Annotated in this window: 45 protein-coding genes (2 of these 45 cut by a window edge); 22 read left to right on the forward strand and 23 right to left on the reverse strand. The window is 67.5% G+C overall.

What is annotated here, in order from left to right; all coding sequences use genetic code 11:
- Positions 1-433 carry the 3' portion of a methyltransferase domain-containing protein gene (locus tag RTX79_RS11520; RefSeq protein ID WP_312683835.1) on the forward strand. The gene continues 296 nt to the left of window position 1, outside the view, so the window shows 433 of its 729 coding nt (coding positions 297-729); the start codon falls outside the window, past its left edge; it ends in the stop codon at positions 431-433.
- Between the two features lie 9 nt (positions 434-442).
- Here RTX79_RS11520 and RTX79_RS11525 read toward each other — a convergent pair whose 3' ends face one another.
- On the reverse strand, positions 443-1,225 hold the full coding sequence (locus RTX79_RS11525) for a polysaccharide deacetylase family protein (RefSeq protein ID WP_312683836.1): 783 nt from the start codon (positions 1,223-1,225) through the stop codon (positions 443-445).
- Positions 1,226-1,284: 59 nt separating this feature from the next.
- Here RTX79_RS11525 and grxD point away from each other — a divergent pair, with 59 nt between their 5' ends.
- Positions 1,285-2,211 carry a Grx4 family monothiol glutaredoxin gene (gene grxD / locus RTX79_RS11530; RefSeq protein WP_042613684.1) on the forward strand — a complete coding sequence of 309 codons (927 nt, stop codon included), beginning with the start codon at positions 1,285-1,287 and terminating at the stop codon, positions 2,209-2,211.
- A gap of 71 nt (positions 2,212-2,282) precedes the next feature.
- Here grxD and RTX79_RS11535 read toward each other — a convergent pair whose 3' ends face one another.
- The 3 genes from RTX79_RS11535 to RTX79_RS11545 form a co-directional block, all read right to left on the reverse strand.
- A complete protein-coding gene (locus tag RTX79_RS11535) occupies positions 2,283-2,822 on the reverse strand; it encodes a DUF924 family protein (RefSeq protein WP_057508830.1) in 540 nt (179 codons plus the stop codon).
- Positions 2,823-2,866: 44 nt separating this feature from the next.
- A complete protein-coding gene (locus tag RTX79_RS11540; RefSeq protein WP_057508825.1) occupies positions 2,867-3,643 on the reverse strand; it encodes an AMP nucleosidase in 777 nt (258 codons plus the stop codon).
- Positions 3,644-3,771: 128 nt separating this feature from the next.
- On the reverse strand, positions 3,772-7,161 hold the full coding sequence (locus RTX79_RS11545) for an autotransporter domain-containing protein (RefSeq protein WP_312683838.1): 3,390 nt from the start codon (positions 7,159-7,161) through the stop codon (positions 3,772-3,774).
- Between the two features lie 241 nt (positions 7,162-7,402).
- Here RTX79_RS11545 and RTX79_RS11550 point away from each other — a divergent pair, with 241 nt between their 5' ends.
- From RTX79_RS11550 to RTX79_RS11575, 6 genes are all read left to right on the forward strand, one after another.
- Positions 7,403-8,806: an amidohydrolase gene (locus RTX79_RS11550; RefSeq protein WP_312683839.1), complete on the forward strand. Its 1,404-nt coding sequence runs from the start codon at positions 7,403-7,405 to the stop codon at positions 8,804-8,806.
- A gap of 14 nt (positions 8,807-8,820) precedes the next feature.
- Entirely contained in the window at positions 8,821-10,059 is a 1,239-nt protein-coding gene (locus RTX79_RS11555; protein ID WP_312683952.1) for an amidohydrolase family protein, read from the forward strand.
- A 32-nt stretch (positions 10,060-10,091) separates the two neighbouring features.
- Positions 10,092-10,721 (forward strand): 2-hydroxychromene-2-carboxylate isomerase, encoded by a 630-nt coding sequence (locus RTX79_RS11560; RefSeq protein ID WP_312683841.1) that lies wholly within the window; start codon positions 10,092-10,094, stop codon positions 10,719-10,721.
- A gap of 93 nt (positions 10,722-10,814) precedes the next feature.
- Entirely contained in the window at positions 10,815-11,756 is a 942-nt protein-coding gene (locus RTX79_RS11565; RefSeq protein ID WP_312683842.1) for a DegV family protein, read from the forward strand.
- 73 nt (positions 11,757-11,829) lie between these two features.
- Positions 11,830-12,165 carry a hypothetical protein gene (locus RTX79_RS11570; protein ID WP_057508424.1) on the forward strand — a complete coding sequence of 112 codons (336 nt, stop codon included), beginning with the start codon at positions 11,830-11,832 and terminating at the stop codon, positions 12,163-12,165.
- Positions 12,166-12,290: 125 nt separating this feature from the next.
- The gene (locus tag RTX79_RS11575) at positions 12,291-13,151 is read left to right on the forward strand and encodes a PA4780 family RIO1-like protein kinase (protein ID WP_312683843.1); all 861 of its coding nucleotides are present in this window, start codon (positions 12,291-12,293) and stop codon (positions 13,149-13,151) included.
- A gap of 54 nt (positions 13,152-13,205) precedes the next feature.
- Here the strand turns inward: RTX79_RS11575 and fghA are convergent, their stop codons facing one another.
- From fghA to RTX79_RS11600, 5 genes are all read right to left on the reverse strand, one after another.
- Positions 13,206-14,030: an S-formylglutathione hydrolase gene (gene fghA, locus RTX79_RS11580; protein WP_312683844.1), complete on the reverse strand. Its 825-nt coding sequence runs from the start codon at positions 14,028-14,030 to the stop codon at positions 13,206-13,208.
- Positions 14,031-14,044: 14 nt separating this feature from the next.
- Positions 14,045-15,154, reverse strand: coding sequence for an S-(hydroxymethyl)glutathione dehydrogenase/class III alcohol dehydrogenase (locus RTX79_RS11585; RefSeq protein ID WP_057508427.1), 1,110 nt, complete (start codon positions 15,152-15,154; stop codon positions 14,045-14,047).
- A 91-nt stretch (positions 15,155-15,245) separates the two neighbouring features.
- On the reverse strand, positions 15,246-15,521 hold the full coding sequence (locus RTX79_RS11590; RefSeq protein WP_312683845.1) for a metal/formaldehyde-sensitive transcriptional repressor: 276 nt from the start codon (positions 15,519-15,521) through the stop codon (positions 15,246-15,248).
- Between the two features lie 79 nt (positions 15,522-15,600).
- Positions 15,601-17,505 (reverse strand): pyridoxal phosphate-dependent decarboxylase family protein, encoded by a 1,905-nt coding sequence (locus tag RTX79_RS11595; protein WP_312683846.1) that lies wholly within the window; start codon positions 17,503-17,505, stop codon positions 15,601-15,603.
- Between the two features lie 379 nt (positions 17,506-17,884).
- Complete coding sequence (locus RTX79_RS11600) at positions 17,885-18,772, reverse strand: LysR family transcriptional regulator (RefSeq protein ID WP_312683847.1); 888 nt, start codon at positions 18,770-18,772, stop codon at positions 17,885-17,887.
- A gap of 104 nt (positions 18,773-18,876) precedes the next feature.
- Here RTX79_RS11600 and RTX79_RS11605 point away from each other — a divergent pair, with 104 nt between their 5' ends.
- The gene (locus RTX79_RS11605) at positions 18,877-19,929 is read left to right on the forward strand and encodes an NAD(P)-dependent alcohol dehydrogenase (protein ID WP_312683849.1); all 1,053 of its coding nucleotides are present in this window, start codon (positions 18,877-18,879) and stop codon (positions 19,927-19,929) included.
- A gap of 101 nt (positions 19,930-20,030) precedes the next feature.
- Here the strand turns inward: RTX79_RS11605 and RTX79_RS11610 are convergent, their stop codons facing one another.
- Positions 20,031-21,395: a glutamate--cysteine ligase gene (locus tag RTX79_RS11610; protein ID WP_057508431.1), complete on the reverse strand. Its 1,365-nt coding sequence runs from the start codon at positions 21,393-21,395 to the stop codon at positions 20,031-20,033.
- A 152-nt stretch (positions 21,396-21,547) separates the two neighbouring features.
- Here RTX79_RS11610 and RTX79_RS11615 point away from each other — a divergent pair, with 152 nt between their 5' ends.
- Positions 21,548-22,396, forward strand: a complete 849-nt coding sequence (locus tag RTX79_RS11615) for a helix-turn-helix transcriptional regulator (RefSeq protein WP_312683851.1) — start codon at positions 21,548-21,550, stop codon at positions 22,394-22,396.
- 294 nt (positions 22,397-22,690) lie between these two features.
- Positions 22,691-23,662: an MBL fold metallo-hydrolase gene (locus RTX79_RS11620; protein ID WP_312683852.1), complete on the forward strand. Its 972-nt coding sequence runs from the start codon at positions 22,691-22,693 to the stop codon at positions 23,660-23,662.
- A gap of 103 nt (positions 23,663-23,765) precedes the next feature.
- Here RTX79_RS11620 and yihA read toward each other — a convergent pair whose 3' ends face one another.
- On the reverse strand, positions 23,766-24,365 hold the full coding sequence (yihA, locus tag RTX79_RS11625; RefSeq protein ID WP_042614138.1) for a ribosome biogenesis GTP-binding protein YihA/YsxC: 600 nt from the start codon (positions 24,363-24,365) through the stop codon (positions 23,766-23,768).
- Positions 24,366-24,489: 124 nt separating this feature from the next.
- Here yihA and RTX79_RS11630 point away from each other — a divergent pair, with 124 nt between their 5' ends.
- The 5 genes from RTX79_RS11630 to fhuE all read left to right on the forward strand — a co-directional run bounded on the left by RTX79_RS11630 (position 24,490) and on the right by fhuE (position 30,153).
- Positions 24,490-25,287 carry a c-type cytochrome gene (locus tag RTX79_RS11630; protein ID WP_312683853.1) on the forward strand — a complete coding sequence of 266 codons (798 nt, stop codon included), beginning with the start codon at positions 24,490-24,492 and terminating at the stop codon, positions 25,285-25,287.
- A gap of 102 nt (positions 25,288-25,389) precedes the next feature.
- Positions 25,390-26,037 carry a thiol:disulfide interchange protein DsbA/DsbL gene (locus RTX79_RS11635; protein WP_312683855.1) on the forward strand — a complete coding sequence of 216 codons (648 nt, stop codon included), beginning with the start codon at positions 25,390-25,392 and terminating at the stop codon, positions 26,035-26,037.
- Positions 26,038-26,137: 100 nt separating this feature from the next.
- The gene (locus RTX79_RS11640) at positions 26,138-26,959 is read left to right on the forward strand and encodes a thiol:disulfide interchange protein DsbA/DsbL (protein WP_312683858.1); all 822 of its coding nucleotides are present in this window, start codon (positions 26,138-26,140) and stop codon (positions 26,957-26,959) included.
- A gap of 52 nt (positions 26,960-27,011) precedes the next feature.
- Positions 27,012-27,749: an endonuclease/exonuclease/phosphatase family protein gene (locus tag RTX79_RS11645; protein ID WP_211260379.1), complete on the forward strand. Its 738-nt coding sequence runs from the start codon at positions 27,012-27,014 to the stop codon at positions 27,747-27,749.
- Positions 27,750-27,993: 244 nt separating this feature from the next.
- Positions 27,994-30,153: a ferric-rhodotorulic acid/ferric-coprogen receptor FhuE gene (gene fhuE / locus RTX79_RS11650; protein WP_312683861.1), complete on the forward strand. Its 2,160-nt coding sequence runs from the start codon at positions 27,994-27,996 to the stop codon at positions 30,151-30,153.
- A gap of 138 nt (positions 30,154-30,291) precedes the next feature.
- On the opposite strand, the gene RTX79_RS11655 is transcribed toward fhuE, so the two are convergent.
- The gene (locus tag RTX79_RS11655; RefSeq protein ID WP_428695997.1) at positions 30,292-33,165 is read right to left on the reverse strand and encodes a TonB-dependent receptor; all 2,874 of its coding nucleotides are present in this window, start codon (positions 33,163-33,165) and stop codon (positions 30,292-30,294) included.
- 211 nt (positions 33,166-33,376) lie between these two features.
- Here RTX79_RS11655 and RTX79_RS11660 point away from each other — a divergent pair, with 211 nt between their 5' ends.
- Positions 33,377-35,353, forward strand: a complete 1,977-nt coding sequence (locus RTX79_RS11660; protein WP_312683864.1) for a transglycosylase SLT domain-containing protein — start codon at positions 33,377-33,379, stop codon at positions 35,351-35,353.
- Positions 35,354-35,454: 101 nt separating this feature from the next.
- Positions 35,455-36,675 (forward strand): multifunctional CCA addition/repair protein, encoded by a 1,221-nt coding sequence (locus RTX79_RS11665; protein ID WP_312683866.1) that lies wholly within the window; start codon positions 35,455-35,457, stop codon positions 36,673-36,675.
- A gap of 186 nt (positions 36,676-36,861) precedes the next feature.
- Here the strand turns inward: RTX79_RS11665 and RTX79_RS11670 are convergent, their stop codons facing one another.
- The 9 genes from RTX79_RS11670 to RTX79_RS11710 all read right to left on the reverse strand — a co-directional run bounded on the left by RTX79_RS11670 (position 36,862) and on the right by RTX79_RS11710 (position 48,643).
- On the reverse strand, positions 36,862-37,296 hold the full coding sequence (locus RTX79_RS11670; protein ID WP_042614147.1) for an SseB family protein: 435 nt from the start codon (positions 37,294-37,296) through the stop codon (positions 36,862-36,864).
- Positions 37,297-37,361: 65 nt separating this feature from the next.
- Positions 37,362-37,592 carry a hypothetical protein gene (locus tag RTX79_RS11675; RefSeq protein ID WP_312683869.1) on the reverse strand — a complete coding sequence of 77 codons (231 nt, stop codon included), beginning with the start codon at positions 37,590-37,592 and terminating at the stop codon, positions 37,362-37,364.
- Positions 37,582-38,619: a S41 family peptidase gene (locus RTX79_RS11680; protein WP_312683870.1), complete on the reverse strand. Its 1,038-nt coding sequence runs from the start codon at positions 38,617-38,619 to the stop codon at positions 37,582-37,584. Before RTX79_RS11680 ends, RTX79_RS11675 begins: the two co-directional genes overlap by 11 nt.
- Positions 38,620-38,736: 117 nt before the next feature.
- Positions 38,737-42,678, reverse strand: a complete 3,942-nt coding sequence (locus tag RTX79_RS11685) for an autotransporter outer membrane beta-barrel domain-containing protein (protein WP_312683872.1) — start codon at positions 42,676-42,678, stop codon at positions 38,737-38,739.
- Between the two features lie 316 nt (positions 42,679-42,994).
- Complete coding sequence (locus RTX79_RS11690; RefSeq protein WP_312683874.1) at positions 42,995-44,062, reverse strand: acyltransferase family protein; 1,068 nt, start codon at positions 44,060-44,062, stop codon at positions 42,995-42,997.
- Positions 44,059-45,207, reverse strand: a complete 1,149-nt coding sequence (nagA, locus tag RTX79_RS11695) for an N-acetylglucosamine-6-phosphate deacetylase (RefSeq protein WP_309683534.1) — start codon at positions 45,205-45,207, stop codon at positions 44,059-44,061. The genes RTX79_RS11690 and nagA overlap by 4 nt, the downstream gene beginning before the upstream one ends.
- Positions 45,207-46,235: an SIS domain-containing protein gene (locus RTX79_RS11700; protein WP_312683878.1), complete on the reverse strand. Its 1,029-nt coding sequence runs from the start codon at positions 46,233-46,235 to the stop codon at positions 45,207-45,209. Before RTX79_RS11700 ends, nagA begins: the two co-directional genes overlap by 1 nt.
- 8 nt (positions 46,236-46,243) lie before the next feature.
- Positions 46,244-47,311: a LacI family DNA-binding transcriptional regulator gene (locus tag RTX79_RS11705; RefSeq protein WP_042614153.1), complete on the reverse strand. Its 1,068-nt coding sequence runs from the start codon at positions 47,309-47,311 to the stop codon at positions 46,244-46,246.
- A 42-nt stretch (positions 47,312-47,353) separates the two neighbouring features.
- The gene (locus RTX79_RS11710; protein WP_312683882.1) at positions 47,354-48,643 is read right to left on the reverse strand and encodes a sugar MFS transporter; all 1,290 of its coding nucleotides are present in this window, start codon (positions 48,641-48,643) and stop codon (positions 47,354-47,356) included.
- Between the two features lie 363 nt (positions 48,644-49,006).
- On the opposite strand from RTX79_RS11710, the gene RTX79_RS11715 reads away from it, so the two are divergent.
- The 3 genes from RTX79_RS11715 to RTX79_RS11725 all read left to right on the forward strand — a co-directional run bounded on the left by RTX79_RS11715 (position 49,007) and on the right by RTX79_RS11725 (position 55,283).
- On the forward strand, positions 49,007-50,026 hold the full coding sequence (locus tag RTX79_RS11715) for a glucokinase family protein (RefSeq protein ID WP_312683884.1): 1,020 nt from the start codon (positions 49,007-49,009) through the stop codon (positions 50,024-50,026).
- Between the two features lie 166 nt (positions 50,027-50,192).
- Complete coding sequence (locus RTX79_RS11720) at positions 50,193-52,823, forward strand: TonB-dependent receptor (protein ID WP_312683885.1); 2,631 nt, start codon at positions 50,193-50,195, stop codon at positions 52,821-52,823.
- Positions 52,824-52,943: 120 nt separating this feature from the next.
- Positions 52,944-55,283: a family 20 glycosylhydrolase gene (locus RTX79_RS11725; protein ID WP_312683886.1), complete on the forward strand. Its 2,340-nt coding sequence runs from the start codon at positions 52,944-52,946 to the stop codon at positions 55,281-55,283.
- 34 nt (positions 55,284-55,317) lie between these two features.
- On the opposite strand, the gene RTX79_RS11730 is transcribed toward RTX79_RS11725, so the two are convergent.
- Both RTX79_RS11730 and RTX79_RS11735 read right to left on the reverse strand, forming a co-directional pair.
- The gene (locus tag RTX79_RS11730; RefSeq protein WP_312683887.1) at positions 55,318-55,704 is read right to left on the reverse strand and encodes a VanZ family protein; all 387 of its coding nucleotides are present in this window, start codon (positions 55,702-55,704) and stop codon (positions 55,318-55,320) included.
- Complete coding sequence (locus RTX79_RS11735) at positions 55,701-56,885, reverse strand: class I SAM-dependent methyltransferase (RefSeq protein WP_312683889.1); 1,185 nt, start codon at positions 56,883-56,885, stop codon at positions 55,701-55,703. Before RTX79_RS11735 ends, RTX79_RS11730 begins: the two co-directional genes overlap by 4 nt.
- 57 nt (positions 56,886-56,942) lie before the next feature.
- Here RTX79_RS11735 and RTX79_RS11740 point away from each other — a divergent pair, with 57 nt between their 5' ends.
- Positions 56,943-57,671 carry the 5' portion of a pteridine reductase gene (locus tag RTX79_RS11740; RefSeq protein ID WP_309683513.1) on the forward strand. Its footprint extends 9 nt past the window's final position, so the window shows 729 of its 738 coding nt (coding positions 1-729); its start codon is at positions 56,943-56,945; its stop codon lies off the right edge, out of view.

Genomic DNA, 57,671 nt, shown 5'->3' on the forward strand with positions numbered 1-57,671 from the left:
CGATCGCGGTGCACGTGCGGTCCGCCGCGCCGCCCTTCCCGCACTGGACCTGCGCCAACTGGACATCCAGCAGCCGCTGCCACGCCACAGCGGCCATGTGGCGGTGCTGGACGTGCTGCACTACCTGGACGCACACGCCCAGGCCAGCCTGCTGCAGGCGGCGGCCGAGCGCGTGGCACCTGGCGCGACGCTGGTACTGCGGAGCCCGCTGGATACCGGCGATGGCCGCGACCGCACCACGCGCCTGGCGGATCGGCTCGGCTGGCTGTCCGGCTGGATGCGTACCCGCCCGCGCCACTACCCCCGCGCCGACACGCTGCAGCAGGTACTGGGCGCGGCCGGGCTGGTCGCCGAAGCGCCCCGCCCGCTGCACGGTCGCACCCCGTTCAACAGCTGGCTGCTGGTCGCCCATCGACCGGTGGCGCCGGGCTGATCCGACCCCTCAACGTTGCGGCGGCAGCCGTGCCTGCAGGCCGCGTTGGTCCAGGGCCTGCAGCACGCCTTCGATGATCTGCAGGTTGTGGCCGTGCCCGCTGCCCTCATGCAGCAGCACGATCGCCCCGGGCTGCAGGTCGGGCAGCAACCGCGCCAGCACCTCGGCCGGCGTGCAGTCCACCCCGTCGAAACCGCGTGCGCTCCAGCCCACCCGGGTCAGGCCCAGGTGCCGCACCACCGGGCCGACGAAGGGGTTGGTCATGCCCACCACCGAGCGGTACCAGCGCGGGGGCCTCCCGGTGATCGCCTGCAGGGCCTGCTGGCAGTGACCGATCTCGCGCGCCATGGCGGCCGGCCCCAACCGCCAGAACCGGGCCTGCGGGTGGCTGTGGCTGTGATTGCCCACGTCATGCCCGCGGCCGATCACCTCGCGCACCAGGTCCGGATGGGCCAGTGCGCGTTCGCCCACCAGGAAGAAGGTCGCCCTGGCCTGGTAGCGGTCCAGCAGGTCCAGCACCGCGCGCGTGTCGGGCCCGGGCCCGTCGTCGATGGTCAGCCAGACCGCATCGCCGGCATCGGCCAAGCGGCGGATGACGGGGGTGTAGAAGCGGCTGTTGGGCAGGAACACCGGCACCAGGAACAGCGCGTGGCTGGCCAGCAGCAGGGCCAGGCCCCAGCCCCACCCGGCCAGCAGGCCCACCGCCAGCGCCAGCAGCTGGGACAGCGCGAAACCCAGCAGCGCGCGCCAGGGCCAGCGCGGGGGGCAATGCAGCGTTTCTACCGTGGTCATGCCCCATGATGCCACGAGGGGTAGAATCAGCGGTTCGATATCACCGGATTTCCACCGCCATGTCCCTCGATCCCGCCCTGCGTTCGCGCATCGAAACCCTCCTCGCCAACGACCGCGTCGTGCTGTTCATGAAGGGCCAGCCGTCCATGCCGCAGTGCGGCTTCTCGGCCAAGGCCGTCGGCGCACTGCAGGACCTCGGCGTGGAGTTCGGCCATGTCAACGTGCTGGCCGACCAGGAGATCCGCGAAGGCATCAAGCAGTACGGCGATTGGCCGACCATCCCGCAGCTGTACATCGACGGCGAGCTGGTCGGTGGCAGCGACATCATCCTGCAGATGGCCTCCAGCGGCGAGCTGAGCAGCGTGCTCGGCCTGGCCGCCCCGGACCGCACGCCGCCGTCCATCACCGTGACGCCGGCCGCGGTGGAGATGCTGAAGGGTGCGCTGGCCGATTCGCCGGGCGCGGCCCTGCAGCTGGGCATCGATGCGCGCTTCCAGCCGAACTTCCAGCTGGCCCCGTTCGACGAGGGCGCGATCGCGGCCGAATCCAACGGCCTGCGCGTGCAGTTCGACCTGGCCAGCGCGCGTCGCGCCGACGGCATCACCATCGACTGGGTGGACGACATCCGCGGCAAGGGCCTTGCCATCGACAACCCGAACGCCCCCAAGGCCATCACCGAACTGTCGGTGCGCGATGCCGATGACCTGGTGCGTGCCGGCACGGTGCTGCTGGTGGACGTGCGTCCGTCCGAAGAGCGTTCGATCGCTGCGGTCGGCGTGCCGTTCAAGGTCTTCGATGGCAACGGTCGTGCCGAGCTGGAGGCGCTGCCGAAGGACACCGCGCTGGCCTTCCTGTGCCACCACGGCGGCCGCAGCGCGCAGGCCGCCGAGCAGTTCCGTGCGCTGGGCTTCACCAAGGTGCACAACGTGACCGGCGGCATCGATGCGTGGTCCGACGAGGTCGACAACGGCGTGCCGAAGTACTGATTCCGGACCTCCAGCACCCTTGTTGATGAACGGAAACGCCGGCAGCCGCCGGCGTTTTCCGTTCCAGCGCCTCAGCCCGCGAATCCGCCCTCGGCCAGGAAGTCCATTTCTTCCATCGTGGTCATCCGCCCCAGCACCGCGTTGCGGTGCGGGAAGCGCCCGAAGCGCCGGATGATGTCCCGGTGCAGCTCGGCGAACTGCAGGTATTGTTTGTCGCCCAGCACGTCGAACATCGCCACCGACCGGTCCTGGTCCTGCAACTCTTCGGAATGTTCGAAGGGCAGGTAGATGAACGCACGCAGCTTGGGCAGCAGCTCCAGGTCCAGGCCTTCTTCCACCGCGCGCATCGCGTAATGCCGGGCAAGCCCGTCGGTGGCATACGAATGGGCGGTGCCGCGGAAGCAGTTGCGCGGGAACTGGTCCAGCAGCAGCATCAGTGCCAGCGCCCCTTCGGCGGTGGAAAGCCAGTGTTCGCGGGCACGCGAGGCCGCCGCATGGTGCTCTTCCAGGAACAGCGCACGGAACCGCGCATCGAACGCGTCATCGCGCGCGAACCATTTCGCCGGTCCTGCCTCGTTCCAGAACGCCACTACCTGCGCTGCGGTCTGCATATCCTGCTCCACGGGCTGCATCGGGGCGCCCTGCCCATTGCCGGTCATTCGTCGAACCGCAGGTGGCGGACCGATTTGCCGTTGCGTCGGATCAACCGCAGGGCCTCGATGCCGATCTGGATATGGTTGTCCACGAACTGCGAACTCACCTTGGCATCGGAGGCTTCGGTCTTCACCCCATCCGGGATCATCGGCTGGTCGGAGACCAGCAGCAAGGCCCCTGTCGGGATGTGGTTGGCAAAACCCGCCGCGAACACCGTGGCGGTCTCCATGTCGATGGCCATGCAGCGCATGCGGCGCAAACGCTCCTTGAAGGCTTCGTCGTGCTCCCATACGCGCCGGTTGGTGGTGAACACGGTGCCGGTCCAGTAGTCATGGCCGAGGTCGCGGATCATCGTGCTGACCGCCCGCTGCAGCGCGAACGCCGGCAGTGCCGGCACTTCCGGCGGCAGGTAGTCACTGGAGGTGCCTTCGCCACGGATCGCCGCGATGGGCAGGACCAGGTCACCCAGCTGGTTCTTGCGCTTGAGCCCGCCGCACTTGCCCAGGAACAGCACCGCCTTGGGCATCACCGCCGACAACAGGTCCATGATGATTGCCGCGTTGGGACTGCCCATGCCGAAGTTGATCATGCTGATGCCATCGGCGGTGACGCTGGCCATCGGCCGGTCCAGGCCCACTACCGGTGCACCGCTGAGCTGGGCGAAGGCATGCAGGTAGCCGCTGAAGTTGGTCAGCAGGATGTGTTGCCCGAACTGGTCCAGCGGCACGCCGGTGTAGCGCGGCAGCCAGTTGTCGACGATGTCCTGTTTGGTTTTCATGCGGCGGTCTTGGCGAGCTTCGAGACACGATTCTGCGAGAGCGGCGGCGCGTAGTCGAGCTTCGGCGCTGCCGCAATAAAAAGGGCGGCCCGAAGGCCGCCCCTGGTCACGCCTCGGTCACCCGGCCATCAGAACCGGACCGACCACCGTGCATTCACGCCATGGTCGCGGCTTTCATCGCCGAACTGGCCGTTGTAGCCCAGTTCCAGCTGCTGGCGCGGGCTCAGCCAGGCCGACAGGCCCAGTTCGGCCACCACCGCGCTGTCGGCGATCGGCGCGCCGCTGACGGCGAAGCTGCTGCCGCCATCGAAGGCCAGCTGCGCCAGTCCATCACGGTCACCGGAAGCGCGGCGATAGCCCACCCCGCCCACCACGTGCAGCCACGCATCCTGCTGGAACGCCGCCTTCAGGCCCTTGTCGAAACGCACGCCGACGGTGGCCACGGTGGTCGCGGTGTCGGCCACCCTGCCGGTCAGCGCGGCGGCACCGCCCTGCTCGCGCACATCGTCCACGTCCACTTCGACACGGGCGAGCTGCAGGTACGGCTCCAGTCCCCCCTGCGTACCGCCGAAGCGGTAGCCGGCTTCGATGAAGGCCTGCTTTGTCTTGGCGTCGTAGCTGGCATTCAGCCCGTCGCTGTAGCCGGCGAAGGCCACCTGGCGGCTGCTGTCGATGTCATGACGGCTGTAACCGAGACCACCGCGCAGGCCGAAGGCGCCCCAGCTGTGGCCGGCGTACAGGCCCACGTGGGTGTTGTCGATGCGCGCCTTCGCCGACCTTCCCTGCGCCTGCTTCGTGTCGGTGCGGCCATTGCCCAGCAGCAGGCCGAGCTGCCAGCTACCGATGTCACGATCGATGCCGACCAGCAACCCGCTGGTGTTGGACTGGGTACGTGCCGTGTTGGCATCGCCATCCAGCTTGCCGCTGCCGCCGATGGCCTGCACCCACGCCCCGGTGGCCTGGCTGGCATCGTCCTGTGGCGAACGCGTGCCGACCGCACGGCTCAGTGCCGCGTCGCGCACGTAGCGGCTGCTTTCCACCAGCGCCAGCGGCGTGGCGGCATGCAGTTCACCACTCAGGCCGTCCAGTGCTGCACCGACCTGCTGCGGGAACAGCAGGGTCAGCGGCTGCGGCAGGCCCTGGTCCACGCCGAGCGCATCGGCCGAGCCGGCCACAGCGCGCTGGTTGGCGGTGGTCGCTGCGGTAGCCAGCAACTGGCCACGGGTGACCTCGATGTTGATGCCGTTGCTGGCGTAGTCCACGCCGAACTGCAGGAACGGCGAGAACGCGCTGAAGTCGGTGCTGGCGAAGCGACCCTGCACCCCGCCGTCGGCCTGGATGACGTTGAACTGCTCGCCCAGGTAGTAGATGCCCGCTTCCGGCAGTGCCTTCAGCGTGCCATCCAGCGTGGCGGTGCCACTGACGCGCAGCAGGTCGCTGCTGCCACCCGGCGACAGTTCGGCCAGGTAGACGCCGCTGGCGGTCTGCACGTAGTCGCCATCGATGGTCAGCGTGCCGATCGAGTTGCCCGGCGCGATGATGCCGGCCACGCGCGTATCGCCCAGCGTACCGGTGCCCTGCAGCAGGCCATTGGCCCCCACCACGGTGGACCCGCCGGTCTGCGTGCCGTTGAACGACAGCATGCCGCCGCTGATCGACAGCGACGAGCCCTCCAGCAGCGCACCCGCAGCGACCAGCCCGCTGCCACCGCGCACGTCCAGGTCGGTGCCGACCAGGCTGCCGTTCAAGCGCAGCTGGCCACCCTGCACCACCACCGCATCGGTCAGCGTGTTGACGCCGTCCAGCTCCAGGATGCCTTCGCGCAGCACGGCACCGTTGAAGCTGTTGTCGCCGCTCAGGCGCAGCCAGCCGATGCCGGACTTGGTCAGCGCACCAGGGCCGCCGATGTCGTTGGTCCAGTCATCCCATGCATCGCCTTCCCATACCTTCAGGCCGCCGGCTGCGGTGTTCATCACCACGTTCGTGTCCACCCGCAGCTGGCCATAGCCTTCGATGGCCTTTTCCAGGTTCACCAGGCCCCAGCCGTAGACATCGTCCACGCCTTCGGCGCCGAGGTCGGTGGCGGTGGTCAGCAGCACGTCGCGCACCTGCGCGTTGTCCAGATACGGGAAACGTTCGAACAGCAGGCCCAGCGCGCCGGTGACATGCGGGGCCGCCATCGAGGTGCCGCTCATCTGTTCGTAGGTGTAGCTGGGCACGCGTTCCAGCACGTCCAGCAGAACGTTCTGGTTGTCATCGGTGGCCAGCTGGCCTTCCAGTCCTTCCGAACCGTACGAGGTGGAGATGATGTCGCTGCCCGGCGCGGCCAGGCACCAGTTCGCGGCCAGCCCGCAGCGGTGCGACAGGTCGCTCAGCTGCAGGTCCTGGTCGAGGTTCACCACGGCAAGCCAGTACGGCTCGATATCGGCGAAGGCGCGCGGCAGCGTGGCATAGACGCCGGCCAGCGGCGCCTGTTCCGGGCTGGGGTTGTAGTCGGCGGAGTTGCCGGCCGCCCACACCTGGATCATCCCGGCCTGGCGCGAGCCTTCGGCGAAGATATCCAGATAGGCGCGGTCGCCTTCGTGGTTGTAGATCTCGTCGAACTCCTCGACGGTCTCCGGTTCGCTGCCCAGGCCCCAGCTGTGGTTGATCGCGCGCACGCCTTGGGCGTTCATCTGCGAATACATGCTGGCGAAAGCGTCTTCGCTCGGCCCGACCTGCGGGAACACCGAGCCCTGACGGTAGTAATTATCCGGTGCCAGGTACCACTCGACGTAGCTGTCGAAGAACAGCTTGGCGGCGGCCAGGTCCGCACCGAAAGCAACACCGTGCATGCCGCTGCCATCGCGGTTGGCGGCGATGGTGCCCGACACATGCGTGCCGTGGGTATTGAAGGTCAGCCCGTAGGGCGCACCGGCACCGATCAGGAAGGCGATGTCTTCCTCGGTGAGGCCGTAATCGAAACCGATGGCCTCCAGCGCCACCACGTCACCATCGCTGGCGAAGCAGGCATCCGGCCCCCACAGCGCGTTGACGTTGGTGCAGGAGGTGCCATCGGGCAGCAGGTCGGCGATGCGGATGCTGCTGTGGTTCTTGCCGGCGAACTCGTCGTGCGCCAGGCCGGTGCCACTGTCGAACACGCCCAGGCGGATCCCCTGGCCGGTCAGCCCACGCGCATAGGCAGCATCGGCGTTCATCGCAGCCAGGCCCCAGTCCACCTGGAACTCTTCGGTCTGCCAGCTTTCGCGATTGCCGGCCGCGCCCATCACCGGGCCGGTTTCAGCAGCCGATGCCAGCGCGGTTGCAGGCGGACGCGCGACGGCGCCCTGCGCCACCGATGCGGCCGCTGCCTGCACGCTGCGCAGCTGCTGGTAGCGTTCCAGCTGCGCATCCTGCGACTGCGCGAGGGCCGGCATCGCGGCGGCCACCAGCAACGAACCGGCGATGGCCGAAGCAAGCAGCGAAGGAAGGGGACGGCGCGAAGAGGAAGAAGTACGGAACAACGTGGTACGGGTCATGGTTGGATCTATTCCTTGATTACGTGGTTCATCCTGGGTGCGCGCGGCCATTGCAGCTCGCGGCGACCCACACGGCGGACAGCGCGTGGCGCCATCGCTTCCCGAGATTACCGCAAATACGCCAGCGCGCTTTCACCGTGCCGCCGCGTACGGTCGCGATGCCAGGCCGAAGGTCACTTGGCAAGCAGGCCGTTACTCCGCTAGCGTCAGCAGCCTGCACCACCATGCTCACGGGGACTCCATGTACAACCTGCTGCGCGCCGGCATCGGCCTGGCGCTGCTGTCGCTGGCCGCTGCGCCGGCCACCGGCGCTTCGCGCTTCATCCAGGATCCGTATCCCAGCACCTACCAGCCGCGCAGCAGCGAGGCCGTGCTGATCCACAACGCCACCGTGCTCACCGGCACCGGGCAGCGCCTGGACGATGCGGACGTACTGCTGCGTGATGGAAAAGTAGTAGAGGTCGGCCGTGCCCTGCAGGCTGGCAGCGACGTGCGCCGCATCGATGCGCACGGGCGCTGGGTGACCCCCGGCCTGATCGACGTGCACTCGCACCTGGGCGTGTATCCCAGCCCCGGCGTCAGCGCGCACAGCGATGGCAACGAGATGACCGCGCCGGTGACCGCCAACGTCTGGGCCGAGCATTCGGTGTGGCCGCAGGATCCCGGTTTCGCCGAGGCGCTGGCCGGCGGGGTGACCAGCATGCAGGTGCTGCCCGGTTCGGCCAACCTGGTCGGCGGCCGCGGCGTGGTCCTCAAGAACGTGCCCACCACCACCTACCAGGCGATGAAATTCCCCGGCGCGCCGTGGGGACTGAAGATGGCCTGCGGCGAGAATCCCAAGCGCGTGTACGGCGGCAAGGGCACCGCACCGGGCACCCGGATGGGCAACGTGGCCGGCTACCGCGCCGCGTTCATCGATGCCAGCGAGTACATCGCCAAGAACACCGCCAAGCCGGCCAAGCGCAAGCGCTGGTTCGGCGGCGACAAGGAAGACAGCAGCGGCGACAACGGCGGCAAGCGCGACCTGAAACTGGACACGCTGGCCGGCGCGATCCAGGGCGACATCCGCGTGCACATCCACTGCTACCGTGCCGACGAAATGGCCACCATGCTCGACCTGGCCGATGAGTTCGGCTTCAAGATCGCCGCTTTCCACCACGGGGTGGAAGCCTACAAGCTGGCCGACCGACTGGCCCAGGAAGGGGTCTGCGGCGCTCTGTGGGCCGACTGGTGGGGCTTCAAGATGGAAGCGTTCGACGGCATCCAGGAGAACATCGCACTGGTCGACCGTCCTGCCAACAGCTGCGCCATCGTGCATTCGGATTCACCCGAAGGCATCCAGCGCCTGAACCAGGAAGCGGCCAAGGTGATCGCCGCCGCGCGCCGCGCCGACATGCCGGCGATCGCACCGGAACGCGCCATCACCTGGATGACCGCCAATGCCGCCAAGGCACTGGGCATCGAAGGCAAGACCGGCACGCTGGAGGCGGGCAAGAACGCCGATGTGGTGGTGTGGAACGGCAATCCCTTCAGTTCCTACGCGCTGGCCGACCAGGTGTTCATCGACGGTCATCAGTACTTCGACCGGGCCGATCCGCGCAGCAAGCCGGTGTCTGATTTCCGTCTCGGCCAGGAGGTGCGCTGATGATCCGTGCACGCATGAAGACCGCGCACGCCCTCGCCCTGCTGCTGGGCCTGGCCGCCCTGCCCGCCACCGCGCAGGACCTGCTGATCCGCAACGCGACGGTGCACACCGCCAGCGCGCGCGGCAGCCTGTCCAACGCCGATGTACTGGTGCGCGGCGGGGTCATCCAGTCGGTCGGCAGCGGCCTTTCCGCACCGGCCGGCGTGGCGGTGGTGGAGGCCGATGGCCGTCCGCTGACGCCCGCGCTGTTCGGTGGCATCACCGAAATCGGCATCGAGGAAGTGTCCGGCGAAGAGAGCACGGTGGACAGCACGCTGACCCTCGGTGAGCAGCCGTTGCGGCCGGAGTTCGACGTCACCCTGGCCTACAACCCGGCCTCGATCCTGGTGCCGGTCGCTCGCGTGGAAGGCATCGGCTTCACCGCGCTGGGCGCGCACACCGGCGGCGGCTTCATCGCCGGGCAGGGCGGCGTGGTGCGGCTGGATGGCAGTGCCGATCCGATCGGGCCGCGCACCCTGTACCTGCGCCTGGGATCGGCGGCAGCGGAGCTGACCGGCAAGTCACGCGCGGCGCAGTGGATGCTGCTGCAGCAGGTCATCGACGAGGCCCGTGGCCGCGTCGGCAGTGATTCACCGCATGCCCTGCTCACCCCCGCCGGCCGGCGCACGCTGGCCGACTACCTGGCCGGCAAGGGCCGCATCATCATCGAAGTGGACCGTGCCTCGGACATCCGCCAGCTGTTGCGCTGGTCGGCACGCGAGAAGGTGAAGATCGCCATCGCCGGCGGCGCCGAGGCCTGGCAGCTGGCACCCGAACTGGCCCAGGCCCGCGTTCCGGTCTTCGTCGATGCGCTGGGCAATCTGCCGACCACCTTCGACCAGATCGGCGCGACCCTGGAAAATGCCGCCCGGCTGCGCAGGGCCGGGGTGGAGGTAAGCTTTACCCAGGCCGGCGATGCCTCGCACAACGCGCGCAAGGTCCGCCAGCTGGCCGGCAATGCCGTAGCGCATGGGCTGCCGTGGGCCGATGGGCTGGCCGGCCTGACCCGGGTCCCCGCCCAGGCGCTGGGCGTGGGCGACCGCATCGGCAGCATCGAACCGGGCAAGCTGGCCGACCTGGTGCTGTGGGAAGGCGATCCGCTGGACGTAGCGCACTATGCCGAGCAGGTGTGGCTGGGCGGGCGCGCGATGCCGATGCGTTCGCGCCAGACCGAACTGCGCGACCGTTACCTGCCGCGCACCGCGCAGCCCTGACTGACCTGCCCCTGCCCCAAGGAGACGACGCGATGGCGCTGCGCTGGTATTTCGATTTCGTCTCCCCTTACGCCTATCTGCACTGGCAGAAGCTGAAGGCCCTGCCGCAGTTCGCGCGCATCCAGCCGGTCCCGATCGCGCTCGGGGCCGTGCTGCACCATCTTGGCAACCTGGGCCCTGCGGAGATCCCGGCCAAGCGGCGTTTCATCTACCGCCAGCTGGCCTGGACCGCTGCGCAGGAGGGCGTCGGCCTGCGCTTCCCCCCGGCGCATCCGTTCAATCCGCTGCCCGCCCTGCGGCTGTGCATCGCTGCCGGGTCCGGTGCGGTGGCGGTGGATGCCATCTTCGACTGGATCTGGCTGCAGGGCCGCGCCGCCGATGACGTGGGCACGCTGGGGGCGCTGGCCGCCCAGCTCGGCGTGGACGATCCGGCCACTGCGGTCAGCGCGCTCGACGTCAAGGAAACCCTGCGCCGCAATACCGAGGCGGCCATCGCGGCGGGTGTCTTCGGGGTACCGACCCTGTCCATCGACGGGGAGTTGTTCTGGGGCAATGATGCGCATCCGTTGATGGCCGCCGTGCTCGACGATCCGCTGCTGCTGGAGCAGCCGGCGTGGCAAGCGCTGCTGGCCCTGCCGGTCGCGGTGCACCGCAGCCGCTGAGCAGCGGGACGCCGATGGCACGCGCGAAATTCCCGAAAGTGCGATACGTTTCACGCTTATGAAGCGGAACACGCGCCTGGAGGGGGCCTGCGAATGCGCATCGGAATCGTCGTTGACTCGGCCTGCGACCTGCCGCAGGACTTCATCACCCGGCACAACATCGTCCTGTTGCCGATCACGGTGCGGATCGGCGAAGCCATCCTCGCCGACCATCGCGACGAGCAGGCCACGCTGAGCTTCCTGCATGCCCACGTGGCCGAGAACGGCGCCGAGGCGGAGACCATCCCCTTCAGCGTCCAGCAGATCCGCGACCTGTTCCTGCAGCGCCTGGTGATCGACTATGACCACGTGTTCTGCATGACCATCACCAAGACCCGCAGCCCGATCCACGACAACGCGCTGCAGGCCAGCTTCGCCATCCTCAACGACTACAAACCGGTGCGCCAGGCGGCCGGCTTCAACTCGCCGTTCGCGCTGCGGGTGATCGACACCCAGAACCTGTTCGCCGCCCAGGCCGTGACCGCCGTGGAAGCGGTGCGGCTGCGCGACAGCGGCGCCAGCGTGCAGCAGATCCGCGAGCGGCTGGAAGAACTGGCCGGCAACGTGCACGGCTACATGATCACCCGCGACCTGTACTACATGCGCGCCCGCGCCCGCCACAAAGGGGATCGCAGCGTCGGCCTGATCAGCGCTGCGCTGGGCAGTGCACTGGACATCAAGCCGGTGCTGCACGGCTACCGGGGTGAAACCGGCCCGGTGGCCAAGATCAAGGGCTTCGACAATGCCGTGGCCAAGCTGTTCGAGGTGGTCGGCCAGCGCGTACGTGCAGGGCTGATGACCCCGGCGGTCTGCCTGAGCTATGGCGGCGAACTGGACGAACTGCGCGCCCTGCCCGGCTATGATTCGCTGCGCCAGGTCTGCAGCGACCACGGCGTGGTGGTGCTGGAAACGGTGATGAGCCTGACCGGCATGGTCAACGTGGGCAAAGGGGCACTGACGGTCGGTTTCGCCGATGGACCGCACCGGTTCGAATGAGTAGCCTGCGGCGGCCCTGCACGCACCGTGCACCGGCCGCCTGCAACGCTTGCAGCATTGAACGGAGATCCCGATGACCACGTACTACATCAGCCTGCCGGACCCCGCCAAGGCGCGCGGCAGCGACCCCGAACTCGCCTTCACCGCCCACGGCGCCGATGGCTTCGCCGCGCAGCTGCAGGACGCGCTGTCCAGCACCACCCTGTTCGACAAGTGGAAGGCCAAGCAGTCCGATCCGGACGCGGTGCCCGAACAGTGGGGCGTCACCGACCCCGCCGCCAGCGTGACCGGCACCCAGGACGACCTGCAGATCAAGCTTGAAGCCCGCACCACCATCAAGGGCGAGATCCTGAAGGAACGCCTGCGCCTGCTCGCCGGCCCCCACTGGACCCTGCACGACGTCCGCTGAGTCCTAGCGCCGCGCCATGCCCGGCGGCGTCTGCATACGGGGCAGGTGGCCGCCGGGTCAGGAAGGTGCGAAAATCACCCTCCTTTCAGGCCCGCCTCTGGCGCTGGCCGTCCCACCGAGGTTATGTGAAGACCCCCCAAGGCCTGCAGGCGCTGATCGACGACGGCGTGATCGATGAAGTGCTGCGCCCACTCAAGAGTGGCAAGGAAGCCGCTGTGTACGTGGTGCGCAGCGGCGACGATGTACGTTGCGCGAAGGTTTACAAGGACATGGCACAGCGCAGCTTCCAGCAGCGCGTGCAGTACCAGGAAGGCCGCAAGGTCCGTGGCAGCCGCGAAGCCCGCGCCGTGGGCAAGGCCAGCAAGTACGGCCGCAAGCAGCAGGAAACCGCCTGGAAGAATACCGAAGTCGACGCGCTCTACCAGCTGCGCGACGCCGGGGTCCGTGTGCCGGAGCCGCATGGCTACTACCACGGCGTGCTGGTGATGGAACTGGTCACCGATGCGGAAGGGTTCTCCGCCGCGCGGTTGGGCGAAGTGGAGCTGGAGCCGTACCAGGCGCGTGAGTTCCACCAGATCCTGGTCCGCCAGGTCGTGCGCATGCTGTGCTGCGGGCTGATCCACGGCGATCTGTCGCCGTACAACGTGCTGGTCGGGCCCGATGGCCCGGTGGTCATCGATTTCCCGCAGGTGGTCAGCGCCGGTGGCAACAATGCCGCGCGCACGATGCTGCTGCGCGACGTCAACAACCTCACCGCCTACCTGGGCCGCTTCGCCCCGGAGCTGCTGGACAGCTGGTACGGCGAAGAGATGTGGGCCCTGTTCGAGGCCGGCGACCTGCTGCCGGATTCGCCGCTGACCGGCACCTTCGTCCACGATGAAACCACCATCGACCTGGACAGCGTCCGCCACGCCATCAACGATGCGCGCGAAGAAGCGCTGATCCGCCAGCAGGGTCGCGAAGCCGCCGAACAGGACGACGACTGATCAGCGAGGTCGCGCTGTCCGATGGCGCCGGGCGCGATGCCCGGCGCTACCCGATCACACCGCCTTGGCGTGGTGGGCGATGTGATCGCCGATGAAACTGGCGATGAAGTAGTAGCTGTGGTCATGCCCGGGTTGCAGGCGCAACTGCAGCGGGTGGCCGACGGCTTCGCAGGCGGCCTGCAGGCGCTGCGGCTGCAGTTGTCCGCCGAGGAACTCATCGGCGTCGCCCTGGTCGACCAGCAGCGGCAGGCGCTCGGTTGCCGTGGCCACCAGCTCGGTGGCATCCCACTGCGACCAAGCACTGCGATCGGTGCCCAGGTAGGCACTGAACGCCTTCTCGCCCCACGGCACCTGGCTGGGCGCCACGATCGGTGAGAACGCCGATACGCTGCGATAGCGGCCGGGGTTGCGCAGCGCCAGCACCAACGCGCCGTGACCGCCCATCGAATGACCGCTGATGGCGCGCGCATCGGTGGCCGGGAAATGCGCTTCGATCAACGCCGGCAGCTCGTCGACGATGTAATCGTGCATGCGGTAATGACGCGCCCACGGTTCCTGGGTGGCGTTGAGGTAGAACCCCGCGCCCTTGCCCAGGTCGTAGCCTTCCGCATCGGCCACGTCATCGCCGCGCGGACTGGTGTCCGGCGCGACCAGGATGACCCCGTGCTCGGCAGCGTAGCGCTGCGCACCGGCCTTGGTGATGAAGTTCTGTTCGTTGCAGGTCAGTCCGCTCAGCCAGTACAGCACCGGCAGCTTCTGCGTGGCGGCCTGCGGTGGCAGGTAGACCGCGAATTTCATCTCGCAGTCCAGCACCTCCGAACGGTGCTGGTAGACGTCCTGCCAGCCGCCGAAACAGGCGCGGTGTTCAATGCGTTCCATGGCGTGTCCCATGATCAGAAATGCACGACCGAACGGATCGACTTGCCTTCATGCATCAGGTCGAAGGCTTCGTTGATCTTGTCCAGTTCCATGGTGTGGGTGACGAACGGCGCCAGTTCGATATCGCCCTTCATCGCATCTTCGACCATGCCCGGCAGCTGGCTGCGTCCCTTTACCCCGCCGAAAGCGCTGCCCTTCCAGGTACGGCCGGTGACCAGCTGGAACGGACGGGTGGAGATCTCCTTGCCGGCGCCGGCCACGCCGATCACCACCGACTGGCCCCAGCCGCGGTGCGCACATTCCAGTGCGGCGCGCATCACGTTGACGTTGCCGATGCACTCGAAGCTGTGGTCCACGCCCCAGCCGGTCATGTCCACGACCACCTGCTGGATCGGCGCTTCATGCTCGCTCGGGTTGACGCAGTCCGTGGCACCGAACTCACGCGCCAGCTCGAACTTGGACGGGTTGGTGTCGATGGCGATGATGCGCCCGGCCTTTGCCTGGCGCGCGCCCTGGATCACCGCCAGGCCGATGCCGCCCAACCCGAACACCGCCACGCTGTCGCCTTCCTGCACCTTGGCGGTGTTGTGCACCGCACCGATACCGGTGGTGACGCCGCAGCCGAGCAGGCAGACGTGCTCCGGATTGGCTTCAGGGTTGATCCTGGCCAGCGAGACTTCGGCCACCACGGTGTATTCGCTGAAGGTGGAGCAGCCCATGTAGTGGTAGATCGGCTCGCCGTTGTAGCTGAAGCGGGTGGTGCCATCGGGCATCACGCCCTTGCCCTGGGTGGCGCGCACGGCCACGCACAGGTTGGTTTTGCCACTCTTGCAGAACAGGCATTCACCGCATTCGGCGGTGTACAGCGGGATCACATGGTCGCCCGGCTGCACGCTGGTCACGCCCTCGCCCACTTCCACCACGATCCCGGCACCTTCGTGGCCCAGTACGGCCGGGAACAGGCCTTCCGGGTCATCGCCGGACAGGGTGAACGCATCGGTGTGGCAGACACCGGTGTGGGTGATCCTGACCAGCACCTCGCCCTTCTTCGGCGGGGCGACGTCGATCTCGACGATCTTCAGCGGCTGGCCAGGACCAAAGGCTACGGCGGCGCGGGACTTCATGATGGGATTCTCCAGGGGACGGGCAAGGACAAGGGTAGGCAGGCGCGTGTTGCGCGCGTGTTGACGAGCGCCCGCACGCGGCGGGCACGGTTCATTTCAGGTAGGAGCGGATCAGCGCGCCCATGTCGCGCACGCGCTCGGCACGCTGCTCGTCGGAGGTTGCGGGCTGGCCGAATTCCTCGCGCAGGTGCGCTTCCATGACTTCGGACATCAGTCCGTTCACCGCACCGCGGATGGCCGCGATCTGCTGCAGCACCGGACCGCAGTCGGCACCGGATTCCAACGCGCGGTCCAGCGCATCGCACTGGCCACGGATGCGCCGCACGCGGGCCAGGACCTTCTTCTTTTCTTCAGCGGAGTGCGGCATCGGGCAGCGGCCATGGAACTATACTGGGGGACAGTATATTGATGACTGTCGCGGCGGTCCATCCCTTGTCCAGGCAGGGTCAGCCCTGGCCCGCCGCCAGCTCCCGCACCAGCGCTTCCAGGTGCACGAAGTACTGCGTGATGGGGTTTCCCGGCTCCCCTGCAGCCTCGGCATGCAGCAGGAAGGGATTCATCAGCGAGTGGCGCAGGATGGACAGGCTGGCCACGCTGCCGGGCTCGCCGCCGTCGAGCCCGAGCTGGCGCAGGATGCGCTGCATGTCCCGCCTGCCTACTGCCTGCTCCCGCAGGGAGGTACTGGAGGCGATGAAGGCCGGGCACCGCCCATTGCCCGCCGGATCCGGCCTGAGCCGGTCGTGGAGCCGCTGCACGAACCGGCTGGCGGTTTCGATGCCGTCGTTGCCCTGCGGATTCAAGGCAAGGCACACCAGGTTGCTGTCCGGCTCGCAGGGCACCAGCACGTTGACCACGTCGCGGACGCGTTCGGCGAAGTCCGTCGCCTGGCGTGTGAAAAACTCGGCGGCCAGGAGGGTGCGACGCACCAGCACGCCGAAATGGGCATGGTCCAGCGGCAGCACGCGCTGGCTGACATAGGCCGCCGCAGCCATCGCGCCCGGTCGCGAGCCCTCCGGGGTGAACTGGCCCACGCGCGCGTACTGACCGATGTAGCCGGCCGCGGGATCACCGGCGAACACGTAGTCGGCCTGTTCGGCCAGCAGGGGCATGGCGCGGTTGTCACGGCACACGAAGGCACCTGCACCGCAGGCCAGGTACCCCAGTTTGTGCGGATCCACGGTGGCCGAATCTGCCCGGGCCAGGCCCTCGAACGCACGGTAGACGTAGGGCTGCGGGAAGTCGCGATACTCTGCGCGCAGGTCCTGCAACGAGCGCAGCGCCCCGCTTTCATGGCGGAACACGCTGGCCAGATAACCGCCCCACGCCGCATCGACGTGCACGCCGAAGCCCAGCCCTGCGCGGGTCGAGCGATCACGCGCATCGCAAATCGCCTCCACCGGATCGATGCTGCCGTACTCGGTGCTGCCCAGCACTGCCACGACCATCAGCACCGGTTGCCGCCTCCGCGCGCAGTCGCGCAGCGCTTCGTCCAAGGCCTCGATATCCAGGCGCATGCCCTGGGTGCGCAGCAGCCGCAGTTGCGCCTTCCCCAGGCCGACCAGCTTCATGCCCTTGTTCCAGGAATAGTGAACGGTCGACGAGGCCAGCACCTGCGGAACGCGGAGCGTGGGATGGCGAGCGAAGAACTCGTTCAGGCCCAGCGTTTCGACCTGCTGCTGACTGACCCGGGCCCGCCACCGCTGGCGATCAGCGGGTGCAAGCGCGGCGGTCCACGCCTGCCATTGCTGGAACAGCGCGATGCCGGCTGCGGGATCGCCGTTGAACGCCGCATCGTCGTCCACCGGCAAGGGGATGTCCGGCACCTTGGCAGCGCGCAGCGCCACCGGCCAGGCCTTCAGTGACATGGCCAGGCGCAGCGCCTGGTAGTTGGCGGTGGTGCCACCGGAGGTCAGATGGCCGAAGGCACAGTCCGGCTGCCTGACGTCGTGGGGCCAGCCGAGCATGCGGGCCAATTGCAGGCCGACCTCCATTTCCATGCGCATGGTGACCGCGCCGGAGTCGGTGTTGATGTTGTTGGGGTCGTAAGGCAGCGTCAGCATCTGCGCCAACAGGCCAGGCAACAGCAGGTCCGATGACATGTGGCCGATGTAACGCGGGCTGTGGAAAGGCACTGAATCCTTCAGCGCACTGGACAGTGCACTGAGTTCTTCGACCATGCGCTTCTGCAGCTGACGGTATTTTGGCGACGCAGCAGGCATGTCTCGCACGGGGGTGTCGCCCTGCGGGTGCAGGCTTCGACGCCACTGGACATGTTCGCGGAAGAAGTCGTAGAGCAGCTCCTGGATGACCCCATCGTTGTCCGCGAAGGGACCGAGAAAGCAGGCAGCCATGGGATCCTGCATCGACCGCAGCGCGGGCCTGGCGGGGAGCTCGGCGGCGGCAGCGGGCCACGCCCGGGTAAGTGCGGCGGGATTGAAAGCGTGTGATTGCATGCGGGTGGACACCTTTGCCGTGGCAGAAGAGTGCTGCCGCGGCAACGCAGGCAGTCGGCGCCTGCTTTCCAGCGGGAGCGCGTGCAGCAGCGTGATCCTGCGTTGCGCGGCCGATGGCGATTGCAGGAAATCTGCCCAGCCAGGCATCCGGATTTCCGGCGACGGCCCGCTTGCGGTTGGTACCCGTCATCGGTGTGCGGCAGTGCCCCGCGCGCGCCCGTCATCCCGATGGCCGGCGCGGGGTCGGACCCGGATGCAGGCGGCGTCTTGGCGCCATTCACGTCCCGCGCAGCAGATCCACGAAGGCCCTCAGCGCCGATGTCATCTGCCGCTGTCGCGGGTAATACAGCACGAACCCCGGGAACGGCGGACTCCAGTCCTCCAGCATGCTGACCAGCTGCCCGGAATCCAGCCACGGGCGCGCGGCATCTTCCAACACGTAGGCAATGCCGAGCCCGTCGAGCACGGCGCGCAGGATGGTGGTCTGCTCGCTCAAGGTGATCCTGCCCTGCACGTCGATCTCCAACGTTTCTTCGCCCCGCTCGAATTGCCACTTGTACAGATGGCCACTGGCGAAGCGGAAGCGCACGCACTGGTGCCGCAGCAGGTCGCGCGGGTGTTGCGGGGTCTCATGTTGGGCCAGGTAGGCGGGCGAGGCCACGATCATGCCGCGCAGCGGTGGGCCCAGCGGCACCGCCACCATGTCTTCAGGCACGAACTCGTGCAGGCGCACCCCGGCATCGAATCCTTCGGCGACGATATCCACCAGACCGTCGTTTTCGGTCACCTCGATGCGCACGTCCGGATGCGCGCGCAGGAAATCGGCCAGCCGCGGGCTGAGCTGGGTCGGCACGGCGGCACGGGCCGCGTTGATGCGCAACAACCCCGCCGGCGTGGCGCGGAACTGGTTCATTTCCTCCAGCGCGTCACTCACCTGTCCCAGTGCCGGCTGCAACCGCTCCATCAGCCGCTGGCCGGCCTCGGTCAGCGATACGCTGCGCGTGGTGCGGTGGAACAGGCCGACGCCCAGCCGCTCTTCCAGCGCGCGGATGGCATAGCTCACCGCGGACGTGGACAAGGCCAGTTCGGCACCGGCGCGGCGGAAGCTGCGATGGCGTGCCACGGCGGCAAACGCCGCGAGATGGGTGAGGTTATCCGTCGCCATTGTCCAGTCCGCCTTGATGAATCATCCCGATCAACGGCCTACAAGGCACGCCGCCGTGGGCGTATTGTAAAGCGCCTTTCCATAAACCCTGCCAAGGATCCCCCATGTCCCTCGCCAAAGCCTATGCCGCGCACTCCACTACCGCGCCGCTGGTTCCGTTCACCTTCGAGCGCCGCGCCGTCGCCGCCGGCGACGTCCGCATCGAGATCCTGTACAGCGGCATCTGCCACTCCGACCTGCACCAGGCCCGCGATGACTGGGGCGGCGCCAAGTACCCGATGGTTCCCGGTCACGAGATCATCGGCAAGGTGGTCGAAGTCGGCGCCGAGGTCACCAAGCTGAAGGTCGGCGACTTCGCCGGCGTCGGCTGCATGGTCGATTCCTGCCGCCACTGCGAAGCCTGCAACGCCGATCTGGAACAGTACTGCGCCGAAGGCTCGACCTTCACCTACAACGGCACCGACCGCCATACCGGGGAGCCCACCCAGGGCGGCTATTCCGACCACATCGTGGTCGAGCAGCGCTTCGTGGTGAAGGTGTCCGAGACGCTGGACCTGAAGGCCGCCGCTCCGCTGCTGTGCGCCGGCATCACCACCTATTCGCCGCTGAAGCATTTCAAGGTCGGACCCGGCCAGAAGGTCGGCGTGATCGGTCTGGGCGGCCTGGGCCACATGGGCGTGAAGTTCGCCAAGGCACTGGGCGCGCACGTGGTGATGATCACCACCACCCCGGAAAAGGGCGCCGATGCCACGCGCCTGGGCGCCGATGAGGTGCTGGTCTCGCGTGATCCGGAGCAGATGAAGGCCCACGCGGGCAGCTTCGACTTCCTGCTCAACACCATCCCGGTCGGGCATGACACCAACCCGTACATGGGCCTGCTCAAGCGCGATGCCACGATGTGCCTGGTGGGCGTGCTGACCGAACTCGACCCGCCGCTGACCGGCGTGAGCGTGATCTTCGGCCGCAAGCACCTGACCGGTTCGGCGATCGGCGGCATGGCGGAAACCCAGGAGATGATGGATTTCTGCGCCGAGCACGGCATCGTCAGCGACGTGGAACTGATCAACATCCAGGACGTCAACGAAGCCTGGGAGCGCATGGCGAAGAACGATGTCCGCTACCGCTTCGTGATCGACATGGCCTCGATCAAGGGCTGATCAGTAAACGGGGTCAGGGTCCTTTCGCATAGCGAAAGGACCCTGACCCCTGCCTTTATCTCTTTTCAACGTGGCCGGACGCCCGCCCGGCCGGTAAATGATCAGTACGCGAATTCGCGGAACACGTGGTCCACGTCGCCATTCCAGCGCCCATGGAACAGCGCAAGCTTGCGCTCGGCCGGGGTCAGGCCGGACTCGACGATTTCCTGCAGCACGTCCAGGTAATGGCTTTCGTCCATGCCGTCGCTGTTCAACGCAGCGCGGCGCTTCAGGCCGCCCACGGCGATCCTGACCGCCTCGCGCGAAAGATCCCGCACCGTGCCATTACGGAACGGCAGGTTCATCGCATGCTTCGGCACGCCATCGCGCAGTGCGTGGCGCTCGACCAAGGTGAAATCACGCACCAGGTCCCAGGCCGCATCCAGGGCTTCATCGTCATACAGCAGGCCCACCCAGAACGCCGGCAGCGCGCACAGGCGGCTCCAGGGGCCACCGTCGGCACCGCGCATCTCCAGGTACTTCTTCAACCGCACTTCCGGGAAGGCGGTGGTCATGTGGTCGGCCCAGTCGGTCAGGGTCGGCAACTGGCCCGGCAGCACCGGAAGCCTGCCCGCCATGAAATCGCGGAAGCTCTGGCCGCTGGCATCGTGGTACACGCCGTCGCGGTAAGAGAAGTACATCGGCACATCGAGCAGGTAATCCACGTAGCGCTCGTAACCGAAGCCGTCCTCGAACACGAAATCGAGCATGCCGGTGCGGTCGGCATCGGTGTCGGTCCAGATGTGCGAACGGTAGCTGAGGTAGCCGTTCGGCTTGCCTTCGGTGAACGGCGAATCGGCGAACAGCGCGGTGGCGATCGGTTGCAGCGCCAGCGACACGCGGAACTTCTTCACCATGTCTGCTTCCGACGCGTAATCCAGGTTGACCTGCACCGTGCAGGTGCGGGTCATCATGTCCAGGCCGAGCGACCCGACCTTGGGCATGTAGTTCTTCATGATCTGGTAGCGGCCCTTCGGCATCCACGGCATCTCATCGCGCTTCCACTTCGGCTGGAAACCCATGCCGAGGAAGCCCAGCTGCAACTCACCAGCGACCTGCGCCACTTCATTGAGATGGGTGCCGGTTTCCACGCAGGTGTGGTGGATGGTCTCCACTGCCGCGCCGGACAACTCCAGCTGGCCGGCCGGCTCGAGGGTCACCGAAGCGCCATCGCGCAGCAGGGCGATGGTCCGGCCCTTTTCCTGCACCGCTTCCCAGCCAAACCGCTGCAGGCCCTGCAGCAGCGCTTCGATACCGCGCTCGCCGTCGAAGGTGGGGGCACGCAGGTCGTCCAGCCGGAAGCCGAATTTTTCATGCTCGGTACCGATGCGCCAGGCGGCGCGCGGCTTTTCTCCCGAGGCGATCACCTCCACCAGCTGCGAACGGTCAGTGATGGGCGTCTGCGCGACGTGGCTGGGGCTCGACAAGGGACAGGCTCGCTGAAGGGGTGGCGGATGGAATGGGGTTGTGGCCCCGTCATCACAAGGGCGCACTATAGCGTGAGGCCTGCCCGCGTCACGCCTCCGTGACGGACTTCAGCATCCCACCTGCGGGGGCTTGACCCTCGTACACTGGAGGGATGACGTCCGTCCCGCCCGCCATGGCCGAATCCGACACCGCCAGCGTACTGGCCGACATGGCCAGCCTCGCCCACTGTGCGCGTGCCGAAGGTTATGCCTGCGTCACCGCCCTGCGCGAACACGGCGCACGCTCGGTGGAAATTCCCCAGCCGCAGTTCGCGATCCTGCTGGAAGGCGAAAAGCGTGTACGCACGGCGACCCAGTCGCTGCATTTCGCGCCCGGCGACATCTTCCTGATCAGCCGTCGCTGCCGCATCGATGTGGTCAACCTGCCCGACGCACGTTGCGGACGCTATACCAGCGCCGTGGTGCCGTTCTGCAGCGAGGCGCTGGCCGCCGCTCGCACGTTGTGGAACGAGCCCTTGCCCGCTGCGGGCGAGGCGCTGGCACGCCTGCCGTTGGACGCGCACGGTGCGCTGCTGCGGCGCTGGCGGCAGGCGCTGCAGGATGGCCATTACAGCGAGGCGCGGCTGGCCCTGGCCAGCTTCGCCATCACCCTGGCCCGGCAGGGTCATGGCAGCCTGCTGCTGGCGCCGCAACCGACGCTGTCCGAACAGGTGCGCGACCGCCTGGCCGCAGAGCCGGCGCGCGACTGGCAATCCCACGATGTGGAAGCCGCACTTGCCATCAGCGGGGCCACCCTGCGACGGCGGCTGTCAAGCGAAGGCACCAGCCTGCGCCAGCTGCTGACCGAAGCGCGGCTGGCCCACGCGATGGGCCTGTTGTACACCACCGCGCTGCCGCTGAAAGCGGTCGCCGCGCGGGCGGGCTACCGCTCGCTGCCGAGCTTCAGCAAGCGCTTCGTCGAGCGTTACGGCCTGCACCCGTCGGATATCGGACGGGCCTGAGGTAGCGCCGAAGGCGGCGGCAGGAGCCGCCGCCAACGTCGCTTGCGACGGCCCGCAGGGTGCCGGTCAGGACGACCGGCATAGCGAAGCTTGGCGAGCGCAGCGGCGGGCAGCAGCGTGACGACCTGCGGTTGTCATCCACCGACAGCAGAAGCAGACGGCCAGCGGCCGTCACTACCGGAGATGGATCGGGCGTCATCGAGCGCCATGCGCACCAGTTTGAGCACATCGCACCGCCGCGCCACGCGACGATTGCGTCCAGCGGAATGTCCCGCGCAACCAGGCCGAACCGCCATGTCCCTGCAACGCTCCGCGCTGGCCAGCGCCCTGCTGCTTACCCTGTGGGCCTCGCCTACGGCCGCCCTGGCCGGCACCCTTGCGCCGCCCCGCGCCGAACAGGTCCCCGGCGTCTACGACCAGCGCATCGGCGCCCTCCAGGTCACCGCGCTGTTCGATGGCGTCGTGGCACTGGCCCGCAGGGAGCTGGTCGGGGTCGACCCGGCCATCGTCACCCGCGCCCTGCAGGACCGCTACGTGCCCGAAAGTGCGAAGGGCCTGCAGACGGCAGTGAACGCCTTCCTGATCCGCGAAGGTGACCACCTGACCCTGGTCGACGCGGGCACCGCACAGTGCTTCGGCCCCGGGTTGGGACAGGTGCTGGCCAACCTGCGCGCGGCCGGCGTGGACCCGGCCGACGTCGATGACGTGTTGCTGACCCACGCCCACCCCGACCATCTGTGCGGCATCGTCGATGCGCACGGTGCGATCGCCTATCCCAACGCCACCGTCTGGTTGTCCAGGGCCGACGCGGACTACTGGCTGGATCCTGCCAGCGAAAACACCGCGCCGCAGGGCGTGCGCTTCGCCTTCGCGCTGGCGCGCAGCGCTGCCGCGCCCTACCAGGCCGGCAACCGGCTGCGCACCTTCGCCCCGGGCGACGCACTGCCAGGCCATGCGGTCGCACTGGATACCCACGGCCACACCCCCGGGCACGTCTCGTTCCGTTTCGACAGCCAAGGCCAGTCACTGCTGGTGTGGGGCGACGTGCTGCATTACCACGCGGTGCAGTTCGCCCACCCCGATGCCTCGTTCGAAGCCGACAGCGACCGGCGCGCAGCGATCCACAGCCGCACGGCGATGCTGGCGCAGGCCACGCAGGGAAGATGGTGGGTTGCAGGCGCGCACCTGCCGTTCCCGGGGCTGGGCCACGTGCGCAGCGAAGGTGAGGCGTATGCGTGGGTGCCGGCGGAGTATTCGCCGCTTTGACCGGGTTGGATCGGGAGGGACGGCCGCTGGCCGTCCTTGCTTCAACCTGGATGACGGCCAGCGGCCGTCACTACCCGCACCCGGATCTTTTTCCCTGCGGGGTTCAGAGCCCCAGCCAGCCGCCGATGATGCCGCGTGCTTCGTCCACGCCCAGCCGGCTTTCGCCGGAGAACACCTGCACGCCGACGGTATCGCCGAAAGCTTCGTGCAGCTCTTTCTTGACCTTGTTCAACGAGATCATCTGCTGGCTGCGGCTGAGCTTGTCGGCCTTGGTCAACAGCGCATGCGCCGGCAGGCCGCGCTGCACTGCATAGGACAGCATCTGCCGGTCGTATTCCTTCAGCGGATGACGGATGTCCATCACCACCACCAGGCCGCGCAGGGCCTGCCGGGTGCGGAAGTACTGGTCGATGAAGGCCTGCCAGTGCGCCTGCAGGTCCAGCGGCACTTTGGCGTAGCCGTAGCCGGGCAGATCCACCAGATGGGCTTCCGGGGTGACCCGGAAGAACACCAGCTGCTGGGTCCGACCAGGGGTCTTGGACACACGGGCCAGCGCGTTCTGGCGGGTAAGGGCGTTCAGGGCACTGGACTTGCCGGCGTTGGAGCGGCCGGCAAACGCCACCTCGGCGCCTTCATCAGGCGGCAGCTGCCGCATGTTGTGGGCCGAAACGAAGTAGTGCGCGCGTTCGATGAGAAGAGACATGACGCATAGGATCGCATGTTGCGCCGCCGCGCGCCCGACCATTGTTTGACCGTGCCATGAACCGGCGTTGATAATCCGGCGTATCCGGGCGGAGGGCCTGGCCGGACCAGAACGGAGCTCCAGCATGCGCCACGCTCGCGTTATTGCCGTTTCCGCTGTCGCCATATCCATCCTGGGTGCTGCCGCCTGGGCGCAGACCAGCATCACCCCGCTGCCGGACAACGGCCCGATCCAGACCGCATCGCTGGAAATCGACTTCAGCAAGACCGAATGGGGCGACGCCAAGGCCGGCCAGACCAAGGCTGCGGCGTGCGCCGCCTGCCATGGCGCCGACGGCAACGCGAGCATCGAGATGTACCCGAGCATCGCCGGCCAGAGCGAACGCTATTCCGCCCAGCAGATGGCACTGATCGCCACCGGGCAGCGCACCTCGGGCGCGGCGGTCGCCATGGTGCCTTTCGTCAAGGACCTCACCGCGCAGGACATGCGCGACATCGGCGCCTTCTTCGCCACCCAGAAAGCCGCTGCCGGCATCGCCGATGACACCGTCGTCGCCGATGGCCCCTACAAGGGGCTGAAGTTCTATGAGATCGGCCAGCAGCTGTACCGTGGCGGCGACGTGGCGCGCGGCCTGCCGGCCTGCATGGCCTGCCATGGCCCGACCGGCGCCGGCAATCCCGGCCCGGCCTACCCGCACATCGGCGGCCAGCACGCCAGCTATGTGTCCCGCCGCCTGCAGGAGTACCAGGCCGGGCGCAGCGGAGAGACCGACAAGGCGCACTTCGAGATCATGGCCAGCGTGGCGGCCAAGCTCACCGAACAGGAAATCCAGGCGCTGGGCAGCTACCTGCAGGGCCTGCACGACCGCGCCGACGATGTCGCCGCACAGGCCACCGCGGCGGCACCGACGGCCGCCCCCTGACGACCGCCCATCGCCTGCGGTATCCCCCGCGGGCGCTGGCTGAGGTATGTTCATCTCCGCGCCGGCACCCGCCGGCACCTGTTTTCATGGAGATGCGTGTCGATGAGGTTGATTCCCCGTCTGTTGCTGTCCCTGCTGGCGCTGCTGCCGCTGGCCCTGTCCGCTGCGCCGGCCGCGACCGACCTGCAGGAAGGTCGCGATTACGAGCGCATCGCCCAGCCCGGCCCGTTCCAGCCGCTGGCCGGCAAGATCGAAGTCGTCGAAGTGTTCGGTTACACGTGCTCGCACTGCGCGCACTTCGAACCGCAGCTGGTCGCCTGGGTCGCCAAGCTGCCCAAGGACGTGCGCTTCACGCCGGTACCGGCGGCGTTTGGCGGGCCGTGGGATGCCTGGGCCACGGCGTATTACGCCGCTGACCAGCTGGGCGTCGCCAAGCGCAGCCACGGCGCGGTGTTCAAGGCGCTGCACGAAGACCGCAGCCTGCCGATGCAGAACGTGTCGGCCGACGAGCTGGCGACCTTCTACAAGCAATACGGCGTGAGCGAGGCGGCCTACGTGGCCGCGCTGAAGAGCGAGGCGGTACAGGCCAAGGTCAGCGCAGCGCGCGACTTCGCCCGCCGCACCCGGATCCCGGGCACGCCCAGCCTGGTCATCAATGGCCAGTTCCTGGTCAAGGGCAACAGTGCCGAAGAGCAGCTGCGCATCGCCTCGGCGCTGATCGCGCAGGCCCGCTCCGGCAAGGCCCGCTGAACCACACGCCATCCACACGCGGCGCCCATGCGCCTGCGTGTCATCATTCGTTCCTGGCCGGCGCCCGACGCCGGCCTCAACCATTGCTGGAGAAGCTTTGATGAAGACCCGTTTCGCCCTCACCCTGCTGGCCCTGCTGCCGATTCTCGCCGCCTGCAAGGCCGACGACGGCACCGCCAACGTCGCCGCCCCGACCGAAGCGGCCCCGGCCGCCGAAACTGCCCCGGCAACGGATGCCGCCGCACCGGCCACCAGTGAACAGGCAGCTGGCACCGAGCAGGCGGCGGGCAGCGAAGCCGCGCCGGCGGCCGCCAACGATGCGCCGATGCGCCTGACCGGTCCAGAGCCGGTCGCCGGCACGGACTACGTGGTGATCGAAAACGGCCAGCCGTTCCAGCCGGTGGCGGGCAAGGTCGAAGTGGTGGAGATCTTCGGCTATGTCTGCCCGGCCTGTGCCGCGTTCCAGCCGCTGGTGGGCCCGTGGAAGGCCGGATTGCCGGGTGATGTGAACTTCATCTACGTGCCGGCCATGTTCGGCGGTACCTGGGATGACTACGCCCGTGCGTTCTACGCCGCGCAGACCCTGGGCGTGCAGGAAAAGACCCATGAAGCCGTCTACGCCGCCATCCACGCCGAGCAGACCCTGAAGGGCGAGCGCGGCCGTGATTCGGTCGATGACATCGCCGCCTTCTACGCCAAGCACGGCGTGGACGCCAAGCAGTTCAGCGCTGCCATGAGCAGCTTCGCGGTCAATGCCAAGACCAACGCCGCCAAGCAGTTCGCCCAGCGCAGCAAGATCTCCGGCACCCCGTCGCTGATCATCAACGGCAAGTACCTGGTGAAGGGCAAGTCGTTCCCGGACTACCTGCGCATCGCCGACCACCTGATCGCGCGTGAGCGTGCGGCCAAGGCCGGCAACTGATCCCGGACAAGCGCATCCCGTCGTGAATTCCCCCACATCACGCACCCTGCGCCTGCTGACGGCCAACATCCAGGCCGGCTCGAGCACCCGCCGTTACAGCGACTACGTGACCCGCAGCTGGTCACATGCGCTGCCGGCGGGTCGCAAGCGCAGCAGTCTGGATGCGATCGCCACGCTTGCCCGCGGGCACGACATCGTCGGCCTGCAGGAAGCCGATCCCGGCAGCCTGCGCTCGGGTTTCACCAACCAGACCCACTACCTGGCCGAACGCGCCGGCTTCAATTACTGGAGCCACCAGCCGAACCGGCGCATGGGCGGGGTGGCCTCATCGGCCAACGGCCTGCTGAGCCGGCTGGAGCCGGTGGAGGTCCAGGACCATGCCTTGCCCGGCCGGATCGGCGGACGCGGCGTGCTGCTGGCCAAATTCGGCGACGGCGCCGACGGGCTGGCGGTGGCCGTGGCGCATCTGTCACTGGGTGCCGGTTCCCGGCTGTCGCAGCTTTCCTTCATCGCCGAGATGCTGTCCGACCACCCCAATGCGGTGCTGATGGGCGATTTCAACTGCCTGGCCGAGCGCCCGGAAATGCAGGTGCTGTACCAGAAGACCACCCTGCAGCCCCCGGGCTGCGTGGTGCCCACCTTCCCCAGCTGGCGCCCGGACCGGGCCATCGACCACATCCTGGTCAGCAGCAGCCTGCAGCAGCGCAGCATCGAAGCCGTTCCCGCGGCCTTCTCCGATCACCTGGCCCTGGCCATGTCGATCGACGTCCCGGCCAGCGCACTGCGCTGAGTCGGTACAGCCGACTGCGGGTCGGCCTCTTCAGTTCACCTGTTCAGGCATGGACGGCCAGCGGCCGTCCCCAAGACATGTCAGCGATGCCATTGATGATGCGAATCAGTCCCATTATCATAGTGTGATCGTGATCGCACAGGATGGTGCGGGCGCGTCTTAGCTCTCCCCCCTTTTTCCCGCTCCGTCTGGCCACCAGGGATCCCCGGCCAGGCGCCTGTAGCGACCTGCCTGGTTGATGCCGATGACCCGTCCCGCCCCCCTCGCCCTGCGCCGCCTGCCGCAGGCCCTGATGGTTGCCCTGTGCAGCCTGGCTGCCGCGCCCGCCTTCGCGCAGAGCACCGACACGCCCGATGGCAGCTCCGCCACCACGCTGGATGGCATCGTGGTCAAGGGTGAGCGCGCCGAAGGCTATTCGGTCCGTCGCACCTCGGCCGGCACGCGCTTCGACCTGGCCCCGCGCGAGATCCCGCAGTCGATCAGCATCATCAGCCACCAGCGCATCGAGGACCAGAACCTCGACGACATCATCGACGTGCTGGCCAACACCACCGGCATCAGCAGCACCCAGTCCGATACCGAGCGCACCGAGTTCTACGCGCGCGGTTTCTACATCGACAGTTACCAGTTCGACGGGCTGCCCACCCAGATGGTGCAGAACTGGAGCTACGGCGATTCCGGCCTGGACCTGGCCCTGTACGACCGCGTTGAAGTGGTGCGCGGCGCGACCGGCCTGCTGACCGGCGCCGGCAATCCGTCGGCTTCGGTGAACCTGATCCGCAAGCATGCCGACAGCGCCGAACTGACCGGCAACGTGTCGGTCAACGTGGGCAGCTGGGGCCGCACCCGCAGCACCGTGGACGTGACCACGCCGCTGAATGCCAGTGGCTCGGTGCGCGCCCGCGTGATCGGCAGCTACCTGGACACCGAATCGCAGATGGATCGCTACAACCAGCACAAGACGCTGGGCTATGCGGTCATCGATGCCGACCTGACCCCGGACACCCAGCTCAGCGTGGGCTACGACTACCAGCAGAAGCGTGCCAACGGCGCTACCTGGGGCGGCTTCCCGATGCTGTTCTCCGACGGCAGCCCGACCCCGTTCGACGAATCGTTCAGCGCCAACCCGGGCTGGACCTACTGGGATACCACCAGCAAGCGTCTGTTCGCCACGCTGGAACATGCTTTCGCCAATGACTGGAAGGTCAAGCTCGGCGCGACGCATGACACCACCAAGGCCGACGACAAGCTGTTCTACCCCGCCTACAACGACTGGACCACCGGCGCCTCGCTGCTGGACAAGAACACCGGCGCCGGCGTTTCGCCCTCCGCTGGTTTCTACAACACCGAGCGCAAGGTCAATGCGGTGGACGGCTTCGCGGAAGGTCCGTTCCAGCTGTTCGGCCGTGAGCACCAGTTCATGGCAGGTGCGAGCTACAACAAGCGCGAGTTCGCCAACTACGGCGATTACCAGGTCGGCTGGGCGCCGCTGGACAACTACCTGGCCGGCGTGGGCGACTTCCCGGAGCCGAACTGGGTCGGTACCCTGCCGCTGCAGAGCGAAGGCACCATCACCCAGAAGGCCGGCTATGCCGCCACCCGTCTGTCACTGGCCGACCCGCTCAAGCTGATCATCGGCGCGCGTTACACCGACTGGAAGAGCGAAGGCGAAGGCAACGACCGCGCGCACAAGGTCACCACCCCGTATGCGGGCCTGGTATTCGACATCAACGATACCTACTCCACCTACGCCAGCTACACCGAGATCTTCCAGCCGCAGACCGCGCGCGATCGCAACGGCAGCTACCTGGATCCGGTAGACGGCAAGAACTACGAAATCGGCGTCAAGGGCGCCTGGTTCGACAACCGCCTGAATGCCTCCGTCGCCGCGTTCCGCATCGAGCAGGACAACGTGGCGCAGGTCACCAGCGAGCCGATCCCGAGCCGTCCGGGCGAGTTCGCCTACGTCGCCGCACGCGGCACGGTGAGCCGCGGTTTCGAATTCGAGGTGAACGGTGAACTGGCTACGGGCTGGAACGCCACCTTCGGTGCATCGCGTTACGTGGCCAAGGACATCAACGGCGCCAACATCAACACCAACCTGCCGCAGACCACGATCAAGCTGTTCACCAGCTACACCCCGCAGTCGCTGACCGCACTGACCGTCGGCGGTGGTGCCAACTGGCAGAACGGCATCTACTACCCGGTGCCGGCTTACGGCCGTATCGAGCAGGACGGCTACGCGCTGGTCAGCGCCTTCGTGCGATACCGCATCTCGCCGGAGTTCAGCGTGCAGGCCAACCTCAACAACCTGCTGGACAAGCAGTACTTCTCGCAGATCAACGGCTATGGCGCGTATGGCGACGGGCGTAATGGCTCGCTGACGTTCACCTACAACTTCTGATCACGGCTGGCTGAAACAGGGGTCGGAGTCCTTCCGGATGGCGGAAGGACTCCGACCCTTTTTGCATCCGGAGGTCCGGGGTCAGAGTCCTTTCGCACAGCGAAAGGACTCTGACCCCTCCTGCAGCCTCTTTCTACATCAGAAACGCAGGTCCGCGCGGGCGTACCAGAAGCGTCCACGCGGGATGTCGTACGTGGAGGCGTCGTAGCCGTTCAACGAGCACGACAGGCAGATCGGCGGATCCTTGTCGAACACGTTGTTCAAACCCAGGCTCAGCTGCAGGCCCTTCATCCAGTCGACCTTGTAGCCCACCTGCATGTCATGGAAGGTGGTGGCAGCCAGCTTGTTGGTGCCGGCTACCTGGTCGCTGCAGATCGGGAACGCGGACGCATCGCCGCACTGCTCTGTCAGCTCGGAGATGTGCCGCACCGTCCACGAAGCGTTCCAGTTGTCCAGCGCCCACGACACGCTGGCATTGCTGGTCCATTCGGGAATGGAGCTGTCGGCCACTTCCACGCCCGGTTCCTGCGGCTGCCGCTGGCCGGCCGCGCCGAGGGCCTCGTAACGTCCGACGAAGGTGTTCTGCCAGCCCAGCTTGAACTGGCCGATGTCGGTCTGCGGCAGGGTGTAGAACAGGTCCACGTCCCAGCCATCGGTCTTGATTGAACCCAGGTTGGTCAGCCGGTTGTTGAAGCTGCTGATCGCACCGGTGTTGGCGCGGGTGATGCCGTTGCAGTACAGCGGGTCCAGCGAATCCACGCACAGGTCCAGCTGGGTCTGTGCGTTGATCGCCTGGATGGCGCCCTCGATGGTGTGGCGGTAGAACGTCACCTCCACGTCGAAGCGCTCGGACCACTCGGTGTTGTTGGCGAACCACGGGCTCCACACGAAGCCGGCGCTGAAGCTGCGCGAGTGCTCCGGATCCAGCTCGATGTTGCCGCCGGTGGTGACCGAAATCTGCGAGTTGGCCGACTGGAATCCGCCAGGAACGCCCAGCGCCGCGCAGTTGGCGGCATTGCCCCGCGGCGCGTCGCCGCCGAGGCCGATCGAGCACGGGTCGAAGATCTGCAGGTCGGCGCGAGCCGCCGAACCGTAGAGTTCGCCGATGGACGGCGCGCGGAAACCTTCGGCGTAGCTGGTGCGCAGCACGAAGTCATCGGTCACCTGCCAGCGCAGGCCGTATTTCGGCGTGAACTCACCACCGAAGGTGGAGTAATCCGAGTAGCGTCCGGCCAGGCTCAGGTCCAGCTTCTCGCCCAGCGCGCTCTTGGCGAAGATCGGGATGCTCAGCTCCAGGTAGGCTTCATTGACGTCGTAGGAACCCGACGTCGGCAGCGACGGGACGCCGTTGTAATGGCCGATCACGGTCAGCGGATCGGGCTGGTAGGAGCCCTCGTACTTGCGGTACTCGTAACCCGTGGCAAAGGCCACCGGTCCGGCCGGCAGAGTGAACAGCTCACTGGACAGATTGGCGGTGAACAGGCTCAGTTCGTTCTGGCTGCGGTCACGCACCACCGGCTGGATCCACTGCAGCATCTCCGGGGTGATGCTGCCGACACCGCCGAAGATGTTCAGTGGCACGCAGCCCGGTGTTGATGCACATACCGCCGGATCGCCCAGCGCGGTGGCGATGTTGAAGATGTTGTAGCTGCCGTAGTTGGTCTGCTCGGCTTTGTTCTTGCTGTACATGCCGTTGACGTCCCAGAACCAGCTACGATCCGCCGCTTCGAAATCACCCACCAGACCCGTTGCGAAATAGCTGGTATTGACCTCCTGTTCGAACACGCGCGCGCCACCTTCGACCGGGCGACGCCCGATGAATTGCATGTTGTCGGAGGAAACGAGATCGAAGCCGAACGGGTTGAACGGGTTCAATGCCGAGATGGTGATGTTGTCCGCCAGCGGGTTGCCGGTGGCGCCATCGGGTCCGAAGAACAGCGGCTCGGGGCCCGCCTGATTGGTCGATTCGCGGCGGTTGCCCAGCGCCTTGACGTACCACTGCAAGTTGTCGGTAATGTCGAAGCGGAACTGACCGAACACGCCCTTGCGCTCGGACGGCGTCAACAGCAGATTGTACTCGGCGAAGTTGAAACGGTCCGCAGTCGTGAAGCAGTGATAATCATCAGTGCGGCTGCAACCCGCGCTGCCATCGTAGTTCGGCGTGCTTGCGCCATTGTTCGGTACAAGGTCCTGCACGGCGCCGGTGTTCGGATCGATGAAGCGGAAGCGGCCCTGGGGAATACCGCCGCTACCGAAGGTCAAGCCAGTGCCGGGAACTGGAAAGCGCGACTGCTCACGGGTCCGTGCATACACCGGATCCTGCTTCGTATAACTCGCCCCCAGGAACAGGCTGTAACGGTCGCCCTGCGTGCCCCAGGCAAGGTCGATGCCCTTCTGCGTGCCATCGCCCTTGCTGTACTCGCCGTAGTTCATCGTCACCTGTGCGCCATCGAAATTGCGGCGGGTGATGATGTTGACCACGCCGGCGATGGCATCGGAGCCATACAGCGACGAGGCGCCGTCTTCCAGCACTTCGATGCGTTCCACGATGGCCAGCGGAATGGTGTTGAGATCGGTCGCCGAGCCGACGCCGGATGCGGACGATTCATTGACCCAGCGGATGCCATCGACCAGCACCAGCACGCGCTTGGCCCCCAGGTGACGCAGATCGACCTGCGCCGAGCCGGCACCGACGCCGCTGCCATCCGGCGGGAAGCCGAAGTTGCCCGACGAGTTGAACTTGGCATTCAGCGCCGAGCCGGAACCGGTGAGCTGCTGCAGCACCTCGCCGATGGAGGTCAGGCCGGTGCGTTCGATCTCGGTGCGGGTGAGGGTCTGGATCGGCAGGTGGCCCTCGACTTCGGCGCGTTTGATGCGCGACCCGGTGACCTCGACACGATCCAGCTCGGTGGCGACACGGGGGGTCTCCTGGGCCATGGCGCCGACAGACGACATCAGGCCGACGCACAGGGATACAGCGACCGCCAAGGGGCGGTAATGCAGGTTGTTCATTCGCTTCTCTCTCTCCAGATGGGCGTACCAATCAACTGCGGAACTCACACAACGTCCTAGTTGTAAACAACTTGTAAAAGACGCGACGTGACCGGTGCCTCGCTTTCACTTCGGCTGCACAAAGCCGAATTGGAATAAGCGATCGCGGGTACGGCCCAACAGACACCGGCGTGAACAGCAGAATTCAGGCGCCAGCGGCTATGCTGCCCGCATGACTCGACACTCTCGCCCTGCCCTGTCCCTGCTTGCCGCCGCGGCGTTGTCCTGCGCCGCGCCCAGCGTCTTCGCCCAGTCTTCCGATGCCCAGCGCGCGCAGCTGAAGACGGCCATCGCCGATGCCGAACGCGGCCAGTTCAATGCGGCCCAGGCCGGCACGCTGAGCCGCAACCCGGCCTACGGTTGGCTGGAATACGCGAACCTGCGACGCAACATCGAAACGGTCAGCAATGACCAGGCGCAGGCCTTCCTCAAGCGCTACGACGGCCAGGCCGTGGCCACCACGTTCCGCAGCGTGTGGCTGCCGGCAGTCGCCCGCCGCCAGGACTGGTCGACCCTGTTGGCCAACTGGGCGCCCACCGAAAACGTCGGCCTGCGCTGTGCGCAGCTGACCGCGCAACAGGCCACCGGCAAGGCCGATGCGCAGTGGACCAGCGCGGCGCAGGACCTGTGGCGCAAAGCCGGCAAATCGCTGCCCGATGGCTGCGATGCGGTGTTCGCCGTGCTGCAGGCGCAGGGCGGCATGACCGACGCATTGCGCTGGGAGCGCGTGGACGCCGCCGCCGATGCCGGGCAGCCGGCGGTGATGCGCAGTGCCGCACGCGGCCTGCCCGCGGCCGACCTCGCCCTGGCCACCGATTACGCCGCCTTTGTGGATGCCCCCAGCGCAAAGGCCCTTAACTGGCCACGCAACGAACGCAGCCGGCGCATTGCCACCGATGGGCTGCAGAAGCTGGCCAAGGCCAATCCAGACGCCACCGAACAGCAGCTGCCGCAGTACGCGCAGGCCCTCGGCCTGAGTGCGGACCAGCAGGCCCAGGTGCGGTACCAGATTGCCCTCTGGACGGTGGCTTCCTACCTGCCCGATTCGGCGCGCCGGCTCAACGCCGTGCCGGATTCGGCGTATGACGAGCGCCTGCACGAATGGCGTGTTCGCGAAGCGATGTCACGCGGTGACTGGCCGGCCACGCTGGTCGCCATCCGCAAGATGGGCCCGGCCCAGCGTGCAGATTCGCGCTGGACCTATTTCGAAGCCCGCATGCTGGAAAAGACCGGCCAGGCGGCGCAGGCCAAGCCGGTGTTCGCGCGCGCCGCCAGCTCTCCGACCTTCCATGGATTCCTGGCCGCCGACAAGCTGGAACAGCCCTACATGCTGTGCCCGTGGAAGCCCAATGACAGCGCATCGGCGCGTGCCGCCGTAGCGCGTGATCCGACCATCGTGCGCGCCATGGAGCTGTACCGCATCGACCGCGCCAGCTGGGCGACGGCCGAATGGAACAGCGCCCTGGCGAAGTTCGACGACACCCAGCGCCGCCTGGCGGTGGAAGTGGCGCAGGAAAATGGTTGGTTTGATCGCGCGGTGTTCTCGCTCGGCAAGCAGCCGGACGAACAGCGGCTGTACCACCTGCGCTTCCCGCTGCACCACGACGGCAGCATCCGCCGCGAGGCCGCGCGCAACGCGATCGATCCGGCCTGGGTGGCCGCGGAAATCCGTGCCGAGAGCATCTTCAGCCCCAATGCGCGCTCGCCCGCCAACGCGATGGGCCTGATGCAGGTGCTGCCCACCACCGGCGCCGCGGTGGCAAAGAACATCGGGCTGACCAGCTACGGTGGCGCAGCCAGCCTGTACGACCCGGACACCAACATCGCCATCGGCACCGCCTACCTGCGCCAGCTGATGAACAAGTACGACGGCCTGCCCTACGTCACCATCGCCGCCTACAACGCCGGCCCCACGCCGACCGCGCGCTGGCAGACCCAGCGGCCGGGCTTTGATCCGGACCTGTGGATCGAGACCATCAGCTACAAGGAAACCCGCGAGTACGTGGCCCGCGTGCTGGCCTTCAGCGTGATCTACGACTGGCGCCTCAACGGCGATGCCCTGCCGCTGAGCGACCGGCTGATGGGCAAGCTGGTGGACACCCGCAAGAAGTTCACCTGTACCTCCGCGGCGGGCGCCAAGGCGGATTGAGGCGCGGGCGTGACGACCAACGGTCGTCACCCACCAACGGCACAACCGTGACGGCCAGCGGCCGTCACTACCTGCGGCGAAGCCGCCGTATCATGGGCGGCATGAAGATCTATCTCGTCGGCGGCGCGGTACGCGACCGCCTGTTGCAGCGCCCCGCCGGTGACCGCGACTGGATGGTGGTCGGCGCCACGCCCGCGCGGATGGAGGCCCAGGGCTTCCGTGCGGTCGGGCGCGACTTCCCCGTGTTCCTGCATCCGGACACCAGCGAGGAATACGCCCTGGCCCGCACCGAGCGCAAATCCGGCCGCGGCTACCGCGGTTTCGTAGTCGATGCCGATCCGTCGGTCACGCTGGAAGAGGACCTGCAGCGCCGCGACTTCACCATCAACGCCATTGCCTGCGATGAGGACAGCGGCCAACTCGTCGATCCGTATGGCGGCATCGGCGATATCGAAAACCGCGTGCTGCGCCATGTCGGCCCGGCCTTTGTCGAAGACCCGCTACGGGTCCTGCGTGCAGCCCGTTTCATGGCCCGCTTCGCGCCGCTGGGCTTCACCATCGCCGATGAAACCCTGGCATTGATGCGCGAAGTCGCCGCCAGTGGCGAGCTCGACGCGCTGGTGCCCGAACGCGTGTGGCAGGAACTGCGCCGCGCCTTGGCGTCGGAGCGCCCGTCGGCGTTCCTGCGCACGCTGCATGATGCGCATGCGCTGGCGCCGATCCTGCCCGAGCTGGACGCGCTGTACGGCGTGCCGCAGCGCGCGGAGTACCACCCGGAAGTGGATACCGGCGTGCACCAGGAAATGGTCAGCGACATGGCCGCGTGCCTGGCGCCGGGCGATGATCTGGTCGGCTTCGCCGCGCTCACCCATGACCTGGGCAAGGCGCTCACCCCACAGCACGAATGGCCGCGCCACATCATGCACGAGCAACGCGGACTGGAGCCGTTGAAGGCGCTGTGCGCGCGCCTGAAGGTCCCGGCCGAGCACCAGCAGCTGGCCGAAGCCGTATGCCGCGAGCACCTCAACGTGCACCGCATCGACGAGCTGCGCGATGCCACCGTGCTGGAGCTGCTGGGCCGCTGCGATGCCCTGCGTCGGCCGGAACGCGTGGCCCGCATCGCGCTGTGCTGCGAGGCCGACAAGCGCGGACGGCTCGGTTTCGAGGACGGCGACTACCCCCAGGGTGAGACCCTCAAACGCCTGCACCGGGCCGCGTTGTCCGTGCAGGCGCGTGACCTGGACACCACCCACCTCAAGGGGCCGGCGATCGGCCAGGCGCTGGCCAGGGCGCGCATCGCAGCGATTGCGGCAGCACGCTGAGCCGCCCAGCGTCTTACAGGTGAAGATTGCCGTAGATGATTCAGGCTTCAGGCGGGAGAGCATGTCGGCCATCGCCCACCGCATGGCCGGCACGCGATGCAGTGCATTCTCTGCCGGCCACGACCGTGTATCGGTCATCCGGCAACCGCTGGCCGACGCCTCCACGGCATCGGCCAGCAGCGCTCCTCAGCGGGCTTCGCCGCGGGTGAACGCGTCGGCGCGCTGCTTCAGCTGCACCACCGCATCGGGGATCATCTCCATGCCCAGGTCGAAACCGGGGTTGAGCACGATGCCGACGCCGTCGGAAATCGCGCTCAGCAGCCAGCGCACTTCCACCTGCAGGGCGTTCTCGAACTGCGGCAACTGCTCGCTCCACGCGCTGGCACGTTCCACCGCGGAGAAGATCGCGAACATCGGCTCATCGGCTTCGCTGGTCAGCACCAGCGGATTGATCGATTCATCCCAGTCCGCGTCCGGGCCGACCGGCTTGTCCAGCAACACGAACACCTGGTCGCCCAGCAGGCTGTCCAGGAACGCGGGCGCCTGCAGGGTGCCGTCCTGCGCCTGCACCAGGCGCACTTCCAGATCGTTCAGTGGTTCAAAGGGGGCTTCGGCTTCCACGGTTACTCCTGCTTGCGTGCTCACACGCGTGATCGATAGCGCGACTTTAGCAGGCCGTGGCGTTGTCATCCTGTGGACCGGCGCAGCCACCACCCCACGCTGAAGCCCGTGGCCACCCAGAACACCAGCCCGGCCAGCACACAGGCGTGGCCGTCCTCGGCGCGGCGCGAACGCAGCAGCCGCAGGATCAGGTAGCCGGTCCCACCCAGCACGATCTCCCCGACGAACCAGGCCAGCTGCTGCAGCAACCAGCGCAGCAGGGCCGCCAGTCCCTCGCCGATGATCTCACCCGGCACGCGGGGCGGCCTTGGCCTGGGCGACGCAGCCCGGCTGCGAGAGCAGCCAACGGTGGGCCGCGGCCAGGGTCGCCGCTTCGCCTTCGGTGACCTGGTCCGGCACGATCGGTCCGCCGTCGCCCACGCCGTTGCGGTCGGCCATCAGCGTGTCGGTCAGCAGGAAAAGCGTGCCATCGGGCAGGCGGATGGAGGAATTGGAGGTAGCAAAGCCGGCCGTCGGCGCGCCGAAGCTGCGCGTATCCGGGCGTCCACGGAAGGCAAGTGCGGTGGCTTCGCCGGAACTGGCGGTGCGTTCGCCCAACAGCACCGCCACCGGCCCGCCGGGCTCGCGCAGGCGGTATCCGGGTTGGCCAAATCCCAGCATCGGCCGGCCTTTCGCCATCAGCGTGCCGTCGTGCGATTCCCACGGCACGTTCGGTCCCGCGCCACGCAGCATGCCCAGCACCTGGATGCCATCGCCGGGGATCCGCAACAGCGGCTCCACGCCCAGCAGCATCGGCCACATGTTGCCGCCGCTGTTGTTGCGCAGGTCGACGATCCAGCCGCAACGCGGGCTGGAATCGGCATCGCGCAGGCGTTGCTGCAGCGCCACTGCCCGCTGCACCGACTGCCGCGCCTGCTCTGCCGGGGTGCTGGCCAGGGTCGATGAAAAGCGATCGACCGCCACCCAGCCAAGCCGGCGATCCAGCGTGGCAGGCAGGCCGCCGCGCCCCGCTGTGGCGCCCGCGCCAGGCACTGCGTTGAGCTGCGCGGGCAGCTGCACGCTGCCGGCGGCTACCCAACGTCCATGGCCCTTGGAACTGCGCTGGATGGCAGCATCCAGCACTGCGCGGACCCGTGCGGGGTCGCCGTGCGCGCCGGCGATATCAGCGCGTACCAGCGTCCAGTCCACCGACTCGCGGTACAGCGCCCGCTGTTCCATCAGGTCGAGCATTTTCGCCAGCGATTCCGCTGAAGGAACGTCCACCGCCTGCGCCACGGCAGGCACCAGCATCATCGCAACCACCCACGCACAGCGACCGGCCATCGCGCTACATCCATGTAGAGGAAGCCGGATGATACGTGAACGCTGGGCGCGAACGCGATGTTCCGCACAGCCCGCCGGGCATGGCCCGGCGCTGCCGCCAGGCCCCGGCGGAAAGTCTTACCAATCGAAGCGCAGGCCGATGTTGCCCTCTACGCTCCTGCGTTCGCGGTTGCGGTCCTCCAGGTCGCGCGTGTAATCAGCCACCGCGTACGCGCTCACGTTGCGGTTGAACCGCCCCACCACGCCCACGCCGACTTCCCAGGCGCTGGTCTCCTGCCCGGCGACGATGCGGTTGCTGCCGAAGTCCACGCGGTTGTCGCCATCCAGCGTCTTCCAGTAATTGAGCTTGAAATACGGCTGCCAGCCGTTGTCGGCCAGTCCGTAATCGCCGGCCAGGCGCAGGCCGATACGGCCGGTCCAGGCGTTGTCGGCGTCGAAGCGGATCGCCGCCACCGCATCGTCCGCATCATCCAGCGACTGCCGCTGCCAGATGACCTGCAGCTGCGGTTCCAGCCACCACGACGATTGGCCCAGCCGCAGCAGCGGCTTGCCCGCTTCCAGCGAGGCACTGGTGCCATCGCCGCGCACGTCGATGCCCAGCCCACGGGTGGACCACGCCTGCCCGCGGTAACGGCTCTGCATCACCACCGCATCCAGGTAGCCGCCGGCCGTGCCGACACCGGTCCAGCTCAGGCCCACGTGCTTGTCATCCAGCCGGGTCTGGCCCACGTGCACGTTCTCCCAGCCGAGCGCCAGGCCGGTGATGCGTCCGGTGGCGCGGGTGCGGCCGACGAACACGCCCCACTGGCTGCGGAGGGTGCCGTCGTCACTGGCATGCAGGTCCAGGCCGGCCTGCAGTCCCTGCAGGTCGCCGTCGAAGCCGGTCAGCGCATCACCCTTCCAGTGCTGCTCCTCGCTGCTGCCGATCAAGCGGCCCCAGGCGGCGCGCGCGGCGCCCTCGCCCGCCAGCAGGCGCTGTTCGCCCTGGCGTTCGTGGAAGGTGCCCAGCGAGGCCTGCGATACCGTGCGCAGCAGTGACGGAACCACCGTATAGGCCGGTGTTTCCAGCCGGTAGATCGGGGTCACCGCGGCCTGCGACGGGCGCGCGCCGGGCGTGGGCGGGGTGGCCAGCGGGCCCGGCACCACGGCGACCTCATCGGGCACCGGCGGCGGCGGGGTGATCACCGGCGGCGCAACCGGCGCGGGCTCCGGCGGCGGCGGCGGCGGGGCCGGTTCGGGCGCGACCGGGTCGGGGTCCGGCACACCCGGATCAACCGGCACATCCGGCGGCGGCGGCGGGGCCGGCGGCAACACCGGGGGCGGCGTGCCAAGGTCTTCTGGCGGGGCGGGCTCGGGCAACGGTGGGGTGGTCGGCGGCGGTGCCGGCGCGGGGTCCACGCTGGCCACGATGGTCGAACGCAGGTACCAGTTTTCGGCGGTGCCGCCGCTGACTCCACCCTTGAACAGGAAGTACTCGTACGCACCGGCAGCCACCGGCGAGAACAGCGCGAACGCATCCGCGCTGGTGGTGGCGCCGTTGCCCGCCTGCACCAGCAGGATGCCATCGGCGATCGTCGCGCCACCGCCGCCGCCGGCGTTGATCACCCCGATGCCGGTGGTGCCGGTGCCGGCGCCACCGGAGATCACCAGGCGGTCACTGGCCGAACTGTCGTCACCCAGCACGGTGTTGAGGTAAAGGCCACCGCCGTTGCCGGTGTAGTTGCCGTTGATGGTGAACACATCACCGGCCGCATCGTTGCTGCTCATGTCGATGCGCCCGGCATTGAGCACGCTTGCCAACGAGCCGGCAGTGAAGGCGGACACCCCGGTGGCCCCACTGGCAAACAAGGCACTGGTGGCATCGATATCCAGCGTCCCGGTGGCGGTGCCCGCATCACCCAGCACCAGCGTGCCATCGAAGGTCATCTGGCTGTCGTTGGCCAGCGCGATGCGTTCCCAGCCGGTGTAGCGCGCTACCGCGGTGGTCTTGACGTTGTCCATCGCCAGCGCATCGGTGCCGCTTCCTCCATCCAGCCGCGGCACCGCACCCAGGTGCGATTCATTGAGGTCGGACAGCCGCGCGATGTCGTCGCCCTCGCCCATGTCGATGAGGTCGTGCACCACCCCGCCGCCGCTCCAGTCCAGCGTGTCGTTGCCCACGCTCATGCGGATTTCGCCGCGCACCGTGCCGCCGGTGAGGGTCACGCTGTCATCGCCGCCACTGACACTGATGTTGCCGCCGATGTAGCCATCGGACAGGATGATCGTGTCGCGGCCGAAGCCGGTGACCAGGTTGCCATCGATGGTGCCGCCGGACATGTCGAACACGTTGTTGTCCAGCTTCATGTTGACCCGGCCGATGCGGCCGCCGGTCATCTCCGCGTAGTCGCCATCTTCGAACGCACCGACGATGCGGCCGCCGGTCATGCGGAAGGAATCGTAGTTGTCACCCTGCAGCAGCGCCCCGATGCTGCCGTCGGTCATCAGGAAGCTGTCGATGCCGTTGCCCTGCTGTACGGTGCCGGTGATGCTGCCACCGCTGACCTGCAGGCTGTCGGCACCGTCGCCCTGGTCCAGCGAGGCCAGGCTGCCTGCACTGAGCACCGCCACATCGTCACCGCTGCCCTGCGTGGCCGCGCCCGCCACGCTGCCGCCCTGCACCTCCAGCCGGTCGTTGCCCGCGCCCTGCGCCAGCGCCCCGCCGATGCGGCCGCCGCTGCGCAGGATGGCGGTGTCATTGCCGCCGCCCTGGTCGACAGCGCCGGCGATGCTGCCGGACAGATCAAGCAGATCGTCACCGTCGCCCAGCGCCATGGCGCCGCTCAGCGTGCCGCCTGCGTCGATGAAGACCTGCTGCGCGCCCGCATCACCGCTGACGTTGGCGGCGCCGCCGGCCTGGGTCTGCAGCACGTTCTGCAGCCGCAGCGTGGTGCCGCCGGCCATCGACACGCCTGCGGTCTGCAGTGCGCTGGCCGCGACCAGCGTGCCGCCCAGCAGCGATGTCGCCCCGCCTGCGTTCGTGGTGCCGGCCAGGGTCAGCACGCCCGCGCCGGCTTTTTCCAGCGCGCCGGTTCCGTTGATGGCGCCCACGTAGGTGCCGTCGTCGGCCTGTGCGAAGCGCACCAGCCCGTTGTTGGTGACCGTCGGTGGCAGGCTCTGCGCGCGTGCTTCCAGCGTACCCGCCGGCTCGACCACCACCTGCCCGGTGTACTGCGCGTTGTTGCCGGTCAAGGCCAGCGTGCCCGCCTGCACGGTTGCCAGGGTGACCCCGGTGATGGTGCCGGACAGCGTCCAGCGGCCGCTGTCATTCTTGGTCAGCGCTTCGAAGCCGACGAAGTTGCCGGGCAGCGTGGAATCGCCGGTGCCGCTGAGGAAGATCACATCGGTACCGGCGCCGCCGCTGAAGTTGCCGGTGATCACCGAGCCGGTGAACAGGCGCAGGATGTCATCGCCGCCGGCCAGCGACACATTGCCGATCACCTGCCCGCGATTGGTGAAATCCAGCGCGCCGTTGCCGGACCCGCCGATCACCGTGCCGGGGGCCTGGATGATGCCGGTCTCGGTATTGATGACGGTGTTGAGGCCACTGGTGTTCTGCGACCAGATGGCGACCGAGTTGCTCGCGCGGATCGTGCCACTGTTGGTGACCACGTTGCCCGCGCCCTGGAAGTTGATCGCCTCGGCGCTGCCCTGTGTGCCCTGCGCGAGGATCTGCCCGCCAGCTGCCACGTTGATGATGCCGTTGCTGCGCACCTCCACGGTGTTGCCACCAGTGTTGAACAACCCCGCGACGCTGGTTGCGGTGGCGCTGACGGTGCTGCCGGCGCCGATCGAAACGGTCGCGTTGTCGCGCAGCGAGATCGCGTTGGCGTTACCCACGGCAACCGTGGCACCGGGCTGCAGTTGCACCGAGCGGTTGTCTTCGGCCGCGTTGTTGCCGGTGCCCAGCGTGCTGGTCCATGGCGTGGGCGGGTTGGCGTCGCAGACCGTGCTGGTGCCGGTGGTGATGCAGTCGGCACTGACGTTCAGGGTAGCCAGCAGCAGCGCGGTGCCTGCCATGGCCCGCGAGTGGAGAAGCGTTGAGATGCTGAATGCAAGCCGGGAAGGAACGGGACGGTGCATGGGACGTTCTCCAACATGATGATCGGAAGAAACGAAATGCGACTGAACGTGCCGGCATCGACGCCCACCCCGTGCCCCGCCCGCCTGCTGCGGTTGTCCCCGGACTGTCCCCTGCGTCAGTAACCGTAAGGGTCCTGCGGCCGCAGTCTGACACTGCCGCCTAGTTATTTTCCACATCTTAAATGTGATGAAGTTCAGGCATTAAGCGTGAATACGCGCGCCTCTCACCGCTCTGCAACATCACTGAACGGGTTCAGATCTTCAGGTAGATACGGCGGGTGTCCAGCCACCAGGCCACCGCCCACCACGCAGCGACGAAGGCCACGGCGATCAGCAGCGAGGCCGTTGCCAGCTGCGTCGGCAGTGCGCCGGCGGCAATGTTCCAGGCTGCCTGCCAGAGGCCGCTGGCGCCGAGCAGCACCGACATCACCGACGCGCCGAGGTACACGGTGATGGCATTGACGCCGAAGCGGCGCCCCAGCGCTGGCCAGCCGTGCTGGTCGACCAGCCAGTGCGCGGCGAGCAGGGCGATGATCGCCAGCCCCCCCGTCCAGAGCACGTACGGGGGCGTCCACAGATGCTTGTTGAGTGGCAGCCAGGCCGCTGCCGCCAGGCCGATCGCCAGCAACAGCGCGCCGCCGAAGGCCAGCCGCAGCGTCTGCCCGGCGCGCAGCATCTGCCCCGCCAGCAGCCCAAGCAGCGTGCTGGCCAGCGCACCCAGCGTACTGGCCAGCCCTTCCGGATCATGGCCCAGCCCGGTCGCCGCGTCGTACTGGTAGATCCACGGGGCGAACAGCGCCGTGTCCAGCCGACTGACCGGATTGTGCAGCGGCGCCAGCGTATCGGCGGCCAGCAGCAGGCCCGCATAGCCGGCCAGCAGCACCACCAGCGCCGTCCATTGCAGCCGCGCACGCGCATGCACCGCCAGCAGGCCGACCAGCGCCGAACACACCGCGATGCGTTGCAGTACGCCCCACAAACGGTAGTGCGGCAGCTCCAGCAGCCACCACGCCAGCGCGTGCAGCAGCAGGCCGGCAACCAGTATCCGCAGCGCGCGGGTCAGTACGCCGCGCGCCAACGCAGGCCGCGCCACCGCGTCGGCGGCGCGTGGCACCACGCTGAACGCCATCGACACGCCGACCAGGAACAGGAAGAACGGAAACACAAGGTCGGTGGGCGTGCAGCCGTGCCACGCCGCATGCAGCAGTGGCGCATGCACGTGGCCCCAGTCACCCGGGTTGTTGACCAGCAACATCGCCGCCACGGTGATCCCGCGCAGTGCATCGATCGATGCCAGGCGCGCGCCGGCGGCCGTGCTCATGCTGCTTCGTACTGCCCGGCGATCCAGGTACCGCGCACCTGCAGGGCATCGTCCAGCAGCACCAGGTCGGCCTGGAAGCCCTCGGCGATATGGCCCAGGCGATCATCGACGTTGAGGAAGCGCGCGGGATAGGTCGAGGCCATGCGTGCTGCTTCGGCAAGCGGCTGGCCGAGCAGCTGCACGGTGTTGCGCACTGCCGTGGCCATGTCCAGCGCCGAACCGGCCAGCGAACCGGCCGCGTTGCGCACCACGCCGTCCACGGCGGTGATGATCTCACCGTACAGTTCGTAGCTGGGGTCATCCGCACCGACCGGCGGCATCGCATCGGTCACCAGCAGCAGGCGGCCGCGCGGCTTGGCGGCAAGCGCCACGCGCAGGCTGCCCGGATGCACGTGCACGCCATCGACGATGATGCCGACCCAGCTGTCGCGGTCTTCCAGCGCGGCCCCCACCGCACCCGGCTCGCGGCCCTGCAGCGGTGACATCGCGTTGTACAGGTGGGTGAAGCCACGGATACCGGCATCCAGCCCGGCACGCACTTCTTCATAGCTGGCTGCGGTATGCCCGGCCGCCACGATCACCCCACGCTCCACCAGCGCGCGGATGGTCTCCAGCGGCACCCGCTCCGGCGCCAGCGTCAGCAGGGTCACGCCATTGTCCAGCGAGGCCGCCAACGCGATTTCATCGGCGTCCGGCACGCGGAACTTGCTGACATCGTGCGTGCCTTTGCGCGCCGGCGCGATATAAGGACCTTCCAGGTGGATGCCGATCACCCCGGGCACCTCCTGCGCGATGGCATCGTGGGTAGCGGCGATCGCCGCGCGCATCACCTGCAGGTCATCGCTGATCAGCGTCGGCAGCAGCGCGGTGGTGCCGAAGCGGCGATGCGCCGCGGCGATCGTGCGCAGGGTCGCCACGTCCGGGGTGTTGTTGAACAGCGCACCGCCGCCCCCATTGACCTGCACGTCGATGAAGCCAGGCAGCAGCCACCCACCGCCCAGGTCCACCTGCTCGTCGGCCTGCCCCAGCTGCGGCGCCGCGTCGGGCAGCACCGCAAGGATGCGACCGTCTTCGATCACCAGCGCGAGGTCATCGCGGAATTCGTCGCCCACCAGCATGCGGGCATTGCGCAGCACCTGCTTCATCAGACGGTCTCCGTGACCTTGTTCAGATGCGGCGGCAGGTCGGGGTTGTGCCCGCGACGCAGCGCCAGCGCGTTGATCGCGCGGTAGAAGCTCTGCACCGTCAGCAACGGCGCGCAAAGCGGATGCGGCGCCGCTGCCACCGGCAGGCCACCGCCAGCGCCTGCCAACCACACCTGCGCACCGCGGGCGGCGAACTCGTCGGCCACCGCGCGCGTACCGGCACCGGTTTCGTCGGGCTGGGCGAAGGCCAGCACCGGGAAGCCCGGCCCGACCAGCGCCATCGGCCCGTGCTTGACCTCCGCCGAGCTGTACGCTTCGGCATGCAGGCCACAGGTTTCCTTGAACTTCAGCGCCGCTTCCTGCGCCGCGCCCAGGCCGAGGCCACGCCCCAGCACGAACAGATTGGACGCCTCGACCAGGCCCTCGGTGACCGTGCTCCAGTCCGCCTGCCAGGCCTGGCGCAATGCCGCCGGCAGCGCCTCCAGTGCCGCACGCAGCGCGCTGTCCTGCTTCCAGTACGCGGCCAGCTGCAGCACAGCGGCCAGCGAGGCGAGATAACTCTTGGTCGCCGCTACGCTGCGCTCGGCACCGGCGTGCAGCGGAATCACCGTATCGGCCAGCTGCGCCAACGGCGAATCCTCCACGTTGACCAGCGCCACCACGCGCGCGCCGGCGGCCTTGGCCGCTTCGGCATTGCGCAGCAGGTCCGGGCTCTTGCCGGACTGGGAGATCACGATGAACAACGCACCGCGCAGCTGCAACGGCGCGGCATACACAGATCCCACCGAGGGCGAAGCGGACGCCACCACCAGCCCGAGCTGGGTTTCCAGCAGGTACTTGGCATAGGTGGCGGCATGGTCGGAGCTGCCGCGCGCGCAGGTCACCACGAACGGCGGCGGCGCAGCGCGCAGGCTGGCAGCCAGCGTCTCCATCACGCCATGGTTGCGCGCGAACTGGGCTGCGATGACATCGGCCGCCTCGGCGGCTTCGCGGAACATCAACGTGTCGGCAGGGGCTGGCAGGGTCATGGCGGTACTCAAGGGGGATCGGAAGGAAGGGCGCGCGCGGCGGCCGGACGCATCGGCGCGGTCGAACCACGCACCACCAGCTGCGGCACGAAGCCCTGGTTGTGCAGCGGCGACGGCGCATCGTCATACGCATCGCTGCGCAGCTGTGCGATCAGCAGGCGCGCGGCATGCCGGGCGATGTCTTCGGTGGCCTGCTTGGCGGTGGTCAGCGGTGGCCAGGACTGGCGCGAGAACGGACTGTCCTCGAAGCCGGCGATGGACAGGTCATAGGGCACGTTCATGCCGGCCGACTTCGCTGCCGCCAGCACGCCGGCGGCGATTTCGTCGTTGGACCCGAAAATGGCGGTCGGCGGTTCGCGCAGCGCCAGCAGGCGCCGTGCACCGCGGAAGCCGTCGTCGAAGGTGTAGTCGCCCTGCACCACCAGGTGCTTGTCCACGGTCATGCCGTAGTCCTTCAACGCGGCTTCGTAACCGGCGTGGCGCTCCACCGAAGATCGGTGCGAACTGCCGCCCCACAGGAAGCCGATGCGCTGGTGACCGAGCTGGATCAGGTGCTCGGTGACCTCGTAGGCGGCCTCGCGGTCGTCCACGAACACGCACGCACCATCGGCCGGGTCTTCGGTGGCCGCGATGATGCGCACCAGCTTGATGCCGCGCGCGGTCAGTGCCTGCACCAGGTCACGGCGCTCGGACATCGGTGCGGTCAGCACCAGCCCGGCCAGCCGCGAGCGCTGCACCCAGTCGGCCAGCTCTTCGGCCAGCAGCGGCGAACTGGAATCACACGGGTGGATCTGCAGCCCGAAGCCGGTTTCGCGGCAGGCCGCCAGCACGCCGTTCTGCACGCCGATGATGTGGTACGGGTTGGGGTTGTCATACACCAGACCCACCACGAAGGTGGTGCCGCTGCGCAGGTTGCGCGCCGAAGGATCCGGCTCGTAATCCAGTTCGGCCACCGCGCGCAGCACCCGCGCGCGGGTGGCCTGCATCACCGACGGCTCGTTGTTGATGACGCGCGACACGGTCTTCAGCGAGACCTTGGCCTTTTCGGCGACATCCTTGATTGTGGCTCTGCGCATTGCCGTTCCCTGCGATTGATCCGTGGCGCCCATGATCGCCGATCAGGCAGCGTCGCGTGGCAGGCCCGCGCGGTGCCCGATGGTCGAATAGAACAGGATGTACAGGTAGCAAGGGACCATCAGCAGCAGGAACACCAACTGGAAGTTGACATGCTGCTTGAGCACGGCAAAGGCCTGCGGAATGATCGCACCGCCCGCGATGCCCATCACCAACAGGGCCGAACCGGTCTCGGTGAAGCGGCCCAGGCCGCGGATCGCCAGCGGGAAGATCGCCGGCCACATCATCGCGTTGGCGAATCCAAGCAGTGCCACGAAGGCGACCGATACATACCCATGGGTGAAGTAGGCGCCCACGCAGAACAGTACGCCGAGCGAGGCGGAAATGCTCAGGTAGCGCGACTGGGAAACAAAACGGGGGATCAGCAGCAGGCCCACCACGTAGCCCACCAGCATCGCCCCCAAGGTAAGCGAGGTGAACATCTTGGTCTGGTCCAGCGGCAGGTCGAATCCGTGGCCGTAGGTGCCGATGGCATCACCGGCCATCACTTCCACGCCCACATAGACGAACAGGCAAAGCACGCCCAGCCACAGGTGCGGGAACTGGAAGATGCTGCTGCGCTCGATCCCGCCCTTGCCCGCCGGTGCGGCGTTGGCCTCGGAGGATTTCAGTTCGGGCAGCGGCGAGAACAGGACCGCCACCGACAGCACCACCAGCAGCGCCGCCATGCCCAGGTAAGGCGCATGGATCTTGGCGGCGAAGTCGTTGAGCAGTGCCGCGCGCGTTGCAACGTCCGCCTGCTCCACCGCGGTGGAAAGGTCGCCCACGCCATGCAGCACAAGGGTGCCGATCAGCACCGGCGCGAGCATGCCGGCGACCTTGTTGCAGATACCCATCAGCGCGATGCGCCGTGCCGCGGTTTCAATCGGCCCGAGGATGCTGATGTACGGATTGATCGCGGTCTGCAGCAGCGCAAGACCGCTGCCGATGATGAAAAGACCGCCCAGCGCGCCCGGGTACCAACGTTGGGTGGCGAACTCCCCGAAAGTCGCTGCACCGGCGGCCATCACCAGCAGGCTCAGGCTCAGCCCTTTCTTCATGCCGGTACGGCGCAGTATCCATGAGGACGGCAGCGCCAGGAAGAAGTAGGACAGGTAGAACACCATCAGCACCAGGAACGCGCCGACTTCGTCGAGCTCGAAAGCCAGCTTGACGAAGGTGATCAGCGGTCCGTTGAGCCAGGTGAAGAAACCGATCAGGAAGAACAGCACGCCGACGATGGCGATGGACGTGGTGACGCTGGTACGCGCACCTGCAGCGTGGACGGCGGACATCGGCAAGGCTCCTGCTGCGACTCCGCACGGGGCGTCGTCGACGAGTGGCTGGGAACAACGTTGTCACATTCTTTCGACGGCCGTGGGGACTTTGTCAACTCACAAAATCCGCGGCGCCCTGTTTGCTGCATTGCCGCATGTCTTCAGATGCAGGACCCGATGAATGCGCTCGATCGCTGGAGCGCCGGTGCGGCGGGACTTTGCCCGGCCGATGGAAGGTCGACGTGTAATCGTTTTCGGTCGAAACCATCCCTTGCAATGCAGCAACGAAAAATTCACGAAGCCGTTGACATCGTTGTCAACAGAGCTTCATATTCCGCTCAACGGCGGGTCAATCATGGCCCGCACTCCGCAGGAGCCCGCGTGACCGCTGCCAGCCATCCCGCACCCACCCCCGCCCTCTCCACTGCAGCGCCGGGCTTCCTGGCCGCAGACGTGGGTGGAACCCATGTCCGGGTGGCCCGCGTCGAGGCCAGCGGCGATGCAGCGCATCCGGTGCGCGTGCTGGACTACCGCAAGTACCGCAATGCGGACCACCCTGGCCTGGGCGCGATTCTTTCCGACTTCCTCGGCGACGGCATGCGGCCAGCGCATTGCGTGGTGGCCACCGCCGGCTACGCCCGTGAAGACGGCACGGTGATCACCGCGAACGTTCCATGGCCGCTGTCCGCTCGTCAGCTGGAAACCGAGGTCGGCGTGCAGCACGTGCACATCGTCAATGATTTCGAAGCCGTGGCCCACGCGGCGGCCCAGGTCGATGCAAGCGGCGTGCTGCAGTTGTGCGGGCCGGACAGCGCGCCCATCGGCCCCACCCTGGTGGTAGGCCCTGGCACCGGCCTGGGAGCGGCACTGTGGATTCCGACCGCGCACGGTCCGGTGGTGCTGGCGACCGAAGCCGGCCAGGCCAGTCTCGCCGCCAGCGACGAGCTGGAAATGGCGATCCTGCGCCACATGTTGCGCGGCCGTTCCCATGTGTCGGTAGAGCATGCGCTGTCGGGTCCCGGCCTGATCAACCTGTACACCGCGCTGTGCGCACTGGAAGACCAGCCCGCGCTGCTGGGCAGCCCCGATGCGGTGACCGCTGCGGCCATCGCGGGCACCGATGCGCTGGCACGCAGGGCGCTGGACGTGTTCTGCGGCCTGCTTGGCAGCACCGTTGGTGACATGGCCCTGCTGTACGGCGCCCATGGCGGGGTCTACCTGGCCGGCGGCATCCTGCCGAAGATCCGCGACTACCTGCGCGACAGCACCTTCGTCGCGCGCTATCTCAACAAGGGACCGATGAGCGAAGCGCTGCAGCGGATCCCGGTGAAGGTGGTCGAGCACGGCCAGCTGGGCGTCATCGGCGCCGCCAGCTGGTACCTCGGCCAGCAGCCCCGCTGAGGATGCAGCGCGCTGGAGCGCGCGGCGGCCTGGACGAACGACGCGGTACCCGGAACACGCAGCACGCTGTACCCGGAACACCCGACCCGCCGGCCGCGGCGAGGTCGTACGACAGCAACAACCACGCGCCGACGCGGCGAAACTTCGTGTGATGAGGAGAGACATCATGAACACCCGCAAGTCCGTACTTTCGGCCGCCATCGTCGGCTGCCTGGCCTTCAGTGCCCACGCCCAGCAGACCCAGACCCCGCAGGACCTGGACACGATCACCGTGGTCGGCATCCGCGCCAGCCTGGAAAAATCCCTGGACACCAAGCGCAACAACGTCGGTGTGTCCGAAGCGATCACCGCCGAGGACATCGGCAAGTTCCCCAGCACCAATGTGGCTGAAGCGCTGTCGCAGATTCCCGGCGTCACCCTGGACCGTCGCTTCGGCCAGGGCGAGCGGGTCAGCATCGACGGCACCGACCCCAGCCTCAACCTGTCCTTCCTGGATGGCCACCCGGTCGCCCAGGCGATCTGGTTGTATGGCGAACAGCCCAACCGCGGCTTCGACTACACCCTGCTGTCGCCGCAGATCCTCGGGCGTGCGGAGATCATCAAGTCCTCCGAAGCACGCCTGACCGAAGGCAGCCTCGGCGGCACCGTGCTGATGCACACCCGCCAGCCGCTGGACCTGAAGAAGAACGAAGTGGCTGCCTCGGTGGGTTACAGCTACAGCCAGCAGGCCAGCGAAGGCAAGCCGAACGCATCGGCGCTGTACAGCTGGAAGAACGACGATGAGACGTTCGGCATCGCGGTGTCCGCGCAGCATTACGAAGAAGCGATCGACCGCCAGGGCATCGAGGTCTTCGGCTACGCCAAGGCCAGCAGCTTCACCAACGCACCGGGCGTGGCGGGTGATGTCGACGTGCCGAACTCGATCAACGCCGCCTGGTTCCAGCAGGAGCGCAAGCGCGACAGCGCCGTGGTCAACCTGCAGTTCAAGCCGACCGAGGAACTGGAGTTCAACCTGAGCGGGCTGTACATCAAGGAAAACTTCGACAACTACAACCAGTCGATGTATTCCTTCCTGACCTGGAACGACGGCACGCGCAACGCCATCGACCAGCTCGGCGACGTGCGCAACGGCGTGGCCACCAGCGGCCATTCCAATGCCAACGCAGATGCCACCAGCGGCACGGTCATCTATGACAACAACGTGCGCGAATCCGAAGTCACCACCAAGGGCCTGGACCTGCGTGGCGCCTGGAAGGGCGAAGGCTGGGGCGTCAACGGCCAGGTCGGCCAGAGCAAGTCGGAAAACAAGAACCTGGCACAGTACTTCATCGAGCCGGTGTACAACGGGGGCTACAGCTGGAGTGTCGATGATGGCCTGACCTTCGATGATCCGGCAGGCGCGCGTGACCCGGCCAACTGGGGCGCTCCCGGCGGCTGGCTCGGCAACAACGGCATCTTCGCCACCGACAGCAAGGACACCTACGCGCAGCTGGACTTCAACGTGCAGTTCGACAGCGTGTTCAACCAGCTGCAGCTCGGCGTGCGCCACGGCAAGCACGAAGAAAACTTCGAGCTCAACGTGTACAGCGGCGTGCGCACCGGCACCTTGGCCGACGTCGGCACCATCGGCCTGACCGACGGCATCCAGGGCTTCGGTGACGACCAGTCGCGCCACATCCAGGTCGGCCGTGACAACGTGCTGGCCTGGGTCAAGGGCAGCCCGTTGGACTTCGCCAATCCGGATCCGTCCAGCTACCTCAACAACAGCTGGGCGCTGGAGCAGACCAACAACGCGGCCTATGCGCAGTTGAACTTCTCCAACGGCCCGCTGCGCGGCAACGTGGGCGTGCGCTACGTCGATTCCAAGACCGACGGCAGCGGCTTCGTCTACGGCGGCACGCCGACCCTGACCGACCTGGACAGCAAGTGGCAGACCCAGTCCAAGAAGGAAGACTTCGTGCTGCCGTCGGTGAGCCTGGCCTGGGATACCGACAGCGACTGGGTGTTCCGTTTCTCCGGTGCGAAGGTGATCGCCTGGGCACCGTACAACCAGATGGTCAACAACACCTTCCTCAACGATACCCAGCTGACCGGTTCGGGCGGCAACGCCAACCTGTCGCCGTATGAGTCGTGGAACTTCAACGCTTCGGCCGAGTACTACTTCGCGCCGCAGGCCGTCGTGGCGTGGTCGATCTTCTACAAGAAGATCGAGAACTACATCGACACCTCGGCCACCATCGAGCGCCAGTACAACTCGATCCGCGATACCTCGCCGCTGACCTGGGACAGCATCGTCGGCACCAACGGCTGCACCGCCGATGGTTACTGCGACTACAGCATCCAGCGTCCGCGCAACGCCGGCAGCGGCCACGTCAAGGGCTTCAACCTGAGCTTCCAGCAGCCCTTCGGCGAAAGCGGCTTCGGCCTGACCGGCAACTACACCTACGCCAACGGCGAGAACAACACCGGTGATCCGCTGCCCTACCAGTCGCGCAACGCCGTGGCCTTCAGCCCCTACTACGAGAAGGGCCCGCTGAATGCCCGCCTGACCTACAACTGGCGTGACAGCTACCTGGCCGGCGGCTACGTGGCCGGCGCCGCACCGGCCAGCGTGGACGACTACGCCGAACTGGGTGCGAGCATCGGCTACACCTTCAACGAGAACTGGTCGCTCAACATCGACGCTCAGAACCTGCTGGACGAGACCTACTTCCAGTACCTGGGCGACAAGGAGCACCTGGCCGGCAAGTACAAGAGTGGCCGCCGCTACATGGCCACGGTGCACTTCAAGTTCTAAGCTGCAGCTGGCAATGTCCCATCGCAACGGGCCCGGTCATCCGGGCCCGTTGCATGATGGGGACGGTAAACGGATGGTGCCGGCGGATGATCGGCGCCCCTCCACCACAGGAGTCACCTGATGCGCTTCACCTCCCTGGCCCCGCTGCTGCTGTGCCTGGCCATCGCGCCGCTGGCACGCGCCGCCGATGCACCGGCCATCGACAACGCCCCCGGCCCGTTGCTGCGCGACGGCAGCCTGCCGCTCATTCCCGCCCCGGCCCACGTGCAGCGCACGCAGGGCGCAGGCTTCACGCTTACCGCATCGACGCCGCTGTCCGCCCAGGGCGACGCTGCCCGGCGCGTGGCCGCCCAGTTTGCCGCGCTGCTGGCGCGTAGTGGCGGTCCGACACTGGTACCGTCTGCGGGCAACGCGGCCGGTGGGATTCGCTTCGTGCTGGAGAGCGTGACGACCAACAGTCGTCACCCACCAGGTGCAGAGGGCTACACGCTGGAGGTGGGCCCCTCCGGCATCAGCGTGCGCGCTGCCACCGAGGCCGGCCTGTTCTATGGCGCCGCCACGCTGGCCCAGCTGGCTACCGGCGGCAGCGATGGACGCATCCCGGCGGTGCGCATCGAAGACGCCCCGCGCTTCAGCTGGCGCGGCCTGATGCTGGATTCGGCGCGGCATTTCCAGAGCCTGGACGAGATCAAGCAGGTGCTCGATGCAATGGCCGCGCACAAGCTCAACACGTTCCACTGGCATCTCACCGATGACCAGGGCTGGCGCATGGAGATCAAGCGCTACCCGAAACTGACCGAGGTCGGCAGCTGCCGCATCCCGGCCGGTGACGGCGGCCGGGACCCGGCCACCGGCGCACCCCGTCCGTACTGCGGCTTCTACACCCAGCAGCAGATCCGCGAAGTCATCGCCTACGCCGCCGCGCTGCATATCCAGGTCATTCCGGAAATCGACGTACCCGGCCACGCCACCGCCGCCATTGCCGCCTACCCGGAGCTGGGCGTACTGGATACGCCGCTGCAACCGCTGAGCGAATGGGGCGTGTTCCCCAACCTGTTCAACACCGAGGAAAGCACGTTCACCTTCCTGGAAAACGTGCTGGAAGAAGTCATCGCGCTGTTCCCGTCGACCTACGTGCATGTGGGCGGCGATGAAGCCGTGAAGGACCAGTGGATCGCCTCGGCACGTGTGCAGCAGCGCATGCGCGAACTGGGCGCCAGCGATGAGATGCAGATGCAGAGCCATCTCATCAAGCGTCTGGAAACCTTCCTGGAACAGCACGACCGGCGCCTGATCGGTTGGGATGAAATCCTCGAAGGCGGCCTGCCGCCGCAGGCCACGGTGATGTCCTGGCGCGGTACCGAAGGTGGCCTGAAGGCTGCCAGCGAAGGCCACGACGTGGTGATGTCGCCGGTCACCGACATGTACATGGACTATCTGCAGACGTCATCGCCGAACGAGCCGCCGGGCCGTCCGTTGCTCACCACGCTGGCACGTACCTACGCCTTCGAGCCGGTGCCGGCCACGCTGGCAGCGGATAAGCAGCACCACATCCTCGGCCTGCAGGCCAACATGTTCACCGAACACACGCGCAGCTACGCCCGGCTGCAGCACAACCTGTTCCCGCGCCTGGCCGCGGTTGCAGAAACCGGCTGGAGCCCGGTGCAGCAGCGCGATTTCCGCGACTTCCTGGCCCGCCTGCCGGCACAGCTGCAGCGCTACCGCGCGTGGGGCCTGGCCTATGCACAGACGCCGTTCGAGGTGGCAGTCGCGCATCAGGACGACCGCCGCGCCGGCAGCGTGCAGGTCAGTTTGGAAAATCCGTTGGGCTACGAAGTGCGCTATCGCACCGATGGCCAGCCGGTCACTGCGGCTTCGCCGTTGTACCAGGCTCCGCTGCAGGCACGCGTGCCGGTGACCGTGCACGCTGCCGCGTTCTTCAACGGCCAGCCGCTGGCCGCTGCGCCCAGCGTGGCCGCGTTCACCGCACAGTCGCTGCTGACCCGCCGCGATGACGAACTGCTCACCTGCCCCGGCCCGGGACAGTTGTTGCTGCGGCTGGAAGACGATGGCCCGGCCGACGGCCCCCGTGCGGTGTTCAACGTCAACATCTTCAACCCGTGCTGGCGCTGGGCCGATGCCGATCTCACCGGCATCGGCACGCTGAAGGTCCGTGCGGGGCGTATTCCGTACTACTTCCAGCTGGCCCACGACGAACCGCAGCGCAGGTTCGAAGCGGCCACGCGGGCACACGGTGAAATGAAGATCCGCCGCGGCGACTGCAGCGGCCCGGCACTAGCCGAAGTGGCGTTGCCCGCCAGCGTCGGTGCCGATGGATTCGTCACCCTGGAAGCCACCTTGCCCAAGCAGGCGACCGGCAAGGGCGATCTGTGCATCAGCTTCACCGGTGACACCCGGCCGGCGATGTGGGTGCTGGACGAAGCCACCCTGGCGCGGTAACGCGCGCAGCAGACCCGGTAGCCCCGGTCAGCCCTCAACCGCGCAGGCGAAGCAACAGGTCCCGCCACGGCGTCAGTGCCGTGGCGAGGCCAACCACCACCCCGACGGTATTGGCCAGCGCATCGGCGGGGTCGGCCATCCGTGTTTCGGTCAGCGCCCCCTGGGCGAACTCGATGCCAACGCCCATCAGTACCAGGCCCACCGCTATCCACAGCAGCGCGCGGCCGCGCTGGAACAGCTGCACCGCACTGCCCCCCAGCAGGAAATACGCCAGGAAGTGCTCCACCTTGTCACTGCCCTGGGGCAGCGCCAGCGGCGGCGGCGGGATCAGGCAGACCACGATCACCGTCAGCACCGCGGCCAGCCACACACCCAGCCAGAACCGCGGATGGCGCAGTGGCTTGAGCCACCTGCCGCTCACAGCCGCCAGCTCAGGTCACCCAGTTCGAAGGATGGTTCAAAATCCACGTCGCGCTGCAGGCCGATCACCTGGAAGCGCTCGCCCATGCCGCTGGGCAGGGTGAGCTTCTTGACCTCCTCGCGCAGCTGCACCCGGCCCACGTCGTCGGTGCGCTCATCAGCCAGTGCCAGCACCTGGTCCAGCCCGTTGCCGAGCAGGAAACTGGCCTGGCTGCAGTAACCGGCCAGGTCGAACCCCGCGTGCAGGCCGGCTTCGGCCATGGCGGTAAAGTCCACCGAAGCGGTGATGTCCTGCAGGCCCGGCCACAGATGGACGTCGTTGTGTACGTGGTGGCGGTAGAACGCACGCACGGTGCCGTCATCGCGTTCGGGCAGGTAGTACTCGCCGCGGTTGTAACCATAATCAACGAACAGCATCGCGCCGCGCTTCAGTCCGCCGGCCACCGCCTGCAGCCAGTACGGCAGCTGCGGCAGCAGCTCGGAGCGGTAGCCATCGGCGAACGGCGTGTCCAAGTAACGCTCCAGATGCCGTACCGCGCCGTTGAGCAGCATGTCCGCCGGTGCCGTGGCGCGCACGAACTGGCCATCGGCATCCAGCGCCACGGTCTCTTCGTACACCTCACCGGCCTGGATCACGAAGCGCGGGGTCGGCAGCGCGTCGATCACCTCGTTGGCGAACACCACGCCTTCCCAGTCGTCATCGAATGGCCGGTCCAGCCATTCCACGCTCCCGCCGATCTCTGCCGGGAGGTTCTGCTGCAGGCGCTCGCGCTGGCGCTGGCGCAGGTCGGCGCTGGGCTCCAGGATCGCATAGCGCGCCGGCAGTGCCTGCAGTTCCGCCAGCCGCAGCAGCAGCGCTTCGGCGAAGGCACCGGTCCCCCCGCCGAGCTCGAGCAGGCGGGCCTGCGGCCCCAGCTGGCCGAACACCGGCGCCAGTGCATTGGCCACGGTGGCGGCGAACAATCCGCCCATTTCCGGCGCGGTGGTGAAATCACCGCCGGCACCGAACTTGCTGGCGCCTGCACTGTAGTAACCCCATCCGGGGGTGTACAGGCACAGTTCCATGAAGCGCGAGAACGGGATCGCGCCGCCCTGCGCGCGGATTTCATCGCGCAATGCGGCTGCCAGCTGTTCGCTGTGGGCCAGGGCGTCGGTATCGGGCAGGGGAAGGGTGGACTGCATGGCGTCTTCAAATGCGGTGACAATGGTGCACAGGATAGCCGAGCCATGGAGTACCCGATGACCCCCACCGCCCCCGTGGCCCTGATCACCGGCAGCGCGCGCCGCATCGGTGCAGCCATCGCCGGTCATCTGCACCAGGCCGGGTACCACATCGTGCTGCATGCCAATCGCTCCAGCGACGAGCTGCAGCAGGCAGCCTTCGCCTTCGAACTGGCGCGGCCGGGCAGTGTGCTGGCGCTGCAGGCCGACCTGCGCGACAGCGACGCCCTGGCCGACCTCGTCGAGCAGGCGGTCGCCCATTTCGGCCGGCTGGATGCGCTGGTCAACAATGCCTCCAACTTCTTCGCCACCCCGCTCGGGCAGATCACCGCCGAAGCGGTCGATGACCTGTACGCGGTGAATGCGCGCGCGCCGCTGCTCCTGGCCCAGGCCGCTGCACCGCACCTGCGTCGCAGCCACGGCAGCATCGTCAACCTCACCGACCTGCACGGCAGCCAGCCCATGCGCGACCATCCGGCCTACTGCATGGCCAAGGCCGCGCTGGAAATGGTGACCCGCTCACTGGCACTGGAACTGGCGCCCAAGGTGCGGGTGAACGCGGTGGCGCCCGGGGCCATCCTGTGGCCGGAAACCGGCAAGGATGATTTCGCGCGCGAGGCGCTGCTGGCGCGCACTCCGCTGGCGCGCATCGGCACGGTGGAGGAAATCGCCGAAGCGGTGCGCTGGCTGATCGCCGATGCCGGCTTCGTCACCGGCCACACGCTGCGGCTGGATGGCGGGCGCACG

This window comes from Stenotrophomonas chelatiphaga, from assembly GCF_032054965.1.
In the GTDB taxonomy this organism is placed as follows: domain Bacteria; phylum Pseudomonadota; class Gammaproteobacteria; order Xanthomonadales; family Xanthomonadaceae; genus Stenotrophomonas; species Stenotrophomonas chelatiphaga.

Coding starts and splice junctions, on each gene's coding strand:
- RTX79_RS11700 (WP_312683878.1), bottom strand. CDS start 46,235: ATGACCCTGCCAGCCCCTGCCGACACGTTGATGTTCCGCGAAGCCGCC.
- RTX79_RS11685 (WP_312683872.1), bottom strand. CDS start 42,678: ATGGCAGGCACCGCGCTGCTGCTGGCTACCCTGAACGTCAGTGCCGAC.
- RTX79_RS11620 (WP_312683852.1), top strand. CDS start 22,691: ATGTCCCTGCAACGCTCCGCGCTGGCCAGCGCCCTGCTGCTTACCCTG.
- RTX79_RS11660 (WP_312683864.1), top strand. CDS start 33,377: ATGACTCGACACTCTCGCCCTGCCCTGTCCCTGCTTGCCGCCGCGGCG.
- RTX79_RS11705 (WP_042614153.1), bottom strand. CDS start 47,311: ATGCGCAGAGCCACAATCAAGGATGTCGCCGAAAAGGCCAAGGTCTCG.
- nagA (WP_309683534.1), bottom strand. CDS start 45,207: ATGAAGCAGGTGCTGCGCAATGCCCGCATGCTGGTGGGCGACGAATTC.
- RTX79_RS11725 (WP_312683886.1), top strand. CDS start 52,944: ATGCGCTTCACCTCCCTGGCCCCGCTGCTGCTGTGCCTGGCCATCGCG.
- RTX79_RS11525 (WP_312683836.1), bottom strand. CDS start 1,225: ATGACCACGGTAGAAACGCTGCATTGCCCCCCGCGCTGGCCCTGGCGC.
- RTX79_RS11605 (WP_312683849.1), top strand. CDS start 18,877: ATGTCCCTCGCCAAAGCCTATGCCGCGCACTCCACTACCGCGCCGCTG.
- RTX79_RS11690 (WP_312683874.1), bottom strand. CDS start 44,062: ATGAGCACGGCCGCCGGCGCGCGCCTGGCATCGATCGATGCACTGCGC.
- RTX79_RS11640 (WP_312683858.1), top strand. CDS start 26,138: ATGAAGACCCGTTTCGCCCTCACCCTGCTGGCCCTGCTGCCGATTCTC.
- RTX79_RS11585 (WP_057508427.1), bottom strand. CDS start 15,154: ATGAAGTCCCGCGCCGCCGTAGCCTTTGGTCCTGGCCAGCCGCTGAAG.
- RTX79_RS11545 (WP_312683838.1), bottom strand. CDS start 7,161: ATGACCCGTACCACGTTGTTCCGTACTTCTTCCTCTTCGCGCCGTCCC.
- grxD (WP_042613684.1), top strand. CDS start 1,285: ATGTCCCTCGATCCCGCCCTGCGTTCGCGCATCGAAACCCTCCTCGCC.
- RTX79_RS11535 (WP_057508830.1), bottom strand. CDS start 2,822: ATGCAGACCGCAGCGCAGGTAGTGGCGTTCTGGAACGAGGCAGGACCG.
- RTX79_RS11565 (WP_312683842.1), top strand. CDS start 10,815: ATGCGCATCGGAATCGTCGTTGACTCGGCCTGCGACCTGCCGCAGGAC.
- RTX79_RS11635 (WP_312683855.1), top strand. CDS start 25,390: ATGAGGTTGATTCCCCGTCTGTTGCTGTCCCTGCTGGCGCTGCTGCCG.
- RTX79_RS11665 (WP_312683866.1), top strand. CDS start 35,455: ATGAAGATCTATCTCGTCGGCGGCGCGGTACGCGACCGCCTGTTGCAG.
- RTX79_RS11680 (WP_312683870.1), bottom strand. CDS start 38,619: ATGGCCGGTCGCTGTGCGTGGGTGGTTGCGATGATGCTGGTGCCTGCC.
- RTX79_RS11655 (WP_428695997.1), bottom strand. CDS start 33,165: ATGAACAACCTGCATTACCGCCCCTTGGCGGTCGCTGTATCCCTGTGC.
- RTX79_RS11555 (WP_312683952.1), top strand. CDS start 8,821: ATGAAGACCGCGCACGCCCTCGCCCTGCTGCTGGGCCTGGCCGCCCTG.
- RTX79_RS11600 (WP_312683847.1), bottom strand. CDS start 18,772: ATGGCGACGGATAACCTCACCCATCTCGCGGCGTTTGCCGCCGTGGCA.
- RTX79_RS11630 (WP_312683853.1), top strand. CDS start 24,490: ATGCGCCACGCTCGCGTTATTGCCGTTTCCGCTGTCGCCATATCCATC.
- RTX79_RS11595 (WP_312683846.1), bottom strand. CDS start 17,505: ATGGCTGCCTGCTTTCTCGGTCCCTTCGCGGACAACGATGGGGTCATC.
- RTX79_RS11735 (WP_312683889.1), bottom strand. CDS start 56,885: ATGCAGTCCACCCTTCCCCTGCCCGATACCGACGCCCTGGCCCACAGC.
- RTX79_RS11540 (WP_057508825.1), bottom strand. CDS start 3,643: ATGAAAACCAAACAGGACATCGTCGACAACTGGCTGCCGCGCTACACC.
- RTX79_RS11570 (WP_057508424.1), top strand. CDS start 11,830: ATGACCACGTACTACATCAGCCTGCCGGACCCCGCCAAGGCGCGCGGC.
- RTX79_RS11550 (WP_312683839.1), top strand. CDS start 7,403: ATGTACAACCTGCTGCGCGCCGGCATCGGCCTGGCGCTGCTGTCGCTG.
- RTX79_RS11615 (WP_312683851.1), top strand. CDS start 21,548: ATGACGTCCGTCCCGCCCGCCATGGCCGAATCCGACACCGCCAGCGTA.
- RTX79_RS11710 (WP_312683882.1), bottom strand. CDS start 48,643: ATGTCCGCCGTCCACGCTGCAGGTGCGCGTACCAGCGTCACCACGTCC.
- RTX79_RS11720 (WP_312683885.1), top strand. CDS start 50,193: ATGAACACCCGCAAGTCCGTACTTTCGGCCGCCATCGTCGGCTGCCTG.
- fhuE (WP_312683861.1), top strand. CDS start 27,994: ATGACCCGTCCCGCCCCCCTCGCCCTGCGCCGCCTGCCGCAGGCCCTG.
- fghA (WP_312683844.1), bottom strand. CDS start 14,030: ATGGAACGCATTGAACACCGCGCCTGTTTCGGCGGCTGGCAGGACGTC.
- yihA (WP_042614138.1), bottom strand. CDS start 24,365: ATGTCTCTTCTCATCGAACGCGCGCACTACTTCGTTTCGGCCCACAAC.
- RTX79_RS11560 (WP_312683841.1), top strand. CDS start 10,092: ATGGCGCTGCGCTGGTATTTCGATTTCGTCTCCCCTTACGCCTATCTG.
- RTX79_RS11590 (WP_312683845.1), bottom strand. CDS start 15,521: ATGCCGCACTCCGCTGAAGAAAAGAAGAAGGTCCTGGCCCGCGTGCGG.